The 57,671-nt window shown below is 68.2% G+C and carries 46 protein-coding genes (2 of these 46 running past the window's edge); 14 read left to right on the forward strand and 32 right to left on the reverse strand.

Going from position 1 to position 57,671, the window contains the following annotated elements:
* Both GTZ97_RS08960 and GTZ97_RS08965 read right to left on the reverse strand, forming a co-directional pair.
* Positions 1 to 2,300: the 5' portion of an efflux RND transporter permease subunit gene (locus GTZ97_RS08960; RefSeq protein ID WP_161650240.1), read on the reverse strand. It extends 838 nt beyond the left edge of the window; only the first 2,300 of its 3,138 coding nucleotides appear in the window; the start codon lies at positions 2,298 to 2,300; the stop codon falls past the left edge of the window.
* Between the two features lie 10 nt (positions 2,301 to 2,310).
* Complete coding sequence (locus GTZ97_RS08965; protein ID WP_161650241.1) at positions 2,311 to 3,621, reverse strand: efflux RND transporter periplasmic adaptor subunit; 1,311 nt, start codon at positions 3,619 to 3,621, stop codon at positions 2,311 to 2,313.
* 106 nt (positions 3,622 to 3,727) lie between these two features.
* On the opposite strand from GTZ97_RS08965, the gene GTZ97_RS16970 reads away from it, so the two are divergent.
* The gene (locus tag GTZ97_RS16970; protein WP_161650242.1) at positions 3,728 to 4,339 is read left to right on the forward strand and encodes a TetR family transcriptional regulator; all 612 of its coding nucleotides are present in this window, start codon (positions 3,728 to 3,730) and stop codon (positions 4,337 to 4,339) included.
* On the opposite strand, the gene GTZ97_RS08975 is transcribed toward GTZ97_RS16970, so the two are convergent.
* The 24 genes from GTZ97_RS08975 to gspG all read right to left on the reverse strand — a co-directional run bounded on the left by GTZ97_RS08975 (position 4,340) and on the right by gspG (position 36,667).
* The gene (locus tag GTZ97_RS08975; protein ID WP_236651098.1) at positions 4,340 to 5,005 is read right to left on the reverse strand and encodes a histidine phosphatase family protein; all 666 of its coding nucleotides are present in this window, start codon (positions 5,003 to 5,005) and stop codon (positions 4,340 to 4,342) included.
* Between the two features lie 43 nt (positions 5,006 to 5,048).
* A complete protein-coding gene (locus GTZ97_RS08980; protein WP_161650244.1) occupies positions 5,049 to 5,411 on the reverse strand; it encodes a DUF1840 domain-containing protein in 363 nt (120 codons plus the stop codon).
* A 46-nt stretch (positions 5,412 to 5,457) separates the two neighbouring features.
* Complete coding sequence (locus GTZ97_RS08985; protein WP_161650245.1) at positions 5,458 to 6,132, reverse strand: hypothetical protein; 675 nt, start codon at positions 6,130 to 6,132, stop codon at positions 5,458 to 5,460.
* Between the two features lie 11 nt (positions 6,133 to 6,143).
* On the reverse strand, positions 6,144 to 7,883 hold the full coding sequence (locus GTZ97_RS08990; RefSeq protein ID WP_161650246.1) for a putative porin: 1,740 nt from the start codon (positions 7,881 to 7,883) through the stop codon (positions 6,144 to 6,146).
* A gap of 72 nt (positions 7,884 to 7,955) precedes the next feature.
* On the reverse strand, positions 7,956 to 8,666 hold the full coding sequence (locus GTZ97_RS08995) for a TonB-dependent receptor (protein WP_161650247.1): 711 nt from the start codon (positions 8,664 to 8,666) through the stop codon (positions 7,956 to 7,958).
* Between the two features lie 2 nt (positions 8,667 to 8,668).
* On the reverse strand, positions 8,669 to 9,070 hold the full coding sequence (locus tag GTZ97_RS09000; RefSeq protein ID WP_161650248.1) for an ExbD/TolR family protein: 402 nt from the start codon (positions 9,068 to 9,070) through the stop codon (positions 8,669 to 8,671).
* 9 nt (positions 9,071 to 9,079) lie between these two features.
* A complete protein-coding gene (locus GTZ97_RS09005; protein ID WP_161650249.1) occupies positions 9,080 to 9,487 on the reverse strand; it encodes an ExbD/TolR family protein in 408 nt (135 codons plus the stop codon).
* 40 nt (positions 9,488 to 9,527) lie between these two features.
* Positions 9,528 to 11,222, reverse strand: coding sequence for a DUF2341 domain-containing protein (locus tag GTZ97_RS09010; protein WP_201748220.1), 1,695 nt, complete (start codon positions 11,220 to 11,222; stop codon positions 9,528 to 9,530).
* A 112-nt stretch (positions 11,223 to 11,334) separates the two neighbouring features.
* Positions 11,335 to 22,080: a filamentous hemagglutinin family protein gene (locus tag GTZ97_RS09015; RefSeq protein WP_161650250.1), complete on the reverse strand. Its 10,746-nt coding sequence runs from the start codon at positions 22,078 to 22,080 to the stop codon at positions 11,335 to 11,337.
* Positions 22,081 to 22,215: 135 nt separating this feature from the next.
* Positions 22,216 to 23,847, reverse strand: a complete 1,632-nt coding sequence (locus GTZ97_RS09020) for a ShlB/FhaC/HecB family hemolysin secretion/activation protein (protein ID WP_161650251.1) — start codon at positions 23,845 to 23,847, stop codon at positions 22,216 to 22,218.
* 197 nt (positions 23,848 to 24,044) lie between these two features.
* Positions 24,045 to 25,445, reverse strand: coding sequence for a hypothetical protein (locus GTZ97_RS09025; protein ID WP_161650252.1), 1,401 nt, complete (start codon positions 25,443 to 25,445; stop codon positions 24,045 to 24,047).
* 88 nt (positions 25,446 to 25,533) lie between these two features.
* Entirely contained in the window at positions 25,534 to 26,325 is a 792-nt protein-coding gene (locus GTZ97_RS09030; RefSeq protein WP_236651099.1) for a PEP-CTERM sorting domain-containing protein, read from the reverse strand.
* A gap of 297 nt (positions 26,326 to 26,622) precedes the next feature.
* Complete coding sequence (gene epsA / locus GTZ97_RS09035; protein WP_161650253.1) at positions 26,623 to 27,456, reverse strand: XrtB/PEP-CTERM-associated transcriptional regulator EpsA; 834 nt, start codon at positions 27,454 to 27,456, stop codon at positions 26,623 to 26,625.
* Positions 27,457 to 27,485: 29 nt separating this feature from the next.
* Entirely contained in the window at positions 27,486 to 28,004 is a 519-nt protein-coding gene (locus tag GTZ97_RS09040; protein ID WP_161650254.1) for a type II secretion system protein, read from the reverse strand.
* Positions 27,991 to 28,374, reverse strand: coding sequence for a type II secretion system protein (locus GTZ97_RS09045; protein ID WP_161650255.1), 384 nt, complete (start codon positions 28,372 to 28,374; stop codon positions 27,991 to 27,993). The genes GTZ97_RS09040 and GTZ97_RS09045 overlap by 14 nt, the downstream gene beginning before the upstream one ends.
* Positions 28,375 to 28,377: 3 nt before the next feature.
* Positions 28,378 to 28,905 carry a type II secretion system protein gene (locus GTZ97_RS09050; protein WP_161650256.1) on the reverse strand — a complete coding sequence of 176 codons (528 nt, stop codon included), beginning with the start codon at positions 28,903 to 28,905 and terminating at the stop codon, positions 28,378 to 28,380.
* On the reverse strand, positions 28,889 to 31,147 hold the full coding sequence (locus tag GTZ97_RS09055; RefSeq protein WP_161650257.1) for a secretin GspD/PilQ domain-containing protein: 2,259 nt from the start codon (positions 31,145 to 31,147) through the stop codon (positions 28,889 to 28,891). The genes GTZ97_RS09050 and GTZ97_RS09055 overlap by 17 nt, the downstream gene beginning before the upstream one ends.
* Positions 31,148 to 31,149: 2 nt before the next feature.
* Complete coding sequence (locus GTZ97_RS09060) at positions 31,150 to 31,749, reverse strand: hypothetical protein (protein WP_161650258.1); 600 nt, start codon at positions 31,747 to 31,749, stop codon at positions 31,150 to 31,152.
* The gene (locus GTZ97_RS09065) at positions 31,746 to 32,324 is read right to left on the reverse strand and encodes a hypothetical protein (protein WP_161650259.1); all 579 of its coding nucleotides are present in this window, start codon (positions 32,322 to 32,324) and stop codon (positions 31,746 to 31,748) included. Before GTZ97_RS09065 ends, GTZ97_RS09060 begins: the two co-directional genes overlap by 4 nt.
* Complete coding sequence (locus tag GTZ97_RS09070) at positions 32,321 to 32,926, reverse strand: hypothetical protein (protein WP_161650260.1); 606 nt, start codon at positions 32,924 to 32,926, stop codon at positions 32,321 to 32,323. Before GTZ97_RS09070 ends, GTZ97_RS09065 begins: the two co-directional genes overlap by 4 nt.
* Positions 32,923 to 33,510: a hypothetical protein gene (locus tag GTZ97_RS09075; RefSeq protein WP_161650261.1), complete on the reverse strand. Its 588-nt coding sequence runs from the start codon at positions 33,508 to 33,510 to the stop codon at positions 32,923 to 32,925. The genes GTZ97_RS09070 and GTZ97_RS09075 overlap by 4 nt, the downstream gene beginning before the upstream one ends.
* 3 nt (positions 33,511 to 33,513) lie before the next feature.
* Positions 33,514 to 35,109, reverse strand: a complete 1,596-nt coding sequence (locus tag GTZ97_RS09080; RefSeq protein WP_161650262.1) for a GspE/PulE family protein — start codon at positions 35,107 to 35,109, stop codon at positions 33,514 to 33,516.
* Entirely contained in the window at positions 35,106 to 36,227 is a 1,122-nt protein-coding gene (locus GTZ97_RS09085) for a type II secretion system F family protein (protein WP_161650263.1), read from the reverse strand. The genes GTZ97_RS09080 and GTZ97_RS09085 overlap by 4 nt, the downstream gene beginning before the upstream one ends.
* A gap of 11 nt (positions 36,228 to 36,238) precedes the next feature.
* Positions 36,239 to 36,667: a type II secretion system major pseudopilin GspG gene (gspG, locus tag GTZ97_RS09090; RefSeq protein WP_161650264.1), complete on the reverse strand. Its 429-nt coding sequence runs from the start codon at positions 36,665 to 36,667 to the stop codon at positions 36,239 to 36,241.
* A 197-nt stretch (positions 36,668 to 36,864) separates the two neighbouring features.
* Between gspG and GTZ97_RS09095 the strand changes: the two genes are divergently transcribed.
* Positions 36,865 to 38,058 carry a glycerophosphodiester phosphodiesterase gene (locus tag GTZ97_RS09095; RefSeq protein WP_201748221.1) on the forward strand — a complete coding sequence of 398 codons (1,194 nt, stop codon included), beginning with the start codon at positions 36,865 to 36,867 and terminating at the stop codon, positions 38,056 to 38,058.
* Positions 38,059 to 38,092: 34 nt separating this feature from the next.
* Entirely contained in the window at positions 38,093 to 38,722 is a 630-nt protein-coding gene (locus GTZ97_RS09100) for a YqiA/YcfP family alpha/beta fold hydrolase (RefSeq protein ID WP_161650265.1), read from the forward strand.
* 75 nt (positions 38,723 to 38,797) lie between these two features.
* On the opposite strand, the gene GTZ97_RS16485 is transcribed toward GTZ97_RS09100, so the two are convergent.
* Complete coding sequence (locus GTZ97_RS16485; protein ID WP_201748222.1) at positions 38,798 to 39,055, reverse strand: PEP-CTERM sorting domain-containing protein; 258 nt, start codon at positions 39,053 to 39,055, stop codon at positions 38,798 to 38,800.
* A gap of 290 nt (positions 39,056 to 39,345) precedes the next feature.
* Between GTZ97_RS16485 and GTZ97_RS09110 the strand changes: the two genes are divergently transcribed.
* The 4 genes from GTZ97_RS09110 to GTZ97_RS09125 are packed head-to-tail and all read left to right on the forward strand — an operon-like array spanning position 39,346 to position 44,016.
* Positions 39,346 to 41,406, forward strand: coding sequence for a ribonuclease catalytic domain-containing protein (locus GTZ97_RS09110; RefSeq protein ID WP_161650266.1), 2,061 nt, complete (start codon positions 39,346 to 39,348; stop codon positions 41,404 to 41,406).
* A 23-nt stretch (positions 41,407 to 41,429) separates the two neighbouring features.
* Complete coding sequence (locus tag GTZ97_RS09115; protein WP_161650267.1) at positions 41,430 to 42,338, forward strand: energy transducer TonB; 909 nt, start codon at positions 41,430 to 41,432, stop codon at positions 42,336 to 42,338.
* A complete protein-coding gene (aroE, locus tag GTZ97_RS09120) occupies positions 42,335 to 43,213 on the forward strand; it encodes a shikimate dehydrogenase (protein ID WP_161650268.1) in 879 nt (292 codons plus the stop codon). Before GTZ97_RS09115 ends, aroE begins: the two co-directional genes overlap by 4 nt.
* Before the next feature lie 2 nt (positions 43,214 to 43,215).
* Positions 43,216 to 44,016 carry a transglycosylase domain-containing protein gene (locus GTZ97_RS09125; RefSeq protein WP_161650269.1) on the forward strand — a complete coding sequence of 267 codons (801 nt, stop codon included), beginning with the start codon at positions 43,216 to 43,218 and terminating at the stop codon, positions 44,014 to 44,016.
* 42 nt (positions 44,017 to 44,058) lie between these two features.
* On the opposite strand, the gene GTZ97_RS09130 is transcribed toward GTZ97_RS09125, so the two are convergent.
* Positions 44,059 to 44,229, reverse strand: coding sequence for a rubredoxin (locus GTZ97_RS09130; RefSeq protein WP_201748223.1), 171 nt, complete (start codon positions 44,227 to 44,229; stop codon positions 44,059 to 44,061).
* Positions 44,230 to 44,279: 50 nt separating this feature from the next.
* Complete coding sequence (locus GTZ97_RS09135) at positions 44,280 to 45,473, reverse strand: alkane 1-monooxygenase (protein WP_161650270.1); 1,194 nt, start codon at positions 45,471 to 45,473, stop codon at positions 44,280 to 44,282.
* A gap of 212 nt (positions 45,474 to 45,685) precedes the next feature.
* Here GTZ97_RS09135 and GTZ97_RS09140 point away from each other — a divergent pair, with 212 nt between their 5' ends.
* Positions 45,686 to 46,699 carry an AraC family transcriptional regulator gene (locus tag GTZ97_RS09140; RefSeq protein WP_161650271.1) on the forward strand — a complete coding sequence of 338 codons (1,014 nt, stop codon included), beginning with the start codon at positions 45,686 to 45,688 and terminating at the stop codon, positions 46,697 to 46,699.
* A 21-nt stretch (positions 46,700 to 46,720) separates the two neighbouring features.
* On the opposite strand, the gene GTZ97_RS09145 is transcribed toward GTZ97_RS09140, so the two are convergent.
* Both GTZ97_RS09145 and GTZ97_RS09150 read right to left on the reverse strand, forming a co-directional pair.
* Positions 46,721 to 48,241, reverse strand: a complete 1,521-nt coding sequence (locus tag GTZ97_RS09145; RefSeq protein ID WP_161650272.1) for a DEAD/DEAH box helicase — start codon at positions 48,239 to 48,241, stop codon at positions 46,721 to 46,723.
* A gap of 70 nt (positions 48,242 to 48,311) precedes the next feature.
* The gene (locus GTZ97_RS09150) at positions 48,312 to 49,439 is read right to left on the reverse strand and encodes an aminoglycoside phosphotransferase family protein (protein ID WP_161650273.1); all 1,128 of its coding nucleotides are present in this window, start codon (positions 49,437 to 49,439) and stop codon (positions 48,312 to 48,314) included.
* A gap of 87 nt (positions 49,440 to 49,526) precedes the next feature.
* On the opposite strand from GTZ97_RS09150, the gene GTZ97_RS09155 reads away from it, so the two are divergent.
* From GTZ97_RS09155 to rsmA, 3 genes are read left to right on the forward strand one after another with little or no spacing between them, the layout of a single operon-like run.
* Positions 49,527 to 52,061 carry an LPS-assembly protein LptD gene (locus tag GTZ97_RS09155; protein ID WP_161650274.1) on the forward strand — a complete coding sequence of 845 codons (2,535 nt, stop codon included), beginning with the start codon at positions 49,527 to 49,529 and terminating at the stop codon, positions 52,059 to 52,061.
* Complete coding sequence (locus GTZ97_RS09160; RefSeq protein ID WP_161650275.1) at positions 52,054 to 53,478, forward strand: peptidylprolyl isomerase; 1,425 nt, start codon at positions 52,054 to 52,056, stop codon at positions 53,476 to 53,478. Before GTZ97_RS09155 ends, GTZ97_RS09160 begins: the two co-directional genes overlap by 8 nt.
* Entirely contained in the window at positions 53,468 to 54,298 is an 831-nt protein-coding gene (rsmA, locus tag GTZ97_RS09165; protein WP_161650276.1) for a 16S rRNA (adenine(1518)-N(6)/adenine(1519)-N(6))-dimethyltransferase RsmA, read from the forward strand. The genes GTZ97_RS09160 and rsmA overlap by 11 nt, the downstream gene beginning before the upstream one ends.
* A 41-nt stretch (positions 54,299 to 54,339) precedes the next feature.
* On the opposite strand, the gene GTZ97_RS09170 is transcribed toward rsmA, so the two are convergent.
* Positions 54,340 to 54,780, reverse strand: coding sequence for an FxDxF family PEP-CTERM protein (locus GTZ97_RS09170; protein ID WP_161650277.1), 441 nt, complete (start codon positions 54,778 to 54,780; stop codon positions 54,340 to 54,342).
* A 175-nt stretch (positions 54,781 to 54,955) separates the two neighbouring features.
* On the opposite strand from GTZ97_RS09170, the gene GTZ97_RS09175 reads away from it, so the two are divergent.
* The 3 genes in view from GTZ97_RS09175 to GTZ97_RS09185 are tightly spaced (at most 1 nt apart) and all read left to right on the forward strand, a layout consistent with a single transcriptional unit that may run on beyond the window.
* Positions 54,956 to 56,209 carry a multifunctional CCA addition/repair protein gene (locus tag GTZ97_RS09175; RefSeq protein WP_161650278.1) on the forward strand — a complete coding sequence of 418 codons (1,254 nt, stop codon included), beginning with the start codon at positions 54,956 to 54,958 and terminating at the stop codon, positions 56,207 to 56,209.
* Positions 56,206 to 56,853 carry a response regulator transcription factor gene (locus tag GTZ97_RS09180; protein WP_161650279.1) on the forward strand — a complete coding sequence of 216 codons (648 nt, stop codon included), beginning with the start codon at positions 56,206 to 56,208 and terminating at the stop codon, positions 56,851 to 56,853. Before GTZ97_RS09175 ends, GTZ97_RS09180 begins: the two co-directional genes overlap by 4 nt.
* Before the next feature lies 1 nt (position 56,854).
* A protein-coding gene (locus tag GTZ97_RS09185) for an ATP-binding protein (protein WP_161650280.1) crosses the window boundary here: on the forward strand, positions 56,855 to 57,671 show its 5' portion. Its footprint extends 989 nt past the window's final position; the window shows 817 of its 1,806 coding nt (coding positions 1-817); the start codon lies at positions 56,855 to 56,857; its stop codon lies beyond the right edge, outside the window.

The raw sequence follows: 57,671 nt of genomic DNA on the forward strand, positions 1-57,671 counted from the left end.
ACCACACGCTGCATGCGACCCTCGTTGGGGAAGTCGTTCACATAGGTCGAGCCCAGGCCGGACGACAGCGTCGCATTGATGGCATCAATGCCCACGCCCAGTGCCTGCGCGCGGTCGCGGTCAATGTCGATCTGCAACTGCGGGGCGTCTTCCAGACCGTCGGGCCGCAGGCCGGTCACCACCTTGCTCTGGCCAGCCATGCCCAACAACTGGTTGCGCGCGGCCAGCAGCGCCTCGTGCCCCAGTCCACCCCGATCCTGCAGACGCAGCGAGAAGCCGGTGGCGTTGCCCAGTTCGCGGATGGCCGGCGGGGCCAGCGGAAAGATGAAGGCGTCGCGAATGCCCATCAGCGCCCCAAACGCACGGCCCGCCAGGGCCTGGGCCGACTGCCCCTCGCCGGTGCGCTCGGACCAGTCCTTCAGCGTGACGAAGGCCAGCGCAGCGTTCTGCCCCGTGCCAGAGAAACTGAAGCCCACCACACCAACCATCGACTCGACCTCGGGTTGCTTGAGGAAGAAGCCTTCGACCTGCTTGATCACCTCTTCCGTGCGGTTGGAGGTGGCGCCCGGCGGCAGCTGGATATTGACAATCAGGTTGCCCTGGTCTTCATTGGGCAGGAAGGACGTCGGCATGCGCATCGCCATCCAGCCCATGGCCGCCACGATGGCCAGATAGACCAGCATCATGCGGCCGCTGCGCTGCAGCAGACGGGTCGTCCAGCGCGTGTAGCCTTCCGTCGTGCGATTGAAGCGGCGGTTGAACCAGCCGAAGAAGCCCTTGCGCTCATGGTGGTTCGGGTCGGCCGGTTTGAGGAAGGTGGCACACAGCGCGGGCGTGAGCGACAACGCCAGCAGCGCCGAAAACGCCATGGAGGTGGCCAGCGACAGGCTGAACTGCCGGTAGATGTTGCCCACCGAGCCGGCGAAAAAGGCCATGGGGATGAACACCGACACCAGCACCACGGTGATGCCAATGATGGCCCCGCTGATCTGGCCCATGGCCTTGCGCGTGGCCTGCAGCGGCGGCAAGCCTTCTTCGACCATGATGCGCTCGACGTTCTCGACCACCACGATGGCGTCGTCCACCAGGATGCCGATGGCCAGTACCAGACCGAACATGGTCAGCACGTTGATCGAGAAACCCGCCACCAGCATCACCCCAAAGGTACCCAGCAACGCCACAGGCACCACCAGCGTCGGGATCAGCGTGTAGCGGATGTTCTGCAGGAACAGGTACATCACGAGGAACACCAGCAGCACCGCCTCGAACAGCGTCTGCACCACCTGGCCGATGGACAGCTTGACGAAGCCGGAGGTGTCGTACGGCACGTTGTAGTCCATGCCCTCCGGGAAGAAGCGCTTGAGCGCGTCCATGCGGTCGCGCACGGCCTGGGCCGACTCCAGCGCATTGCCCGTGGGCGACAGCTGCAAGCCCATGCCCACGGCCGGCACGCCGTTGAGCCGCGCGTAGGTGCCGTAGGTCTGGGCGCCCAGCTCGATCCGGGCCACATCCTTGAGGCGCACGGTGGCGCCGTTGCGCTGCGCGCGCAGCACGACGTCGCCAAAGGCCTCGACCGATTCGAGCTGGCCCTTGACCACCACGGTGGCCGACATGGTCTGCTCGGACATGTTGGGCCGCTCGCCAATGCCACCGGCCGACACCAGCGCGTTCTGGGCGCGGATGGCGGCATTGACATCCGCAAAGCTCAGGCCAAAGGACTGCAGCTTGGCCGGATCCACCCAGATGCGCATGGCGCGCTCGGAGCCGAAGAGCTGCACCTGGCCCACGCCCGGCACGCGCTGCAGCTCCGGCACGATGTTGCGCGCGGCATAGTCGCCCAGCGCCACCGGGTCGTACGCCGGGTTGCTGGACGACAGCATCACGAACATCAGAAAGTTGCTGCGTGATTTGTCCACGCGCACGCCCTGCTGTGTCACCGCCGAGGGCAGGCGCGGCGTGGCGCGCGACAGGCGATTCTGGATGTCGACCTGGGCCAACTCCACATCGGTGCCGGTTTCAAACGTGACCGTGATCTGGGCCTGACCGTTGGCCTGGCTGACCGACTCCATGTAGGCCAGACCGGGCGAGCCGTTGAGCTCTTGCTCGATCACGCTGACCACCGTCTCGTCCAGCACGCGGGCCGACGCACCGGGGTAGGTCGCGGTGATCACGATGGCCGGAGGCGCCACCGTGGGGTATTGCGACACGGGCAGCTGGGTGATGGCCACCCCGCCAAACACCATGATGAACAACGCGATCACCCACGCGAAGACGGGGCGGTTGATGAAGAACTGGGCCATGGCCTGCCCCTTAACCTTGCGCGGCAGACGCAGCGGAGGCAGCCGGGGCCGCGGGCGCGGAGGCGGCTGGCGGCGTCCACGGCACCGGCTTGGCCTTCATGCCGGGCGCCATCAGCTTCTGGAACCCATCGACCATGACCTGTTCGCCAGCCTTCAGGCCGTCAAGCACCACCCAATCGGTGCCCTGTGACTGGCCCAGCTTGACCGGCCGCACGCTGACCGAGCCGTCGGCCGCCACCACGCGCACCGTGTCACCCGAGCCCTGCCGGCTGACCGCCTGTTGCGGGATCAGGAAACCGCCTTCGGCCCGACCCTGCTCGATCTGCACACGCACATACAGGCCCGGCAGCAGGGCGCCCTGCGGGTTGGGCACTTCGGCGCGCAGGCTGACCTGGCCGGAAGCCGGATCGACGGTCAGGTCCGTGAACAACAGGCGGGCGGGCTGGGAATACAGCGAGCCGTCTTCCAGCCGGATGCGCACCTGGGCGCCCGAGGCACCGGCCGACTTGATCTGGCCAGCCGCCATCGCGCGCTTGAGCGCCATGACTTCGGAGGCCGACTGCGTGATGTTGACGTAAAGGGTATCGGTCTGCTGGATCACGGCCAGCTGCGTCGCTTCGCCCTGACCCACCAGCGCGCCCTCGGTGACCAGCGCCCGGCCGATGCGACCGCTGATCGGCGCACGCACGGCTGCGTGGTCAAGCTGAATGCGCGCCTGGCGTACGGCCGCCTTGGCCGCAGCCACCTCGGCCTGCGCCTGACGCTGCGCCACCTGCGCGTTGAGGAATTCTTGCGGGCTGATGGCCTTCGCTTCTTTCAGCGGCTCGTAGCGGGCCAGCAGTGCCGCGGCCTGGGCCTGCTGTGCCTCGGCACGCGCCTGACTGGCCAGCGCGCTGTCCAGGGCGGCCTGGTAGGTCGCCGGATCGATCGTGAACAGCGACTGGCCCGCCTTGACCAGCCCCCCTTCGGTGAACAGCCGCTGCTGCACCACGCCCGCCACCCGCGCCCGCACCTCGGCCGTGCGGATGGGCTCCAGACGGCCGGGCAGGTCGACCAGCAGCGGCACGCTCTGCGCCTGCACGGTGACCACGCCCACCGGCACCGCCGGCGGGCCACCCGCGCCTTGTTGCGCGGCAGGCTTGTCCGAGCCGCTGCAGCCGGTCAGCAAAGCCGCCGCCAGCGCGCACAGCGCCAACACGCCGATGGCGTCACCCGTCCATCCCCACGACCAGCGGCGCGATGCGGGCTGGCGGGCTGGCTCTGCCGCGGCATGGTCAGGAGCAGCCTCGAAGACATCAAGGGACGGGCGCAGGTTGGGCATGGCGGTATTCCGACTTATTCTGATTTCGGTAGAATATACATACACGCTTGTATGTATCTTGTGACCTCGGCAGCAATCCCGACTGAAAAGCAAGGACAATCCCGTCATGCGCCGCACCAAAGAAGCCGCCCTGCACACCCGCGAAGCCCTGCTCGACGCGGCCGAGGCCCTGTTCGCCGAACAGGGGGTGTCGCGCACGACCCTGCAGCAGATCGCCGAGCGCGCTGGCCTGACCCGCGGCGCGGTTTACTGGCATTTCGAGGACAAGGCCGCGCTGTTCAACGCGATGATGTCGCGCACCACACTGCCGATGGAAGAAGCGCTGCAGGGAATGGGCGAGGCGCCCGAGCCGCCGCTGGATGTGCTGCGCCGCCTTGCCGAAGACGCCTTGCGGCGCATCGCACACGACCCGCGCACACGACGCGTGTTCGAGATCGCCACCCACAAGGTCGAGTATGTGGATGAGTTGGCCGCCGTGCGCGATCGGCACCTGCAAGTCCAGACGGGCTGCCAGGCGCACATCCTGGACTGCTTCCGCCGGGCGCAGGCGCTGGGTCACATTCGCCCCGACGTGGACTGCGCGGTGGCAGCACTGGCCCACCACGCCCAGATCGACGGCCTGATCCAGATGTGGATGCTCCACCCCGCGCGCTTTGATCTCGTGGACATGGGGCTGCGCAGCCTGGATCTGTTTGTCGACGGCCTGCGCATGCGCTGATCAGGCCCGGGCGACCAAGCCGTCGGAGCTTTCGTCCAGCCCTGCATCTTCCTGCAGGTGGCGGTCGTCCGCCCACGACAACATGGTGAACCCCTGCGGCGTGAACAGCAGGCGGTTGATGGTCGCGTTGGTCACGGCCCAACTGCGCGGCACCGACAAGCCCACACCGTTGGCGGCACGATAAAAGCAATCGAGCACGCCACCGTGGGCCACCAGCGCGATGGTCTGACCGGCATGGGCAGCCGCCAGGCGGGTGGCGGCATCCAGGCAGCGCGCGTAGAAGGCCTGCAACGTCTCGCCACCGGGCGGGCCGAACTCGGGGTCACGCGCGCGCCAGCGGCGCGCACCCTCTGGCCAACGCGCGGCGATCTCATCGTGCGTCAGCCCCTCCATCTCGCCGAAGTGGCGCTCGCGCAATGCCAGATCGGGCGTCACCCGCACACCATTGGCCGCGCCGATGGCCAGCGCCGTGTCGTGAGCACGCTGCAGGTCGCTGCTGTAGACGGCGGCCAGGGGCTCGTCGGCGAGGGCCGCCCCGAGTCTTGCCGCCTGCCATCGGCCCTTGTCGTTCAGCGGGATGTCGATGTGGCCCTGGATGCGGGATTCGCGATTCCAGGCCGTCTCGCCATGGCGGATGACCAACACGCGGGTGATGTCTTGCTGCATGACGGGATCATGCATCAGCCATGCTGCACTGCACAACCCCGATTCAGACGCCCCAGACGATGGGCCGGTTTTCAGCCATGGCGCGCTCGATCATCCGGATCAGGGGCCAGGCCCGCTGCCGCAAGGTGACCGGCTCGTCGGCGAAGGCCGTTTCGCGTGCCACGGGCTCGTCATCTTCCTCGCCCGCGAGCTTGTCCACCGGCAGGGCCCGCGGCTCGGCCGGCTCATTGCCCGTCTCGGCGTCGTGACTGGCGGCCTGCAACGTCGCCAGCGCGGCGGCCATGTCTTTCGGCTCAAGAATGCCAGGCTCGGACGCCGTCTTGCCGATCATGCCAAGCAAGGCCTCGGCTGAGGCGTTGAGCATGACCAGATCCGCGGCCGCTTGCGATTTGAAGGTAACAGGCATGCGACCAGTTTAGCGCGCAGGGCCGTCGCCCGCCGGTGCAAGCCCCTCACGGGCTCAGGCGTTCCTGCTCCAGCCAGCGCGCGGCCTCCAGGCGATCGACCCAGCGCTCGGCCACGTTGTCGAGTGTCACGCGCCCGATGCCGGCAAAGGGCTCCAGGCGGGCCAGGGTTTCCTTGGGACGGTCGCTGCGGTACAGCTCGATGGCATCCCGCCCCACCTGATAGAGCTGCTGGTTGCGCTTCTCAAGCACGGCCTGGGCCTGGGTGCTGCGCTCCAGCCGCGCGCGCACGGCGGCCAGCGTGCGCTGCTGCTCGGCCAGCTCGGCGGCCTGGGCAGCCTGCTTGTCCTGGGCGGCGGCCAGTTCGTCCTTCACGCGCTGCAGTTCGGCTTCCAGTTCACTCACGCGGGCCTGGGCCGCGCGAGCCTGGGCCTGCGCGCCCGCCACGCGGCTGGCTTGCGCCCGCGAGCTCGCCTCAGCAGCCTGCTTGTCGCTCATCAGCTTCGCCTTCTCGGCATCCAGTGCGGCCTTGTCCTGCTGCAGGGTGGCAGCTTCCTGCTGCGCAGCGCGCAAGGCTTGCTGCGTTCGGCGCAGGGCCTCTCGTTCGCGGCTGCCCTTGTCCTGCGCCTGGGCGGGCTGCATCAGCGCCCCTGTCAGCAGCACACTGGTCAGCAGGCCGGTGAGCAGGGCACCCAGGGCGGCAGTCAGACGGGTATCACGCATGGCGGGCCTCCTCAGAAGCGGGCGTTGAGTTCAAGCTGAATCACATCGATGCGCTGGCGGGCGCTGCTGAGGGTGGGCACCTGCTGGCCGTCGATCGTTTCGGTGCGGCCGTCTGTCAGGTTGCGGGTACTGGTCACGCGCAGGCCGACCGATGTGCGCGGGCCGATGAAGTAACTGCCGCCCAGGGTCCAACCGGTGTAGTTGGTTCCGCCCAGATGCCAGGTGGTGTCGGTGAAGGCATCCACCCAGGCGTCGCGTTCGAAATGGCGCCAGCCCAGATAGGCCGACCAGTCGCCACGCAACTCCTGCTTGGGCGAGCCGATCTGCAGGCGGGCCTGCCAGGCAGTGGTTTTCTTCGCCAGGTCGATGTCGGCGCCCGGTTGCGCACGGCGACGGATGTCGGCCAAGTCAAAGCCGGTGTTCTCGATCACGTCCACGCTGCCGCGCACGTTGAGCCCTTCCCAGCCCTGGTAGGTGTAAGCCAGGCTGAGCGTGAGCGGACGGAACCTGCTGGCCAGGCCCCACACGGGCGCGACGGCCGTACCACCCACTGCCTGCGTGCGGCTCTGATTGATGCGCACGAGGGTGTTGCCTCGCTGGCGCACAGCACGCTTGTACTCGCTGCCCAGGTAGCTCGAATCTGCCGAAGCAAAGGAGCCGACATCGTTGGGGTAGCGTGCGTCGAAGCGACCCTCGATGTGACGGAAGTCGTAGTAGCCCAGCCCGATGTCGAACTGCGCGTTCTCAGCCGGCTTGAACTGGGCCCCCACCTGCGCGCCATACAGCCAGCTGTCAGAGGTGTCGCTCGCAAACTCGATCAATGGGAAGGCGCCTGCCGTCACGAACACCTTGTTGGCGTCGTTGAAGGCATGGCTGGCCTTGACTGCCGCACCGTCGAAGTTGATGTCGTCCGGCCAGATCAGGTCGCCGCCAAAATAGGGGCTGGCAAAGCGCCCGGCCATGGCGGTGATGTCGGGTGTGTAGGCCTGCCACTGGATCCAGGCGCGGTCCAGCTGCACGCTGTACTTGCTGAAGTTGCCGTTGCTGCCGCCCAGGGTCTGCGAGGTGGACACGGCCTGGGCGTTGCCCGTGCTCAGGCGCACACCGGCCTTGAAGCCATAGGCCAGGTCGCTTGTCAGCCCGAAGCGGGCCCGCAGCGTCATGCGGTTGCGGCGGTCTTGCGTGTTGGTGAGGTCAGGCGACCAGGCCAACGGACCTTCGAAGGCCGGGTCGTTCTGATACGCAAAGCCGAAATCCTCAGCAGCCGACACGTTGCGCTTGTCCCAGTCCTCCGACTGATACCGCACCCGCACATCGCCTTCCAGCGTGATGCGGTTGAGCCAGGAGGGCAAGGCGCCGGGCTGGCCCCAGCGCTCGGTTCGGGCCTGGGCGAGCACCTCCTGCTTGATCTCGTCACGCATCTGCTGGCGCACCGTCTCGGGCACATAGGGCACCCGGATCACGCCGGGCCGGCGTTCGCTCCCCGCTTCGGCCGGCGTGGGGGGCATGGGGGCCGCAGCCGCCTGTGCGGATTGGCGCAACAGCTGATCGGCCTTCTCCTGCGACAAGAGGCCGCCATCGACCAGTGCCTTGATCAGGTTGAGCGTGGTGGCGCGCAGGCGCTCCAGCTCGGCGCGCTCGTCAGCGTGGGCCTGCAGCGGCACGAAGGCGCAGCACAGGGCGGCTGCGGCCGCCGCGGTGGCCGTGGCAGGGCGAAGGCGGAACATCAGTCGGGACAACGTGGGACGCATGGTGGTCTTCATTTCAAAAGTTCAAACGGCCTGTGCGGGCATAAGCGGGCGTGTGCGGGCCTGCGCAGCGCATCAGCCACTGATCGGATCGACCGACAGACGCAGTTCCATGGGCTGGGGCAGGCCGGCCGGCGGCACCAGGCGAAAGCCTTTGCTGGCATCGGCCATGGCGCTGCGCACGCGGTCTTCGGCCGCACGGTCGTTGAGGCCCAGCACCTCGAAGCGTTCAATGCGGCCCTGCGGCCCCACCCACACCTGCAGTCGGGCGCCCAGACGCACGATGTCCTTGGGCAGCGCCCGATCAAGCTCCGACTTGAGCAACTGCTGCGCGCTGCGGGCATAGAAGGTGTATTTGGCTCGGTCAGAGGCGCTGGGCGCGCCGCCGGCACCGCTGCCCACCGGGCCACCCTGATACTCGCTGGTGATGGTGCCTGAGCGGAAGGCGCTGGGCCCATCGCCCGCGGGGCCATCCATCTTCAGGGCCTCGGCCTGCTGCGGCGGGGGCGTGTCGACCTGCTTGGGCTGCTCGGTCTGCACCACCTGCTTGGGCTCTTCCTTGGGAGGCTCGGGCTTATCTTCCTTCGGCGGCGGCGGTGGCGGCGGCGGGGTGTCGGGCAGCACGGCAATCTTCACCGTCTGGCGACCGACTGGCTTGCTGCCGCCCTTGCCCATCAGCGCGTGGATGCCCCAGCCCATCAGGGCCATCAGCAACAGGCCCACCAGCCACGGCAGTGCACGTTGCCAGACAGGCGCACTTTGAGAGCGGTGTGCAGGTGCAGCCATGCTCATGTCCCGATGCGCGAGGTCACGAGGCCCATGGGCACCTCGATCTTGTTGCACAGGTCGATCACCTCGACCACCCTGGCGTACTGCGTGCGCGCGTCGCCCTTGATGGCCACGCTCATCTTGGGATCGGCGGCCTTGGCCTGCAGCAGCTGCGCCTCCAGTTGCGCCAGCGTGACGCTGACGCCGTTGGCCATCAACGTGCCGTCGGGCAGTACCTGCACGATGCGCAGGTCATGCTGCTCGGTGCTGGGCTTGTTGCTGGGCTTGGGCAGGTTGATGGACAGGCCCTGCACCGAGGCCGTCGTCATCAGAATGAACACCACGAGCAGCACATAGGCCAGATCCAGCATCGGCGTGACGTTGATGCTGTCATAGGGCTTGGTTTCGTTTTGAACCTGCATGGGGCCGTCTCACTGCATGCGTTTGGTGGCCAGGCCGATCTCGGTGATGTCGAGCCGCTTGGCGATTTCGAGCACGGCCATCACCTTCTCGTACTGGGCAGCGGCATCGGCCTTGAGCACCACCGGCAGGTTGGGGTTGGCTGCCTTGTACTGGGCCAGGCTGGTCTGCAGCTCGTCCAGGCTCACCGGATAGGCGTCCAGATAGACCTGCCCCTCTGCCGTGATGGTGATGCCGCGCGTCTGCGGCTTGGCCAGATTGCCCGCCGCCTGGGTCAGCGGGGGCGAGACCTTGACGCCCTGCACTGAGGCCGTCGTCATGATGATGAAGACCACCAGCAGCACATAAGCCAGATCGAGCATGGGCGTGACGTTGATGTCGTCATACGCCTGCAGATCGCCCTTGAGGTCTCCGGCCATATCTTGCTCCGTTGCCTTGCTACGTTGCGCCTGCGCCAGATCAGCGTGCGCCGTGGGTCTCGGCCACGCGCGTCACGAACTCGTCGACAAAGATGGCCATGTCGGACGAGATGTTCTTGATGCGCGCAGCCAGGTAGTTGTAGCCAAACAGCGCCGGGATCGCGACCGCCAGGCCGGCCACGGTGGCCAGCAGCGCCGCGGCAATGCCCGGGGCAATCGCATTGACGTTCACATCCCCCGCGGCCGCAATGGCTGCAAAGGTGATCATCACGCCCACGACCGTGCCCAGCAGACCCAGGAAAGGGCCGCCCGAGATGGCAATGGTCAACAACACGATCTTGCTGTTGAGCGTGTGGCTTTCGCGGATCAGGTCGGCATCGACCGCGGCCTTGACGGCATCGATCGACGCTCCCGACAGCGGCGCAGCACCGGGCTGGCCGACATCGCGCTTTTGCAGCTCGCGCAGGCCGGCGGCATACAGGCGGGCCAGCGGTGCGTGCGGTACATCGCCGGCCTGCACCGTCATCACGTCGCGAGCGCTACGGAAGGCTTCGAGGAAGCGGGAGTTGTCCTTGTCTGCACGGACAACCAGCATCGTCTTGTCGTACATGACCCACGCGGCGATCACGAACATCACGGCCAGGATCACGATGACCACCCAGGCGTCGACCGTCAGGTTGTCAATCAGGATCTGGAAATGACCCGGCTCTTCGCTGGACGCGGCGGCCGATTCTTCCGTCTGCGTCACGGCCATGACCAGCTTGGCATCGGCGCTCTGCGCAGCATGCATCAGCCGCACATGCTCAGCGCTGCGCACGGTGGACGCCAGCTCAAGCTGGTCCAGCAAGCCGCTGTAGCTGCTGCCCAGCACAACCTCAGCCGCAAACGGCTGGCCGGCGTCGGCCACATCGGCCTCGGCCGCCTTGGCACCGTTGACGTACAGCGTGGCCTTGCCACTGCCCAGCGTGAGCGCCACATGGGCCCAGGCGGACGCGGGCAGCTCGCCCCCGGCCACCGTCGTGTCACCCAGTCGCGCCACGATCTGCGCGCCCTGCAACGCCAGCTCAAGCGGGCCGTGGCGCAAGACTGTGCCGGCCGTCGCTGGCTTGATCCACATCGCCACGCTATAAGGCCCGGTTGAAGGGGCCACAGGCTGGTCGCCCATGTCCAAAGCGACAGGCTGTTGACCATCCAGTCGCAGCGCGGCGCCGATCATGCCGTTGGCTTCACGATTCACAGCGACGGCCGATCTGCGCTGCCCCGTCACATCGGCCGTCGGGCCATTGTTCTCGGCGAACATGAATGCCGCCGTTGTCTGGTCATCGAACAACGCGGGCGAGCTCACCTCCGCGGCAGCCTGCTCATTGCCAGCATAGACATACACCTGGTTCTGATCACTGGCCGGCATGACGGAGGGCAGCTGAACCCAGATCACAGCCAGTTCATTGGCGCCATCAAAGCGCTCGACCCAGAACTTCAGTGGTGTCTTGTCGTCGGCAGCGACCACGCGCAGGTCGCTGCCATCGGGCTTGGCACCCAGGAAATCAAAGTTGCCCGAATGCAGTCGAACCGGCACCACCACCCCGCTGAGGGCCTGCGTGGTCTGGACACCTTGTTGCGTGGTGTTGAGCGTGACTTGCGTGCGTTGTTGCCAGTCGCTGTTCCACCAGGCGCTGGCCAGACCCGGCCAGGCCACGCAAGCCGCAAAGAGGGCGAGCACATGTTTGCGCATCATTGACTACTTTCCATCGATCGGTTCATCGGCCCGTCACGGTGGCCCCGCCTGCCCGGATCACGACCGGACGCGGCATCTTGGGCAACGCCCGTGACAGGATCACGACAGCCCTTCAGGGCTGACGCTTTTTCTTCTCTTCTTCGTCTTCTTCGTCACCGCCGAAGCCCAGGAAATCCAGCAGCAGGCGGCGGCGCGGTGTCGCGGCCGATTTGCTGTTTTCATCGGCCTGGGCCGGACCGGCCGCGGTGGCAGATTGACCCAGATCGCCCACGCCCGTGGCCGCGTTGCCGACCACCGGCGGCGGCGCCACGTTGCCACCCGGTATCTGGATGTCGTTGCCGCCCACGATCACCGGCGCGTCCAGCGTCAGGCTGCCCGAGGTTTTGATCCCAGCCTCACCCGCGTTGATCTCGCCGCGGGGCGCGAACAGGTAGAGGCGGCTGTCGGCGTCCAGCGTGGCAATGCCCGAGCCCGAGAACGAGCCCGTGGTGTCGACCTGCAGCTGGCCGTCGACGATGCGGAACACCGGCGCGGGCGCACCGATCACCGTCTTGGAACCCTTGCCTGCATCGATGTTGCCGTTGCTGGCCCACAGCAGCATGTCGCCCGACTTCACCACGAACACCCGCGACTGGTTGACCTCGATGCTGTCGCGCACCACGCCGGCAATGCTGCCGCCCGACGTGGTCACGATGCCGAGGCCCGCTGCCACAGTCGAATCGACCGTGCCGGTCAGGCGACCCACGTTCATGCCGCCATGCGGCGTCATCACCGTGATGTCGCTGTTCTGCTGCGTCTTGATGCTGCTGGAGCCCATGCGCAGGCTGCTGTTGGGCTTGCTGCCGGGGAAGACCGTGGCCAGCGCGCTCATGCCCCGCTGATAGGCATCCAGCTTGGCCTCGCCCGGCGGCTGCTTGGCAGCCGCCGAACCGGAGGCAATCAATTCGCGCTTGAGCACGGTGTTGGCAAACAGCAGACGATGCTCGGCGCCCAGCTCGGCAAAGCGCTGCAGGGCGGCGTCGGCCGTGAGGCCCTGTTCGCCCGTGCGCCGCGCGACATAGCTGATCAATGCCTGCACTTGTGCGCCATCGCGCTGTGCGGCCATCGCAAGGGCCGTGCTGCGTTGCACGTCGGCTGCCACGGCCTGCTGCCAGGCCGGCGCGAGGATGTGCCCGATCAGCGCGCCTTGCTCGCGCGCCGGCAGCTTGTCGAGCAAGGCCGTCGCCGCCGCCTGGTCCAGGGCTGGCTTGGCCTCACGCCCCTGCATGAAGCTCAGGACGGCCTGCTCGTAGGCGCCATCGCCCACCAAGGCACGGGCGCGCGCCAACTGCTGAGCGAAAGGCGCGCTGGCGTAAGCCTGTGCCTCGTCCGAGCCCAGCGTGGGCACCGCCTCACCCGCCTGCGCGGCGCGAAGCTGCGCATACAGGTCGGCCGCCCAATCGGCCACACCGGCACCGCCCAGCAGATGGAAGTAGCGCGCCTCGGCTTGGCCGTAATCGGCTGCTCCCGGCCTGACACCCGCCAGCACCGTCAGGCTCGCGCTGCCTTCGGGCAAGGCACCGTTCTCGCGGTTGCCACTGGTCTCCAGACCGCCGGCCAGCGCGTTGTTCACGTCACGCCCTGCCACCACGAGCACATCGCCCGGGCCGCGCACCACGGCCCGGCCTGCAGCCGAGACCATGTTGACGTCGCGGCCGGCCTGAATCAGCGTGAGCTCGTTGGCGCCCTGGTGCTGTGCCACGAAGCCCGGCAGGTTGACATCGCGCCCGGCGATGATGCGTGCCGCATCGCCCAATTCGGCACGCAGGCTCACGTCGCCTTGCTCGGCCACCAGCCGGATCGGCTCGCGCCGGCCCTTTTCTGTGCTGCCGGGCTGCACCATGTTGCCATTGGCGTCCGCAGAGTCCAGGCGTCCGACGACCGCATCGTTGCTGCCCATCCAGACCACGCCATTGCCGTAGAGCGACTCGGGTGCCACGTTGACCGACCGCACCGTCAGGTCCTGCGCGGCGAGCACGCTGAGTCGTGCCCCGTTGTCCTGGGGCATCTGATTCAGGCGCGCGGCCAGGATGCTGCCCGTGGGCGCTGCCAGCAGGCTGTCAGAGGGCAGCAGGCCAACCGTGGCACGGGTCGACGCCACATCTGGCGGCAGCACGTCGTGGAGCAGCAGGTCGCCCGATACCGCCACCAGCGACAGGCTGGCATCACGGCCCAGGCCGGTGATGCCGAACGAGCGGTTGCTGTCGTTGGTGCCATCGCCGCGCTCATGCAGACCCGCTTCGGTGATCAGGTCGACCAACGCGTCCTGAGCGGCGCGCATCGTCACCTGGGTGTTCTCATACAGCAGCGAGGCACCACCGCGTTCTGCGGTGCCATCGATGTTGAGGCCCGCCGTGATGCGCGCTGTCTGGCCACCCACCTTGGTCATCAGGCCGGCGATGTTGCCGTCGGCCTGAACCTGAACGCTGCCGCCCCCGTAGCGGCGCACCACGCCGGCGGCGTCCTTGTAGCCACTGGTGGCCGTCACGAAGCCCATGTTGTGCACATCGGCGCCGGCCTGGGCCCGGATGTCGCCGCCCCCAAACGTGGCCACGCCCATGTTGAACAGGTCATAGCGACTCCACCACGACTGGCTCTTGCTGCTGCTCACATCGGATTTGTGGAAGGTCCAGTCGCTGACAAAGCTGGGCGTCGTGATGACCTCGGTCCGCACGCTGCCGCCCGCCTGGATGGCAATGCTGCCGCCGTCGCGCATGAAAGGCGTCTGCCGGGTGGCGTTGATGCCCGCCCCGCGGGTGATGAGGTCGCGATGCAGCGCCGCGCTGGTCGGGTTGCCTTGGCCGAAACCCAGCGCACCGGGCGCTTCCAGCTCGTTGGCAAGTCGCCCTGTGGTGTAGACCGTGGCCTGGTCGTTTTCCAGCACCACATCACCAGCTGCCGCCACGCGGATGTCCCCGGTGGTGCTGCGCACAAACACCTTGGCCGCACCGCCCACATCGCCGATGCGCACGCTGCCGTCGCGGTCCGCGCGGGTGCGCATCACATCGGCGCTGTCCAGATCGGCCCCCGCGACCAGGTTGATGCTGGCGCCGGCGCCGATCGGCAGATCAGCCGGGGCCACGCGCAAGGCATTGTTGATCGTGGTGTTGGCTGCCGTGCTGGTCTGGGCCGTGCCCGGCAGCGGGCCGTTGATGAAACCGCCGCTCAGGCTTGCCTGGATGCCCAGGTGGCCTGCGGTGCGCACGGTGAGGTCAAACGGCGTGTCGGTGCTGGCCTGCACAACGAACTGGCTGCCGCTGGACTGGCGCACCAGCTGCGTCAGGTTCCACGCCGTGCTCAGGGTCAGGTCTTCGGCGGACTGCAGCACCTGAGCCGACTGGATGGCCCGGGTCGCACCTGCGGCGCGCCCGTTGAGCACCTGGTTCAGCGTGTCTTGCGTGGCGGCAGCGCGCTGGAAGGCCTCGCTGCGCGCCTTGACGGCGTTGAGCTGCGCCTGCCCCAGATCGGACACCTCATTGCGCTCCTCGCCTTGCACCGTCACCCTTGCCAGGCCAGTGAGCTCGGCTGCCACGGCGGCCACTTTCACATTGCCCGCGCCGGTGGCCGCGTCGGCATCGGCCGGATCGCGCAGGCCCGCGCGCAGTGTCAGGCTGCCCCCTTGACCGCCTGTGCCGCCGCTCGCCTTGACCGTGCCGCCTGCCTGCAGGCGCACCACGCCGTCACGGCTGGCCAGGCGGATGTCGCCGCCCGTCTGGCCTGCGCCTGTGGCCGACGCGTCGATCAGGGCGCCCGTCGGCGCCGTGTCCGTCGCGCCCTGCCCCAACACCAGATCGCCGGCCGCGCTGACCTGCACGCGCCCGCCTCGGGCGCCCGACGCATCCAGCTGGCCATGGATCACCACCTGGCCCCCGGCCTCGGCATCTGCCGGGCGGTCGGCCACCAGCGTGATCTCTTGTGCCCGCAGCGTCTTGCCTTCCGACAGCGTCAGCCCTTGGCCATCGCGTTGGTGCACCGTCCACTGCTGGGTGGCGTTGTGGCGCACCGGCCCGCCCGCCCCCTCAGCCGCGCGCTGTGCTGCGCCAGCAAGGCGGTCCACGAGCGCGTCCAGACCCGAGCCGCTGTGGGCATCGACCGTGAGCGTGCCACCGCGTTGCCCGGCATCAGACAGCAAGCGGATATCGCCCTCCACCGTCACCTGTCCTTGTTGCGCAATCAGGCGCACCTCGCCCGCATCGGCGCCCGCCACACCGGCGGCGGCCGAGGCGCTGAGCACCGCGCCCTGCGCCAGATGAACACTGCCCGCATCGGCCTTGGCCTGGATCAGGCCGGCAGCGATCGGCACCTTCACGCCATCGACCGTCCAGACGTGGCCATCGGCGCGTGTGGCCGACCCAGCGGCCAGCACCACATCGCCCGTGGTCGCCTGCAGCGTGACGCTGCCCGCACGGGCGTCGATGACGCCGCCCTGTTCGACCGACGCCCCGCGCAAGCCGATCCGGGCCCCCAGGCCCGGGGTGGCGGCGTTGATGCCGGTGGCCTGTGTGGAGGTCGGCGTGGACGCCTGCACCGATGGCGCCGGCACGCCAGCGACCCTCACGCGGCCCGAACCCGCGTCGAGCTGTCCCACGGCCGCAGCGGCGGCCGTGATGGAGCGCGCCGACACCGTCAGGTCACCGTCGGCCGTCAGACCGGAAGTGAGCGCGCGGTGCTGCGTGCGCACCGTGAAGTTAATGCCGTCTTCGGTGCGCGCATCGGCATAGCCGTCGCTGCGCGCCTGCGTGACCAAGGCGGTCTCAGCGACACGGCGGCTGGCGAACACCACGCTGCCGGCGGCGTCCAGCTCGGTCTGGCCTGCCCCGTTGAGCGCGGTCACACCATCGCGGAACCAGATGTGCCCGTCCTGCCCCGCTTCGCCGGTGGCGCGCAGCGTGAGCGCGGCCGTACCACCGGCCACGGTGCCGGTCACGCCGGTCGTGTTGCTCAGGCCAACGGAGCCGGCCGTGATCACGTTGCGCCCACCTGCGGCTTGGCGCAGTTCGGGCGTGTCCAGCGTCAGCGCCTGACGCACCGACAGGTCGGCCCCGTCCGCCAGCGTGATGCCGCCAAAGGCGCGCACCGTCAACCGGTCAGCCTGGGCCAGCTGGTCCAGCAGCTGACCGCTCAGCACCAGGGCGCGCTCGGCCTCTCCATCCGCCGCGCCTGGCCCCAACTGCCCGACATGCACCTGGTCGGCCGCGATCACCACGGCCTTGGCCTGCAAGGCGGCACTGCCCGCCACCTGCGTGCTGCGCGTGCCCTCCACCACGAGGCTGCCGCCGGCCAGCGTGCTGCCTGCGCCCACGCTGACTTCGCCGCGCTCACGCGACAAAGACTGCGCTTCGGTTGCGGTGCGGCGGCTGGCCACCTTGCTGTCGGTGCTCACGCGCACCAGGGCGCCATCGCCCTGCACCGTGATGTCCTCTGCGGAGCCCGACGTGGCCGCTGCGCGGATCACCGCGCCATCCTTCACCGCGACACGCTCGGTGCCCGCCAGAATGACATCGCCCAGCGTGAGCGCGCTCGCTGCGTCGTTGGCCAGCGTCACCTCGGTGGCGCGCACATCGATCAGGCGGCTGCCATCGGCCGCCTGCGTGCTGCGCAAGCCGCCGACCAGCAGCGAGTCGACCCCCGTACGATTGAGTTGCCCGACATCGAGCAGCAGCGTGTCACCCGCCTGCGCGGTCGTCAGCGTGCCCCCGACCTGAATCTTGCCGGATGCCACGTTGAGCTCGCCCCCGCGCCCGTCCTTGGCGCGCTTGAACGCCAGATCGCCCGCCAGGCTCACCTTCTGCGCGGCGATGTTCAGCGTGCCGGCATCCATGGCGCGCCGGGGCGCCGCCACGCCGTTGCGATCGGCTTGCGCGTTCAACAGGTTGTCGAACGTGGTGGTCGTGATCTCACTGAAGCGCAAGGCCTGATCCCGCGTCAGCACCTCGAAGCTTGCCGCAGGCGCGGCGGGCAAAGCGCCACCCACCGTGCCCACGCTGGCACCCACCCGCACGGCACCGTTGGCCTGCGTGATGGCTTGGCCCATGGCCAGCGGTGTGTTGTCAGCCGTGCGGCGGATCAGGTAGCCGCCTGCCAGCAAGGCATAGCGTGCCGGCAGGACGGTGTAGGTGCCGGCCGGCACCGGGCCGCCCTCGCCAAAGGTGATCTGGCGCGAGGCGCGCGTGTCGAGCACGCTGTCAGTCAGCCCCGACTGGGCCAGCAGGTCCGGGTCGATGCCGCCCAGGCCCTTGACGCTCGGGACGATGGCAAAAGTGCCCGTCTCGAACGTGCCCTGGAAGATGTCTCGGCTGCCACCTGGGCCCGGCACGAACTCCCACCCCACGAGTTGGCCACCGGCCGACAGGTCAAGCTGGGCGCCGGCGGCGACCGTGACCGCGCCGCCCGTGGCGTCCAGCGTGATCGTCTTGGCCGGTGGCGCGCTGATCTCGCTGCCATTGAGCGACCATCGGGTGCCGCCTTCGGTGGTCGTGCCATAGGGCACGATCAGGCCATCACCCGAGACCGACACCCGTGCGCGCTCGGTCAGCGTGATGCTGGGCGCCTGGAGCTCGATCTGACCAAAGGGCGCCCGCAGCACGCCGTCGACGGTGATGGCGTCGGCCTTCAGCGTCAGGCTGCCACCAGCAGACAAAGGCGCTGGCGCCTGAGGATGGCCGCCCTGCACCGTGATGGCCTGCGCCCCCGCAGGCCCGCCCGCGGCGACCAGTGCATACCGCGTGGCCGTGGCCACGTTCACCTGCGGCGCGTCCAGCGTGACCTGCCTCGCCGCCGTCGTCAGGCTGCCATCGCGGCGCGATGCCGACAGCGCATGGAAGCGGATCTCGTGCTGCGCCTTCAGCGTGAGCGCATCGACGCCCTGCGTCGTGTGGATGCCAGACACGTCGACCACGCCGCCTTCGAGCGTAAGCTGGCCGCCTCCACCCGTGGCCGCCGCGGGTGCCTGGGTCTGCGTGTGGGTGCGGGCCAGACGGCCTGCTGCGGCAAAGCGGGCCGAGCCGCCGTCGCGAACAGCCAGCGTGGGCGCGTCCAGCGTCATGTCGCCGGCCACCCCGAGGTTCACCGTGCCCACCGAGGCAATCTCGTCGCTTGACGACAATCGCAAGTGCGCGAAGCCGCCCGCCTGGATGGCGTCGGCCGACACGCGCAAACTGCCGGGCTGGGTGGCCGAGGCCACCGCCTGCTGCTGCACGACGAGGCTGGCCACCGGGCGCAGGCTGCTGCCACCATCGGTGATGGTCAGACCCAGGCTACCGCCTTGCGCCCCAGCGCCACCGGCGCGCGCTTGCAGATCGGCCGACAACGCTGCGCCGCCCGCGCCCACGGCCACGCTGATGTGCCCCCCGTCCGACGCCACATCGGCGCGGCGCGTGCGCACCGCCCCGCTCGCGGCCTGGGTGCGCACGTCGATGCGCGCCTGGGTGCCATTGGCCGTCAGTTGCGCCTGCTGGACGCCCCCCGTGCCGTCCACCGTCTGCTGGAACACCACCGGTGTGGTGGCAGCCAGGTTCTCGGCCGCGCGCACCTCGATGCGCCCGCCGGCCAGCACCTCGCCGAACCGCTGATCACCCACATTGGTGGCCGACAGCAGCGTGGTGCCGGAGACATCGAGATGGGCGCGGCTGCCGAATCGGTAGATGCCTGTGGCACGCGCATCGACCTCGGTCGTGCTGTCCGTGCCCACCAGTGCGGTGGTGATGGTGCCGCCCGCCGCGCGCACCGTGCCATCGACCACCAAGGCCTTGCCACCACTCAGGGTGACGCTGCCGCGCGGCCCGGCATCCACCACACTGCCTTCTGACACGGTCAGCGCGCCATTGAGGGCCGCGGCGCCGCCCGCGTTGTCGCGGTACCCAGACGAGCGCAGGGCCAGCGTGCGCGTGGGCGCCAGGTTGTCAGCCTGCACGATCATGTCGACGCGATCGGCCAACCGGCTGCCGGTGGCGGCGCTGAGCAGACTGGTCCGGGCCTGCCATTGGCCCACCTGAGGCCGAATGCGGGCATCGGCGGCCACCGTCGTGCGCCGTACGCCATCGAGATCGAACTGCGTGAAGCCGCCCTGATGGAAGAAGGCGCTGCCGAGCACGAGGCCATCGACTACATCGCCCTGGCGCAGGGCGGGGCCGCTGCCCACGATGTCCAACTCACCCACTTTGAGCGTCAGCTTGCCGCTACGGGCATCGCCCACATCGTTGAACGCCTTGACCAGCGTGCCGGCCAGCGCGTGGCCGCGGAGCGTGGCGTCGAGGTGGACGGCATCGAAACGGCCATCGCGCGCGGCCGCCTCGGCGTTGGCTGACAAGGTGATGTCACCCGCCCGCGTGCCACGCACCGTGGCATTGGGCGCCACCGTGGCACCCCCGGACACATCGATGGCCGAACCCGACTGCAGGTCCAGGCCCGCGGCAGAGCGCAGGCTGACACTGCCGCCCGCCACCGCGCCGCCGGCTTGCACACCATCACGCCGCTGGTTGACCACATCCCCCGCCACATCGATGCGGCGGCCCGCGGCCAGCGTGATGCCCCCCGCCTCAGGAACAGTCGGCAGCACCGAGGCGGTTTGAACCGACACCGCTGCCCCGGCGCCGGTGATGTCCCCGCCGAGGTAGACGCCCTCGTCACCCGCTGCGTGAACCGTCAGGCGACCGGCCCGCTGCAGGCGCAGGTGCGCGCCATCATCGATGCGTACACTGCCCGCAGAGGCGACGCTGATTTCGCCCGCACCGCTGAGGTTGAACCAGTCTGCCGAAATGCTGGTGCGGCCAGGCAACGGTGCAGCCAGCGGATCGGCCCACAGATCGGACGGCGGCTGTGCCGCGCCTGGCGCACGCACGGTCAGCCCGTTGAGCAGGTTGCCCTGCATGCTCAGGCCCAGGCGCACAGCGGCCTGCGCAGCACGTGCATCGAGGCCAGCCCGTTGGCGAGCGCCTTGTTGCACCTCGGCACGCACGCTGCCGTCGAGCACGGCCGAGGGGGCATGGATGGTGAGACGGCCGCCATCACCGCCCTGAACATAGCCCGCCTCGACGCGGCTGCTGGCTGCAACCGGCTGAACCTTGTTGCCGAAACGCGTGGCGTCGGCAGGCTGGTAGCCCGACACGGCCACCACCTGCACATCGGTACGGGCGTTGTTGACGGTGTAGGCCTTGCCATCTGCGCCCAGCAGGCGCGTGGGGCTGACGACAGCCTCGGTGAACGTCACCTTGCCGCCGGACACATCGATCTGGCTGCCCTGCTGCAGCAGCACGCCGCCCGTGGCCACCAGGCTGACCTGCCCGCCCTTGGCCATGCGCTCACCCGCTGTGGTCTGGATGCCGTCCTTGTAGCCCTGGTGCGTGGCTGCCTCCAATACCGCGGGCGCGCTGCGCGTGTCGTAGGTGACCTTGGTGTCCTTGAGCGCGCCGTCCTTGAGGAAAGGGTTGCTCGCCAGGTCGCCATTGCGGATGAGCTCGGTGGTCACGAAGTGACGCGCCACCGAGGCGGTGGTGTCCACCGTACCCGACACATCGATGACCGCGCCCTTGCCCATCACGAAGCGGCCCTCTCCGGCTGCAGCGCCCAGGTAGGCCGTGTTCACCGCACCAAGATCGTTGACCAAGGGGTCGTAGTTGGGCACCAGCTCGGCCCGCACATTCACATTCGCTGCGGGCGCCGTGATGCGCGCGCCGTCCAGTCCGTCTCGTCCGCCTTCCATCACGATGTGCTGGCCACCCAGCTCAATGCGTGACATCGTCATCTGCACCGAACCGCTGGACGCCTGGCTGTTGTCGGCGGCCACTTCGATGCGGCTGCCGGCCGTGAGCGTGAGCGTGCCCGCCGATTCGGCACGCACGTCGTCGCCTGCGCCCACGCCCGAACGGGCGAGCAGGAAGACCGAGCCGTTCTCTTGCACACTCGTCGTGGCCCGGATGCGGCCGGCCTGGCGCACGGTGTGGGCCATCAGCGTCGCGTTGCCGCGCTCGGTCAGGATCTGCCCCAGGTTGTGCACTTCACCGTCTTGGTTGTCCACCTCGAACAGAAAGCCGCGCAGAACCGACAGGTTGGGGTTGACCTCAGAGGCGAACAGCTTCTCTCGGTCCGGTGTCTTGATGTAGACCGCTTCGCCACCCAACAAGGCAGTCTGCCCGCCCGGCGTGGTGATCTCGCCAGCGTTCTCGACCTTGCGGGCCATCAGCCAGACGCGGCCGCCCGAGGGAGTCGTGATCTTGGCGCCCTGCTCCACCAGGACATAGTTGTCAGGGTGATCGAAAGTGACCAGGTCGTCGTCGGACAGGTTGCGCCAGCGGAAGGTGGCGGTGTTGGTGTTGATCGTGCTCAGGCCGTTGAGAAAGACATCGTCATCGACGTCCAGCGTCGAGGCGACCAAGCCCTGCACATTGACCTGCGCGCCCTTGCCAAAGAGGATGCCATTGGGGTTGATCAGAAAGACGTTGCCATTGGACTGAATGCGCCCATGGATCTCGCTCATCTTGGTGCTGCCGACCACACGGTTGAGCGCAGACGAGCCCGCACCGGCCGTCATGTCGATCTCGAAGGTGGCCTTGCCGCCCAGATCGAACGACGACCAGTTGTAGATGCCTGCCCGCCTTGTCTGCACCAGCTTCATCGACACGCTTTGCAGATTGCCCTGGGCGTCGCGCACCTCGACCCGGGGGCCCAGCACGCTGTTCTGCCCGACAGGTTGAAAGGAGAAGGTCTTGCCTCGGATGGTGCGCGTGCCCTGCAAGGGCTCGGGCAGCGTGAACTGACCGGGCGCGGCCAGGGCCGCCTGGCCCATGCACGCACCGACCACCGCCGCAGCCAACGGCCGCATGGCCCAACGCCGCCCCGTGCGCCGGCTTGCCCAGGCTTGAAGGCGACGCGCGAAGCTGTCACGGCGCGACCGCGCCGCGGCGGGTCGATGGCAAACAAGGGAACGCAGAATGGCAACCATGGCTCACCTCAGTAATCAGAAGGCGTACACGAGACGGGCGTGCACGCGTGAATCGCCCTTGCGCGTCGCGGTGGTGGCCTTCAGCGGCCAGGCGACGTCCACGGTCGCCGAGAACGACTGGCGCACGCGCAGCGTCAGCCCCAGGCCCGCACCGGCCAGCGACAGCGGGCCGTCATCTGCCGTAGGGAACTTGATGCGCACGCGGCCGGCCTCGACAAAGCCATACACACGCAACTCCGAGAAGGCCGCCAGCCAGGAGCCCTCGGGGCCGCCCGCCCAGTTGGGGCTGCTCAACTCCAGCCCGGCGTGGACGCCGGCATCGCCCAGCAGCTCGGCCTCGTAATAGCCCCGCACACTGTCGGCCCCGCCGATCGAAAACTGCTCGGCCCCCACCAGGGGCTGGTTGGCGAGCTGCATGCCCACGCGCCAGCGTGCGGTCATGCCTGCCGCCACGGGGTGGCTGTGGCTGGCGTCCAGGCGCAGAGCGGCAAAGCTGCCATCACCCTCTTCGCGCTTGCAGGCGAACTGGTCCTCCGGTCCGAAGCACTCAACCTCGCGGCGCAGCACGCCACGCAGCGCAAAGGTGCCACCCACCTGCAGCGTGGTGGTGCGTTCGCCGTGCTGCATCACGGCGGTGTAGTCCAGCACGAAGGGCATGTAGCGCAAGGGACTGGACAGGCTGCTGTTGTCAGCGCCAGCGTTGATGCGCTCGCGTGTGTTCTTGTACTCCACGCCGGCCGACAAGGTGTGATACAGCCCCTGCGTCGCGGGCAGCGCCCAGCTGCGCTTGAGCGAGACGTTGAAGCCCTTGCCGACCACGTTGGTGCTGCCCAGCGGCTGCACGAAGCTGTCAGAGGCCAGCAGCGACGCTTGCCAGCTGTCCCCACCTGGCAGGGGGATCTGGTAATTCAGGCCCAGGGCCTTGCTTTGTGAGGTGTCTTGCGGCGTGACGATGCCGATGAACGCCAGCGTGTGATCGGCCTGGAACAGGTTGCCGTAGCTGCCCGTCACCTGCAGGCGCAGCGGATCGGTGAACTGCACCTGGCGGTTGTTCAACTCGACCGTGAAGGCCACCGGCAGGCTGTCACTGACCTTGAGCTCGGCCTCGACCGTGCCCGGCAGCGGCCCGGGCCGCAGAATGGGCTGCACGCGGCGCTCTTCCGTCCGGTTGACCTCGGCCAGCTGCGCCTGCACCACGTTGAAATTGGGCACCTTGCCAGCCGCCAGCTCGCTGACCACAGCGCGGATGCGGCCCTGCTCGTAGTAACGTGATTCGGTCACCTTGAGCCGGCTGACCTGGCCTTCGAGCACACGCAGGCGTACCACACCATCACGCACCTCCTGCTCGGGCAGATCGACGAACACGGTGACGTAACCCGCGTCCTGATAGGCCTTCTCGAGCGCGGCCCGCGCCGCCTCCACATCGCCCAGCGAACGCTCGGGGCCCAGATGGGCCGTCACCGCACGCTCGACTGCCGCCACGGGCAACACGGTGTTGCCTTCGATCTCGTACTCGTACACGTCGAACCGCGGCGCAGCCTGGGCCATGGCCAGGCCGGTCAGGGCCGACAGACAGAGTGCGGCAATGCGCGACACGCGCGTGGGCTGCGCAGGACGCGCCGGGGGGACTGCAGGAGAGGTACTCATGGTGGCCGCGAGTGTGGGCGGCGACAGTGAAACCACGATGGCCCACGATGATCCGAACAGACCATGGGCACTCAAGTGGGTGGTCACCCTCATGAGCGGAACGCACCAAGGGTGAGGCCCAAGAAAAAACCCGGCAGGCGCGGGGCACTGCCGGGCTGGGGTGCGGGGCGCAGCGGCCCCGCTGTCGCTTGAAGCGATTACTTGATGATGGTCAGCACGTTCGACACGTTCGGGCGGGTCACGCGGCCGCAGAACTTGTTCTGGGCGGTTTCGCCAGCGGTGCCAGCCGCCACGAAGGTGAAGGTGGCCGGGCAGTCAGCCGCATCAGGCAGCGTCAGCACGCCAGCCTGGTTGGCCGCCGACAGGCTGTTCAGGTTGGTGGACTTCTGAGCGGCATTGGTGAAGTTCACCATGAAGGCGCGGCCAGCAGCCGAGTTGCCCACCTTGGCCACCTGGATGGTGGACTCGAACAGGTACTCGTAGATGCCGCGCTTCATGTTGTCGCGGCTGGGCTCGACGCCGTCGATGCGGACGAACTTCCAGGCGGCGGTTTCGGGGTTCTCCAGCGAGATGTGGCCGATGGCGAAGGCGCCCTTGGTGTTGGCCTCGGTCAGGCAGGTGCGCACGTTGCCGGTGGACGAGCCTTCGTACACCATGATCAGGCCGTCGTTCTTGGCCACGTTGGCGATGGCGTTGGGGAACTCGGAGTTGTCGGCATTGGTGGCTGGCGTGAATGCGGCCACTTCGTTCGCACCGTACTCCAGCCAGAAGCGGTTGGCCGAGGTCTGGGTGCCCGAGCCGTTCACGCGGCGGCAGATGTTGATCTGCGTGCGGTCGCCAATGCGGGCGTCAGACAGCAGGGGCGTCCAACCCAGTTCCGGGTTGTAGGCGTTGGACAGCATGTTGCTGATCACGGTCTTGGGGACCGAGGGACGGCCCGACGTGCCTTGCTCAGCCTGCAGGGCGGCGTACAGCGGCTGCGAAACGGCCAGACCGAACCCGATCTGCAGCACGCCACGCACCTGCTGGAAGTCGCTGTTAGAGACATCCGCGTTGGCTGAGAAATCAATGGGGCTCAGCGGGCGGTTAGCCGACGGGTTGAAGCCGACAGGCGACACGTCCGACACGCCACCATCCGGGCGGCGTTGAGCCAGGGTGTTGCACACCTTGGTCGTCTGGTTACAGTTGGCGGCGCTGACGTTCAGGAAGGGCATCAGGCTGTTGGTGGCCACGGGAAACACGCCGTTGCCCGAACCGCCTTCGTCCGACTTCTGGAACAGCACCTTGCGGTTGTTGTAGGCGGCGCCAAAGTCGTTGTTGGAGCCCACCAGTTCGCAGGCATAGGCCTTGACCATGTTGCCGTCGACCGACTCGCCGGCAAACAGGTTCTTGTTGTTCAGGTAGATGTTCAGGGTGCCGGGCTTGCAGTTCTGGGTGAACAGACCGCCAATCGTGCCCGACAGGGCGGTGGCGCCCGACATGGTCACTTCCAGCAGGGTGCCAGCCGAGCGGGCGGCGTCGATTTCAGCCAAGGTCAGAGCGTGGGCCTGACCGGCCAGGGCGGCCACGGCGGCCAGGGAAACGATGCGGAGCTTCATGGGATACCTCAGGGGGTGGCAGACGGGAAAAGGCAAGGCTGTTTCCGCAGCCCAGCCAACGGGACTGGGCTGCGAGAACATCAAGGGATCACTTGGCGGCGCGACGGCGGGCAGCGATGCCAGCCACAGCCAGACCCGCGACCATCAGCGCATAGGTGCTGGGCTCAGGCACGGCAGGGATCGAAGACGTCACGGAGAAGGTGTACGAGCCACCTTGCTGCTGGAACGTGGCATAACCGATCAGCGTGTAATTGGGCATGCCCAAGGCAGATGTGCTGCTGCGAACGAGGTCGAACAGCTCGGTGGTGCCGCCCAGCACATTGCTGGTGTCCTGGAAATTCCCGGCGAAATCAGCACCCAGAAGATCCGGGAAGTAAGCCCTGCCATTCACACCTTCCAGGAACACGCCAGAAGCGTTGGCGCCGCCGCCAAGCGTGACGTTCAGTTGGGGGTTCAGGTTGGCAGCATCCAGGTAGATGTTCTTGATGGCGTTCATCGAGTTAACCATGTCGCCGTTCTTGAGGGCTGTAACGTCGCCGTTCACGGTCGTGATCATGGTGCGCGATGCTGCAGGCACGCCAGAGTTATCGCCGCCAAAGAAAGTCCAACGCATATCGCTGGCGCCCTTGGCGTTGTAGATGTTGAGGAACGTGTCAAAGGCGCTGTTGCCGGCCATGCTCCACGAGCGGTAAGGATCAGCGCGGAAGTCACCCAGCATGACGCCGGTGTCGAACAGGAAGGACACGCCCGCTTGCTTGCTGTACACGGTCAGGGACATCTCACCACCGACACCGCCGGCAGCCAGGGGGTCCAGCACGTTAGCGGAAGCCGTACCAGCAGCGGCCAAGGCCACAGCGGCTGCGATCAGTTTGAAGTTCATGGTTTCTCTCCGGAAGGAATGTTGAGGAATCGGACCGGTCGCAGTGTGGTGATGTGCCGTGACAGGCGTTTGGTGCGTCGGGCTGTCGGCATTGGTCCGAACGGCTCAACCCACCTTTGCTTCCGATCCGCCGGAGACTTTGCGCAAGCCATGTGACGCGCCACCGCGTGCATGCGGGGCTTCCCCATGGTCTGTCCGGATCACGCATGCGCCGAACGGCGCATGTCACGCCATGGCGCATGGCAGGCCGGCACGAACCGGCGCCCCTTCAATTGAGGGGGTGGCAGCCTGTTGCGGTCAATCGAGGCTGCGAGGTGCTTCGGGCGCATGGGCCGCGGGCAACATGGCCGGGCCCAGCACATCCAGCGTCATGGCCTTGGCCACGGCCTGGGCGCGATTGGCCGCACCCAGCTTGCGCAGGATCTTCTGCACGTGGTTCTTCACGGTCAGCGCGCTGATGCCCAGCCGCTCACCAATCTCATGGTTGCTCATGCCGTCACGCACGTAGACGAGGATCTCGCGCTCGCGCTCGGTGATCAGCAGCGGGCGTGCGCCAGCCGGTGCATGCGCGGCAGGAACGCGGGGTGCGAGCAGTTGCCGCTCGGTCACACACACGCGCTGGTAAGCGGCGTGCACACAAGGCAACAGCATGCCCATGGCCGCGACCTGATCAAAGCGGCTGCGCTCGCCGGTGCGCGCGAGGATGAACAGGCTTTCAAGCTCGTCGGGCCGGCCGGGGCGGCAATGCCCGTGCAACAGCACTTCGCTGTAGCCCGCGTTCAGCAGCGCGCCCAAGGTGTTGTCCTGCGCGGCATACATGCCGAGGTTGACGGCCACGGGCTCCTGACGCGCAGCCTGCCACACCTGGATCAGCCGCATGGCCCAGCCCGCAGGTGGCTCGCGCAACTGCGTCACCACCTCATCTGGCAATGGCTTGCTGTTGAACACGTCAAAAACAAGCGCTCGGGCGTCACGATCGTAGAAGCCGCACACCATCAGGTCGTGGGGCAGCCAGCGCTGCAAGTCGCCTTGCGTCCAGACAAAAAACTGATGTCGCCGACAGATCTGCGGCGCGGCCTCCATGAGGCGCATCAGGCACTCGGGTTGCGCCGCTTCAAAGTGGGATGACATGGCGTATGGGCTGATTGGACGGTGCGAGTCTAGGGAGCAGGCGTGACGGTTTGTTGACTTGGTAACGAAGCGGCCGTATCGGGCGGCGTGATGGGCGGCGTGGTGGGCGATGCGGCGGGGGTGCCCAATGTGGCCTCGAAGCGCCAGGCGTCGAAGCGCTCGACGCCTTTGGGCGCACGCAGGGGCGTGAGCCGGGCGGTGCTGTAGACGCCGCGGATGCCCGTCCCCTCGCGAACCAGGCCCCACGGCTGGCCCGTCATCGGGTCCAGCCAGGGCTGGCGCAAGTGGCGCACCAACACCCCGCTGCGCTCATCGGCCAGCAGTGCCTCCAGCGTCGGCGGCCAAGGGCTTTCGCCCGCGCGCACCGGCACCCGCGCATACGACTCGATGGCATGCTGGATCTGTTCGGCGCGAAACACCATCTCAACCTCGCGCTCGCGCTGGGCATGGTTGCGCCAGTGCGTGCCCAGCGCCATCAGCATCACACCGCTCAGGGCGACCCAGCCCAGCAGCATCAGGTAGCTGAAGCCCCGCTCACCAGGACGCATACGGCAACCCGCTGGGCCCGCGCCCGCGTGCGCCGCTGCGCACGTCGGCCATGCTGCCCGTCAAGGCGCTGTCGGCCGGCGGCGGCACCATCTGCCAGCTGTCGCGCGAGCCCGTCACAGGGTCTTCGGGTACATGGCGCAGGTAACCGCGGCTGACCAGTTCCTGCAGCGAATCCGGATATTGCCCGCGGTCGGCCGTGTACTTGTCAATGGCGTCGCGCATCACGTTCAGCGAGGTGCGCAGCGTGGCCTCGCGCGCGTTGTCGACCGAGCGCACATAGCGCGGCGCGACCAGGCTGGCCAGCAGGCCCACGATGGCCAGCACCACAATGAGTTCAATCAGCGTGAAGCCGCGATGGGCGGGGGCCATGGTTCACCAGCTCCGATAGGGTGTGCCGTCCAACCCGGTGCCAGACGCGCGCGAGTACACATCGAACACGTCTGCGCCGGCAGCGGGCGAATCGGGCGGGCTGGCGTAGGCACGCAAGCCCCAGGTCTGCTCGGGTGGCAACTGCCGGTCTGCCAATGGATCGCGCGGCAGCCGCCGCAGGAAGTAGATGCGTGGCTTGGCCGCCTGGCTGACATCTGGCACGCCCTGCACCAACACCAGCAGATTGGGCGGGTAGCCTGTTTCGTCGGCGCGCTTCTCGATGCGGCCGGCATCCCACGCGGCCTTGTAGTCGTCGATGGCCGTGCGCAGCGTGCGCAGCGCCTGGCGCAGCTCGGCTTCCTGTGCGCGACGCTGTTGCAGCGTGGCCAGCGGCATGGCGGCGCTGGCCAGGATGGCCACCAGCATCACCACCACGACCATTTCGATCAAGGTGAAGCCGCTGAAACCGCTGTAACCGCGTGAACGCGCGTGGGCGCGCGGTGTCAGGATGGGCTCACTGTGATGCGCCATCGTTGTCTGCCGGATCGGCTTCGTCTGACGGCGCTGCACTGGCCCCTGAGCCTTGAATGCGCAGACGCCATAGCGCCGTGCCACTTTCCAGGGCGAGCGCCGTCTCGCCGCTGCCCGCCTCGGCGCGCACGCGCACCATCACCGACTGGGCGCCCTGGGGCGGCACGCTGAGCGCCACACGACCAGGCGACCCAGCTTGGCCATCAGCCAGCAGCAAGGCCGAATCGATCATCAACGCAGATTCCAGCGGCTCGCTGCTGTCGTTGTGGACCGTCACCTGAAAGCTGCTGCCGGCCATGACCTCTTCGGGCGCAGACAGGCGGTGAGGCGCAGCCGCGGCGGCGCTGCCGCGCGACGATCGGCCCGACGCGTCACCCACCGCATCGCCCGCCGCGTTGGCAGACGGCGCGCCGCCACGGCTTGCACCACCGATGCCTCCCGCACCCGTGCCATCGCGCAAGCTCAACGGGCGCGCGCCAGGCTGGGCCTCGGTGCCCGAGGGCAACATGCCGGCGCTGACCGGTGGTTGCACCAGGTTGCGCACGATGCGCGGCGTGACCAGCAGCACGATCTCGGTCTTCTCGCGGTTGTCCGTGCGGTTGCCGAACAGGCGGCCAGCCAGCGGCAGTTGGTGCAGGCCGGGCACGCCCACCGAGTTGCGGCTTTCGTTGTCGTTGATCAGGCCAGCGAGGATCTGTGTCTCGCCATCGCGCAGGCGCAGGGTCGTGCTGGCCTGCCGCGTGCCGACCTGGTAGGCAATCGAGCCCTGCGGTCCCGACACTTTGTCGGTGATGCTGCTGACCTCCAGCATGACCTTGATCGTGACGTCGTTGTCGAGCTGCACCTGGGGCTCGATCTCGAGCTTGAGGCCCACATCCAGATAGCTGACCGAGGCCGACACGCCAACGTTGGCTGTCGATGTGGTGGTGAACACCGGCAGCTTTTCGCCCAGCAGCACCTTGGCCTTCTCGCGGTTGCGCGCGCGGATACGGGGGTTTGCCAGTAGGTTGGTGGCGCCGCGTGTGGACTTGAGGTTCACGATACCCAGGGGGTTGGGCGCGTACCAGCGCAGGTTGCTGTCGGACGTCAGCGGCGCCGTGCTGCCGGGCACACCGTAGTTGAACAGCTGCGGCCAGCTCAGCCCGATCTCGTCGAGCTTGCGCGACGAAACCTCCAGCACCTCCATCTCAAGCACCACCTCGGGGTCGGGCAGGTCCATGCCCTGCACGAGCTGCTCGACCAGGCGGATGACCTCAGGCGTGTCGCGCACCACCAGCATGTTCAGACGCTCGTCGATGAACACATCGCGGCTCTTGGCCACCGTGCGCACCAGCTGCTGCACTTGCTTGGGGTCGGCGTTGACAAGATAGAAGGTGCGGGTGACGGTGTCCAGCAACTCGCGGGCCTTCTGAGCCGTGGCGGGGTACACCAGCACCGTGTTGTCGTTGAGCAGCTTGTGGCCCAGTTGCTGCGTGCTGGTCAACAGGCGCAAGGCCTCGTCCACCGTGGTCTGGCGCAGAAAGAGCGTGACCTTGCTGTCGGCCCGCACGTCCTTGTCAAACACGAAGTTGACATCGGCCGCCCGCGCCAGTGTCTCGAACACGGTGCGCAAGGGCGCCTCGCGGAACTCCAGCGTGATCGCCCGATGGGCCGAGCGCAGCACCGCACCCGCCCGTGCACGCGTCTGCGCCTCGCGCAGCGATTCGACACGGGCCAGCAGGGCGCGCGCGGCCTCGTGTCGTGGCGCTTCGCCCAGCACGGTGCGCAGGGCCAGCTCGGCTTGCTCCCACTGCTGGCGCTGCACGGCCTGCTCGGCCTCTGTCACCAAGGCCTGCAGCCGCTGGTCGCGCGCAGCCTCGGCCTGCAGGGCTGCGGTGCGGGGGTGTTGGGGCGCCACGGCGACCAGGCGATCCAGCCAGGCCCGGGCTTCGTCGCGCTGGCCAGCCTGCCGTGCCGCGTCGACGCGCATCGCCAGCTCGGCCACCGTGCGCTCGCGCTGCTGCAACCAGGCCAGCCGGGTTTCGCGGTGATCGGGCTGCGCGCGCACCGCATCGTTCAGCCGCGCCAGCGCGGCCTCGTGCTGCCCGGCCTGGGCCAGCTCCTGCGCTTCGCGCACCAGCGGCGAGGCGCAGCCCGCCACCGCGGCCACCATGGCCAGCATGAGGGCCGCGTTTGCAGCCAGACGCCGCAAACGGCCGTGGCGCCAGGGGGCACGAAGGCGGGGCAAGAGATCAGGGTACATCGTCATCTCATGGTCACCGACTGGCTTTGCGCCAGCGGCAGGTAAGTCAGCTGCAGGGCGCGCTCCTGGATGCGGTCGACCCGCCAGACGCCCTCGATCACATCGCCTTCACGCGCCACCCAGACGCCCTGGCTGCCTTGCAGCACGGCGCGGCGCGTGGGCGCCACGGCCTCGGACGGCGCCTCGTCATTGAAGCGACCCACCCACTGATGCGGAAAGCGTGGGGCCTGCGGCGGCCCCTCGGATGGCGCCACGCGACGGGCAGGCGCGGGTGGCGGTGGCGGTGGCTCAGCCGGCCCCCAGGCCAGCGACATGCGGCCGGCAGACGGAGGCGGCGAGGCCAGGCGTGCCTGCCAGGCCGCCAAGGCGGCATGCATCGCCGGGCCAAGGTCGGCAGGTGCGTCAACGGCCGTACCGCGGCCGGGTCCTTCGCTGCGCGTGACAGGCGCGGAGGCCCCATCGGGTGCGGTCGCCCCCCGCGCGCGTCCTGCGGCCGGCTCGGCCAGCAGCGCATCGCCGTCGTCGGCCGGCTCGCCCATCAGCGCCACCCCCACGGTGGCCAGCAGGGCCGCCCCCAGCAGCCACAACAAGCGGCGGTTCATCGCGCACCTCCAGGGGTGCGCCACCACAGCGAGACCTTGACCTGTGCCTTGAGCACGGGCTGGCTGGCGTCGGTGCGCTGCAACTCGATGGCGTCAATGCCCAGGCCGGGCACCGTCTGCAGCCGCGCCAGCCAGTCGCGCAACGCGGGATACTCAGCCTCGGCCGGGATGCTCACGCGCTGGCGCCACAGGCCACCAGCGGGCGAGGCCGGCACCCAGCTTTCCTGCTCGCCCTGCATCTGCAGGCCGGGTGTGCGCACGCCGGCCTGCTCGGCCGCCTGCCACAGCGCCCGCTGCAGCGCCATGCGCTCGCTGGCGTGCGGCAAAGCGTGCCACAAGGCCTGCCACGCTGCCTCGGCCGTGCGCGGCGCGGCCGTATCCGGCGATGACAGCGCGCTGGCTCGCGCGCGCAAGGTCACACGCAACGTGTCGGCCTCGGCCACCGCTGCCTCCGCCATGGCCTGCTGCTGTGGCACCCAGCCATGCTGCAGCCACAGCGCGGCCGCCAGCAAGGCCAGCCCCACCGCACCGGGCATGCCCAGTTGCTGCAACAGGCGCTTAACGCTGGCGCTCACAGCGGGCCTCCTGGCGCCGTCAACTGCACCCGCCAGATGTACTCGCCCCACCGGCCGGTCACCGGCTGCGGCAAGCGCTCGCGGCTGCGCAACTGCGCGCCTTCGCCCAGCGTGGCCGCCCACACCAGCGGCGAGGCATCGTCGTGCGCCAGCGCCTGCAAACGGAGCTCGGCCGACCCACCCGAGGCCGTGCCCATGGCCGTACCCAGATCGAGCGCCAGCGCGGTCAACAGCAGCTTTTGATCGGCCGCGGCGTGGTCGACCCGGTCCAGCGTGGTGAGCCAGTCATGCCCCAGCCACGACGCCAGTTGGCCAGCGCGACGCCAGCCCGCCGCATCCAGCGGGGGCGACACGGTCTTGGCCGACGATGCAGACGATGCGGCGGCAGCATCGGATCCGAGCGCCACGACCGGAGGCTGCCGCAAGGCCCGCTCCAAGCGAGTCACCTCGGCCTCGGCCTCGATGCGGGCCTGCTCGGCCTGGCGCGCCACGTCCGCCGCATGCACGCACACCGCCAGACCGACCACCGCCAGAGCCCACCCCCATACAGAGGCGCGTCGGCGTGGGCCCACCACGTCAAGTTCGTCCACCCAGGCGCTCATGCCGCCTCCCCAGGTTCAGACCAGACGTCGGCGAGCTGCCAGCGTCCGTCATGCCGCAACCAGTTCAGGTGAACCGACCAGCCCGGCTCGTTCAGCGTTTGTGTGAGCAGGGCGGCCTCGCCTGCATCCTGCGTTGCCGTGCCTTCAAGCCAGGCGGCCGCCTCGGGCGCCCACCAAGGGCCCATGCGATCGAGCCGCACGTGGTGGCGGCGCGCCAACGCCGTCACCCCCTCAACCAGCGCCTTGGGCATCGCCGTGCACACCTGGACGGCAGGCGCCCGCGCCTGGCGCACCACCCAGGCGGCCAGCAAGGCCTGTTCGTCGAGCTCATGCGCGGCCTGCCAGCGCTGCAAGGCCGCCTGCCAGCCCTCGGCTGCGGGCAAAGCCGGATCCACCGCCACCGCGTGCACCCAGCGGGCCGCCACCACCATCTCGCAGGCTGCACCGGCGTGGGCCGCCAGAAACGCGTCGGCATCGGCGAGCGCATCATCCAAAGTGGCGTGGCCCCAACCCAGGCGATACGCCAACGGCCGCCAATGGGTGGTCGCGCGACGGCGCAGCATGGTGGCGGTCATCAAGGGCATGGCTTACTCCACCAGCGTGACGCGGTTGAGCTCGTCGACCGAGGTCTCGCCCCGCAGCACGCACGCCAGCGCGGCATCGCGCAGCGCGCGGGTGCCATTGGCACGGGCATGCGCTTTGATCTGCGTGAGCGGCGCCCGGGCCACGATGAGGTCGCGCAGCGTGTCGTCCATCAGCAGGATCTCGGTGACGGCCTTGCGCCCGCGGTAGCCGGTACCACGGCAGCTGGGGCAGCCCACCGCCCGCATGTAGCGCCCCTTGGCGTCCAGCGGCAACTGGGCCTGTCGCAAGGCCGCCGGCGTCGGTTCCCACGGCGCAGCGCAGTGGCTGCACAGCCGGCGGATGAGGCGCTGCGCCACCACCCCGTTGATGGCCGACACCATGTTGTACAGGTCGACCCCCATGTGCATGAACCGACCCACCACATCGAACACGTTGTTGGCGTGGATCGTGGACAGCACCAGGTGGCCGGTCAGCGCGGCCTGTGAGGCGATCTGGGCGGTCTCCGCATCGCGGATCTCGCCGACCATCACCCGATCGGGGTCGTGACGCAGGATGCTGCGCAGGCCGCGCGCAAACGTCAGCCCCTTGCGGTCGTTGACCGGGATCTGAACCACGCCGGGCAGCTGGTACTCGACCGGGTCTTCGATGGTGATGATCTTGTCGGCGCCGTCGTTGATCTCCTGCACCACGGCATACAAGGTCGTCGTCTTGCCGCTGCCCGTGGGCCCCGTCACCAGCAGCATGCCGTAAGGCTTGCGCGCCAGGCGCCGCACGGTGTCGGCATCGTCCGCGTCCAGCCCCAGGCCTTCCAGGCTCAAGGCCTGCGCATCGGCGGCCAGGCGGCTGCGATCCAGGATGCGCAGCACCGCATCTTCACCAAAGCTGCTGGGCATGATGGAGACACGGAAGTCCACATCGCGTACCGGTGCGTCGGCTGCGGGCTGCACGCGCAGCTTGAAGCGCCCGTCCTGCGGCAGGCGCCGCTCGCCGATGTCAAGCTCGGCCATGACTTTCAGGCGCGACACCAGCTGCTCGGCCGCCTCGCGCGAACCGACCTCGCCCACCGCCTGCATCACCCCGTCCAGCCGGTGGCGGATGACCATGCCGCTGGCGGTGCTCTCCAGGTGTAGGTCGCTGGCCTGCGCCTTCAGCGCATCGAACAAGGTGGCATCCAGCAGCTTGACCACAGGGCTGCTGCTGCGGTTGAGCGTGTCGACCGACAGTGCCTGCAACTCACTCGCACCGCCCGCGGCCGCGTCTGTCTCGCCCCACTGCGTGGCCAGCGTGTCGCGCGCCGCAAACGCCTGCTCGCCTTGAGCCAGCAGCGCCGTCAGCGCCTCGGCCGTCACCCGCACCCACTGCACCGGCTGCCCCACGGCGCGCCCCACAGCCTCTCGCACCACGCCATCGACCGCGCCATGTTCCTGCCCGTCATACCAGGCCTGCCACCGGCCATCGGCCTCGCGTCCCACCACCACACGCAGCCGCAGCGCGCGGGCCAGCGGCCACACCGTCCAGTCGGGTTGCAAGCTCGCGGGCAAGACCTCGGCCTGCACAGGGGTCAGGCACCGTGCCACGTCGTTGAGCATCGCACTCATTGAATCTGCTCCGCCACCTGAAAGATGGGCAAATACATCAACACCACGATGCCGCCGATCACCACGCCCATCACCAGCATCAGCACGGGGTTGACCACCTTGCCGACCCACTCGGTGAAGCGCGCCAGTTCGTCGTCATAGAACTGCGCGGCGCGCTCCAGCATGGGCCCCAACTCGCCCGTCTGCTCGCCCACACGCACCATGCGCACCGATACCGGCGTACTCAGCCCTTCGAGTTGCAGCGCATCCGACAGGCGCTGCCCCTCGCCCACACGGGCGGTGGCGCGGCTGAGCGCCGGGCGCAGCAGGGCCCCCATCAGCTCGGCGGCCGAGTGCAAGGCCGGCACCACCGGCACACCGGCCTGCAGCAACAGGCCCAGCGTGCGGTACAGCGAGGCCAGCTCCAGCAGCCGCAGGCGCTCGCCCACCACGGGCATGCGCCACAGCTGCGCGGCCAGCGCCGCACGCACCGCTGGCGCCCGCGCCACCGCCACGGCCACCGCGATCAGGGCCACGACACCCACCAGCGCCATCAGCGGATGCTCGCCCAGCGTGCGCCCCACCTTCAGCAACACCGCCGACATCCAAGGCAGCTCGCTGCCCATGTCTTCGTAGATCTGCGCAAACCGGGGCACGACAAACACCGTCAGGAACAGCACCACCAGGCTGCTGGCACCAATCAGGATCACCGGATAAATGGCCGCCCCCACCAGCTTGCTGCGCAGGCCCTCCAGCCAATGCAGATAAGCGGCGTGCTGACGCAGCGCCTGCGCCAGATGGCCGGTGCGCTGCGCCGCCTCGATCGAAGCCACCAGCAAGCTGGTGAAGGCCTGGGGCTGTGCCCGCATGGCCTGGGCCAGCGTCTGCCCTTCCGACAAGGCCAGGTTCAGCGCCGCCAGCACACGCACCGTCGCCTCAGACGACTCCTTTTCGCGCAGCGTCTGCAAGGCCTCGTACAGCGGGATGCCCGCATCCAGCAACACAGCCAGCTCCTGGCAGAACAGGCGCCGCGGAAAGGCGCCGCCGCCCTGCCGTGCGCGCGCCGGCGCCAGGCCGGGCCAGCCTGATGTGGCGGTCTGGGCCGCCGCCAAGCGGCGCGAAGAAGCCAAGGGGTCCATGACGCGCGCGCTCACCAGTTCGTGACGTCAGCGTTCTCGCCTTCGCCACCTTCGCGCCCATCCTTGCCCAGCGAGAACAGGTCGTACTCGCCATGCTGCCCTGGCATGCGGTAGACGTAGTCGCGGCCCCAGGGATCTTTGGGCGGCGCCTTGCGCAAGTACGGGCCCCACCAGCGGGTCTCATCGGCCGGCTTGTTCCACAGGGCGTCCAGGCCTTGCTCGGCACTGGGGTAGCGGCCCGTGTCCAGGCGGTACTGATCGAGCGCCTTGCCCAGCGCATCGAGCTGGGCCGCCGCGGTCTTGGCTTCGGACTTGCCGATCTGCTTGAAGAACTGCGGGCCCACATAGCCCGCCAGCAGACCGATGATCACCAACACCACCAGCAGCTCCAGCAGGGTGAAACCCTGCGCCTTGGCTCGGGGCGTTTGACTCACGAACATCACAGATCCTTCCGGCATCGCCAACGGCCTGGCGACATGACGGGCGTGATCCTATTGGCGCATCGCTGACAGCTTTGTGACAAGCTCGGTCACCCGCGCGATCACGTCTGGGCCGATCGATTCAGCGAACGCGCCATCGTCCCGTCATGCGAGAAGGCCACGATCCAGGGCATCATCACCCACACATGGAGCCCGACATGCACGCCCTACGATCCATCGCCGTTGCCGCCACCCTGATGGCCGCTGCACTGAGCTGCCTCACCAGCCCTGCGCTGGCTGGCGACAAGCCCACGGCCAGCGCCGCGCAGCGCGCGCCCATCGTGATCGCCCACCGCGGCGCCAGCGGTTACGTGCCGGAGCACACGCTGGCCGCTTACTGGCTGGCCATCGAGCAAGGCGCCGACTACGTCGAGCCCGATCTGGTAATGACCAAGGACGGCATCCTGGTGGCGCGCCACGAGAATGCGATTGCCATCCTGAACGCCGACGGCTCGGTGCGCGAAGCCACGACCGATGTGGCCGAGCGGCCCGAGTTTGCCGACCGCAAGACCACCAAGCTGATCGACGGAACCCCCATCACGGGCTGGTTCACCGAAGACTTCACGCTCGCCGAGCTCAAGACCCTGCGCGCACGCGAGCGCATCCCGCAGCTGCGCAGCGCCAACACCCGCTTCGACAACATGTTCGAGGTGCCCACCATGGAAGAGGTGCTGCAACTCGTGGAGCAGGCCAACCTGCGCCGCCGGCAGGCCGCCTTCGCCGATGGTGGTCTCAAGGCGCTCAAGCGCGTCAAGCCCATTGGCGTGTATCCCGAAACCAAGCACCCGAGCTACTTCGACGGCATCAACCTGTCGATGGAAGAACCGCTGGTGCGCCTGCTGCACCGCTACGGTTACCGCGGTCGCGATGCAGCCGTCTACATCCAGTCGTTCGAGGTGGCCAACCTCAAGGACCTGTCGCGCATGACACGTCTGCCGCTGGTGCAGCTCATCAGCGCCTCGGGCAAGCCGTATGACTTCGTGGTCAGCGGCGACCCCCGCACCTATGCCGACCTCGCCACCGCCGCGGGCCTGAAAGACATTGCCCGCTATGCGCAGGGCGTGGGCGCCAACACCAGCGTGATGATCCCGCTGTCAGGCGGCCGCCTGGGCACGCCGACCCGCTTCGTGGCCGATGCCCATGCCGCCGGCCTGATCGTCCACGGCTGGACGTTCCGCGCCGAGAACGCCTTCTTGCCCAACGAGTTCGACAGCAGCGCGAACCCGGCCGATCTGGGCGACATGGCGGGCCAGATCAAGGCCTTCCTGGACCTGGGCATGGACGGCTTCTTCACCGACCACCCGCACCTGGGTCGCCTGGCACGTGATGCATTCGTGACCGCACCGCGCTGACCGTGTCGCGGCCAGAGCAGGTTACGCTTGTGGGATGTCTGCCATCACCCACCTGCTCTACCTGCACGGCTTTCGCTCGTCGCCCCGTTCGTTCAAGGCGCAGATGATCGCGCAGCAGGTCGAACGCTGGCGCAGCCAGGGGCACACGCTTACCTGGCTGTGCCCGCAGCTGCCCCCCTCACCGACCGAGGCCGTCCAGCAGGTGCTGGCGGCCACGGCCGACTGGCCGCGCGACCAGATGGCCATCATGGGTTCGTCACTGGGCGGGTTCTACGCCACCGTGCTGGGCGAGCGCCTGGGCTGCCGGGTGGCAGTGATCAACCCGGCGGTTGCGCCCGCGCGTGACCTCGCCCGTTACATCGGCGAGCAGACCAGCTTTCACAACCCGGAAGACCGCTTTTTCTTCCGGCCCGAGTTCGTGCCGGCCTTCGCCGCGCTCTCGCCTTACCCGATCACGCAGCCCGACCGCTACTGGGCGCTGGTGGCCAAGGGCGACGAGGTGCTGGACTGGCAGGAGATGGTGGCCCATTACCCGGGCAGCGCGCTGACCGTGCTACCCGGAAGCGACCATGCGGTGAGCGACTTCGCCGCGCACCTACCTGCCTTGACGAACTGGCTGGGCCTGCCGCCCACTGACCCTGTCACGGGCGCCAGCCAGCCATGAAAAAAGGCCCCGAGGGGCCTGAACGCGCAGCAGACGCTGCGCCGGATCCGGACGCACCCGTCGGGTGCCCCATGATCACTTCTTGTTGCGGCGACGCAGGGCTACGGCACCCACGACCGCCACACCGGCCACCAGCATGGCGATGGTGTCGGCCTCGGGCACGGCGGTCACGCTCTTGAATGCGGCGTTGGGGTTGGCGTTGAGCAGCGCGTTGTCGTTGGCGTGGATGGACGACATCAGGCTACCTTGAGCAGGACCCTTGCCCTGGCCATTGTTGGCAAGAACGGCGCTGGACGACACGGCAAGCACGATGGCAGCGATAGCAAACTTCATGGCAGAACTTCCTCAGAGCGGTGATTGAAGGCCCCACCGGTGCCGTGCACTTGCGCGGTCGGCTGGCTGTGATGGGTTGGATTGTTGCCCAGACACGCGGCCCCACGCTCCCCCTGCCTGAAGGGGTGGCGGACTCAAAACCGCGACAAGTTCACGGTTTTAGCGGCCCCTATCACATCGCGAAAGCACCGATGGCGCGTGGGACGGTCGAACGCACGACCGGGCGCCCTGCGGCGGGTCGAGCCAAAGTGGGACAATCGCGGCCTGACGACCCGAGAGACCCCTTGTTCATGTACGCCCTATTCGACGATGCCGGCAAATTTCAGGCTGGCCGCGTGATGTCCGAAGCCGACAGCTCCATGCAGGTCGAGCTCGACAGCGGCAAGCGCGTGAAGGTGAAAGCCGCCAACGTGCTGATCCGCTTTGCCAAGCCGGCCCCGGCCGACTTGCTGGCCCAGGGCGCGGCCCAGGCCACCGGCATCGATGTGGACCTGGTCTGGGAGGTCGCCCCCGAAGACGAGTTCGGCTTTGATGATCTGGCGCGCGAGTATTTCAGCGACTCGGCCGATGCCGTGCAACAGGCCGCGATGTTGATGTGCCTGTTCGAGCACCCGCAATACTTCCATCGTCGCGGCAAGGGCCGCTTCCGCAAGGCGCCGGAAGACATCCTCAAACAGGCGTTGGCCGCCATCGAGCGCAAGAAACAGCAGGCGCTGCAGATCGCAGAATGGGCTCAGGCCCTGGCCGAGGGGGCCTGCCCGGCACCGATCAAGGAACAGCTCTACAAGATCCTGTTCAAACCCGACAAGAACGGCCCCGAGTACAAGGCCGTGGTGGAGGCCGCCAAGCTGGCCCAGCGCGCCCCGCTGGACCTGCTCAAAGCCGCGGGCGCCATCGACAGCCCCTATCAGTTCCACTTCAAGCGCTTCCTGTTCGAGCACTTCCCCAAGGGCAGTGGCTTCCCGGCCCTCGACGCGCCGCCCGTCAAGGACGAACTCCCGCTGGCCGCCGTGCAGGCCTTCTCGATCGACGACTCGATGACCACCGAGATCGACGACGCGCTGTCGATCCAGGGGCTGGGCACTGGCACGGTCACCTTCGGCATCCACATCGCGGCGCCCGGCCTGGCCATTACCCCTGCCACCCCGCTGGATGCGCTGGCGCGCGGCCGCATGTCGACCGTCTACATGCCGGGCCACAAGATCACGATGCTGCCCGACGAGGTGGTGCAGGCCTACACGCTGATCGAGGGCCGCGACTGCCCGGCCGTGTCGTTGTATGTGACGCTGGACGAGGCGACGCTGGCCGTGACCGGCAGCGAGACCCGGCTGGAGCGCGTGCCCATCGTGGCCAACCTGCGCCACGACAAGCTCGACACCGTCATCACCGATGCCACGCTCAGCGGTGAGGCGCCGGCCGACTACCCCTTTGCCAGCGAGCTGGCCTTCTGCTTCCGCCTGGCGCGCCACCTCAAGGCGCAGCGCGAGGTGGTGCGCGGCAAACCCGAGAACTTCAACCGGCCGGATTACAGCTTCAAGCTCATCGGCGCCAATGGCGAAAACACGATGAGCGATGGCGTCGAGCCCGATGGCACCGAACAGGTGGTGATCGGCACGCGTCAGCGCGGCTCGGCGCTCGACCTCATCGTGGCCGAAGCCATGATTCTGGCCAACAGCACCTGGGGCGGCTGGCTGGCCGAGCTGGGCGTGCCCGGCATTTACCGCAGCCAGGCCAGCCTGGCGCCCGGCATCAAGGTGCGCATGGGCACCAAGCCGCTGCCGCATGCGGGCATGGGCGTGGCGCAGTACACCTGGGCCACCTCGCCACTGCGCCGTTATGTCGACCTGGTGAACCAGTGGCAGATCATCGCCTGCGCCCGTCATGGCCGCACCGCCGCGCTGGCCGCACCCTTCAAGCCCAAGGACGCTGAGCTGTTTGCCGTCATCTCGAACTTCGACGCGGCCTACAGCGCCTACAACGGCTTCCAGTCCAGCATGGAGCGTTACTGGACGCTGAAGTACCTGGGCCAGCAGGGCCTGAGCGAACTCGACTGCGCCGTGATGGTCAATGGCTTGGTGCGCGCCGAGACGCTGCCCCTGGTCTTCAAGGCCATCGGGGCTGACGGCCTGCCGCGCCACACCCGCGTGCGCGTGCGCATCACCGGGGTCGACGAGCTGACGCTGGACGTGCATGCCAGCGTCGTCGCCCGTCTCGACGACGCCACGGCCGAGGGTGAGACCGAAGGCGACGAAGACGACGCCGTGCTGGACAATGCAGGGCCCTTGACCCTGGCCATCGACGTCAACGACGCCGATGCGCCTGCCGAGGGCAACCAGGCCGCTGCGGCCTGATCCTCACTGCCTCGCCAACCAGGATGCTGCAACGCCTTCGTTCGATCTGGAACCAGCTCAGCCTGCTGCAGGTCTGTCTGACCGTGTCGGCTGCGCTCCACATTGCGCTGTTCAGCTTCCGATTTGTCGACCCCGAGGGCTTCAACCGCACCTTCAAGGACACGCCGCTGGAGGTGATCCTGGTGAACGCCGGCAGCGAGACGCCCCCCGAGAAAGCCCAGGCCCTGGCCCAGCTGAATCTGGCGGGCGGCGGCGATGCCACCGACCAGCGGCGCGCCACCACGCCGCTGCCGCCCAGCGCCGAAGTGGAGCTGGGCGACGCGCTGGCCGACACGGCGCGCGCCATCGAGCGCATGCAGCGCGAGCAACAGGCCTTGCTGGCGCAATTGCGTCAGGAGCTGGCGGCCCTGCCCGCGCCCGAACCCACGCCCCGCAGCGACTCCCCCGTGGCCCAGGCCGAGGAAGAGCGTCGCAAGCAACTCTCGAAGATGCTGGCCGAGATCGAACGCCGCATTCAGGAAGAGAACTCGCGCCCCAAAAAGCGCTACCTGAGCCCGGCCACGCTGCGCTCGGCCGACGCGCTGTATTACAGCCATTTCCGCAACTTGGTCGAACGGGCGGGCACCGACAACTTCCCGAGCGCCAATGGGCAGAAGCTGTATGGTGAACTGATCATGGAAGTCTGGCTGGATCGCCAGGGCCGCGTGGTCGAGGCCGTGGTCCTGCAGAGCTCGGGCAACCCGCTGCTGGACAAGCGCGCGCAGGCCATCGCCAGGAAGGCCGGGCCGTTCGGTGTCGTGCCCACCGAGGTGCTGGCCGGCCGCGACCTGTTGCTGATTTCTTCGCGCTTCCGTTTCACCCGCGAAGCCGGCATGCAGGCGCAGACCATGGCCTCGCCCACCCAGCCGGCTGCGCCATCCCAAGCCCCATGACTGCTGCCATGACCGCTGACATGACAGACCGTTACGCCGTGGCCGGCAACCCCGTGGCCCACAGCCGCTCGCCAGCCATCCACGCGATGTTTGCACAACAGACCCACCAGGCGGTGGACTACGGCCGGCTGCTCTGCCCGCTCGACAGCTTCACAGCCACCCTGCGCGCCTTTGCCGACGGCGGTGCCAAGGGCGCCAATGTGACGGTGCCGTTCAAGTTCGAGGCGTTTGCACTGGCCGCACGGCGCACCCCGCGCGCCGAACTGGCCCAGGCCGCCAACACGCTGCGCTTTGACGCCGAGGCCGACGGCGGCTGGCTGGCCGACAACACCGATGGCGTCGGCCTGGTGCGCGACATCACCGTCAACGCCGGCGTGCCGCTGGCAGGCCAGCGCGTGCTGCTGTTGGGCGCAGGTGGCGCCAGCGCGGGCGTACTCGGCCCGCTGATCGAGGCCCGCCCTTCGGAGGTCGTGCTGGCCAACCGCACGGTCGACAAGGCCGAAGCCATCGTGGCCCGTCACCGCCAGTGGGCGGCCGACCATGGTGTGGTGCTGCGCGCCGCTGGGCTCGATGCGCCCGGCGAAGCATTCGACGTGCTCATCAACGGCACGGCCGCCAGCCTGGCAGGTGGCGGCGTGCCCGTGGGTCCGCAAACCCTGCGCACCGGCGGTCTGGCGCTGGACATGATGTATGGCCCGGCCGCTCGGCCCTTCCTGGACTGGGCCCGCGCCCACGGGGCCCAGGCGCGTGATGGCCTGGGCATGCTGGTCGAACAGGCCGCCGAGAGCTTCGCGCTGTGGCGCGGCGTGCGCCCCGACACGGCTCCGGTGCTGGCCGCGCTGCGCGCCGAGGTCGACGCCGCGCAGGCGCATTGACGATGCTGCTCACAATCTGGCGGATCACCGTGCTGCTGCTGCTCAGTGGTCTGAGCCTGCAGTTGTTCTTTGCCGCGCGCATCGCGCTGATGAACGTGCTCGACCCAAGCTCTACCAGCTTTCAGCGCAGCGAATTCGTGCGCATCCTGGTGGCCAATGGACGGGTGCCCTGGAGCCAGCAATGGGTTCCAGGTAGCGAGATCAACAACAGCCTGCGCCGTGCCGTGATCGCCTCGGAAGACGCCAACTTTGTCGATCACAACGGCGTGGAGTGGGATGCGCTGGAGAATGCCTGGCGCAAGAACATGGCCGCCAAAGCCCGGGCAGAGAAACGACAAGCTGAAGCGCTGGCACGCCACCAGCGTGCCGTGGAACGGGCCCGCAAGCGCGGCCGCCCGGAGCCGCCACCGCCGGATCTCGCGCAAGCCAACGCCAAGGTGATCGGCGGCTCGACCATCACGCAGCAACTGGCCAAGAACCTGTTCCTCAGCAGCGAGCGCAACTTCCTGCGCAAGGGCCAGGAGTTCGCCATCACCTTCATGCTCGAAGGCCTGTTGACCAAGGACCGCATCCTCGACATCTACCTCAACAACGTCGAGTGGGGCGAAGGCGTATTCGGGGCGCAGGCGGCGGCGCGCCACTACTTCCGCGTCGATGCGGCCCGGTTGAACAACATGCAGGCGGCCCGGCTGGCGGTGATGCTACCCGCGCCCAAGCGCTTCGAGCAGTCGCCACGGTCACCTTACCTCAACGGGCGCGCGGCCACGATTGCGGCGCGGATGGGCGCGGTCGAGCTGCCGTGACTTGCTCCGCCTGACGCAGCCCGTGATCTGGGCTCAAACTGCTCAGGCTGCTTCAGCGACGGGCTCGAAGTCGACCTTGTCGCGCACCGCGCACCCGGGGCAGGCCCAGTCATCTGGGATCTGCTGCCACAGGGTGCCGGCAGGAAAGCCTTCGTGAGGCTCGCCCACCGCTTCGTCGTACACGTGATCGCAGTTGGGACAGCGGTATTTCATGATACGTCTCCTCGGTACCGTCTCATCAGGTGATCACGGCGCGGGCCGACTCAGGCCCGGCCCTCGCGCACATCCGCGGCAAAGGCGGCGTACTTCTGCATCAGCGCCTCACGCTTGCCCGGGGCGTACTGGATGCGGGTCATGTCGCCCTTGTAGTGGCGGATCACACGCTTGTTCATCATCGCAAACCACAGCGGCGACAGATAGGCGACGGTGATCATGCCGGCGTAGCCAGAGGGCAGTTGCGGGCTGTCTTCGAAGTGGCGCAGGGCCTGGTACTTGCGGGTGGGGTTGGCGTGGTGGTCGCTGTGGCGCTGCAGGTGGTACAGGAACAGATTGGTCACAATGTGGTTGCTGTTCCACGAGTGCTCGGGCATGCAACGCTCATAGCGGCCGTCGGCGTTCTTGCGGCGCAGCAGGCCATAGTGCTCCAGGTAGTTCACCACTTCGAGCAGCGAGAAGCCATAGATGGCCTGGATGACCAGGAAGGGCAGCGCAGCCCAGCCAAAGGCAGCCAGCAGCACGGCGAACAACACGACCGACATCGCCCACGACTGAAGGTTTTCGTTCTCCCAGCTCCAGGCCGATTTGCCCAGGCGCTTGAGGCGCTCGGCTTCCAGGTGCCACGCCGAGCGGACACTGCCGATCACCGTGCGGGGCAGGAAAGCCCAGAACGACTCGCCAAAGCGAGAGGTGGCGGGATCCTCCGGCGTGGCCACGTTCTTGTGGTGGCCGCGGTTGTGCTCGACATAGAAGTGGCCGTAGAAGGTGGGTGCCAGCGAGATGCGGGCCAGCCAGCGCTCAAGCTTGGGCTTCTTGTGACCCAGTTCGTGTGCCGTATTGATGGCCACCCCGTTGACCATGCCCACGCTGAGCGCCAGGCCGATCAGGTGGTACCAGGGCAGGTCGGCCGTCACGGCCAGATAGGCCCCCAGCGCCGTCACAGCGATCTGCAGCGGCACGAAGGCATACAGCACCCAGCTGTAGTAGCGATCGTCTTCGAGCGCCTGAAGCGCACCTTCGGGCGGATTGGCCGTGTCTTCACCGAAGACCCAGTCCAGCGTCGGCAGGATCACGTGTACGAGGGCCACGACAAACCACAGCGTCCAGACGGCCTGGGTCTGCCAGAAGCCCACCAGCATGCCGATGCCGATGAGCGGCACCGCGGGGCCAAAGAGCCACAGATAACGTTTGGGATCGGTCCACCGCTGGGCGGACGCGGAGGTGAGGCTGGCGTTTGACATGTTGGTCTTGCTCCTGATCAATGGCGCCAGTGTGCGGACGCACCGCCCGCGCCGGAAGCCGCGCGCAACCGACTGACTATCGCGATCCGCCGGGCCGCGATCCGGGCTAACCCGAGGTCCGTCAAACCTGTCACGGATCCGGCGTTTCGCACCAGCTCTCCGGCTTTCTGCCGGGTGCACAAGGCTGGCCTTGCGTGGCATGCTGCGGCAACATGGACACCCTCAGCCTGATCTTGGACGACATGCACTTCGACGGCGTGGTCTTCGCCTCGACATGCAACACGGCCCCATGGGCCTGGTCACTGGCCACGCCGGGGTTGGCCAGCTTCCACATGATCACCAGCGGTCAGGCCTGGCTGATGCGCGACGATGCCGAGCCAGTGCTGATCCAGACGGGCGACCTGGTGGTGCTGCCGGCCGGCACGCCCCACCGCATTCAGGACAAGCCTCAGTCGCTGGCCACAGCGGACGACCTGCTGCCAATGATGACGCAGTTCGAACTGGCGCCCAGCGCCCGGGGCGGCGGTGGCCAGGCCTGTCACCTGATCAGCGGCCATGCCCGTTTCGACAAGGTCATGGCAGCCCCGCTGGTGGCCGCCCTGCCCCCCTTGATGCACGTGCGCGGCCTGGGCGAAGCGCCCCCGCTGTGGCTGGCCATCGGGCTGCAGTTTCTGGCGCAAGAGGTGGCCGCACCGCGGCCGGCCCAGCAGGCCATCATCAACCGGCTCGGCGACATCCTGTTCATGGAGTGCATCCGCGACCATGTGGAATCACTGCCGGCAGGCTCGGGCAACTGGTTGGCTGCGCTCAAGGACCGGGCCCTGTCATCCGCGCTGGCGCAGATGCACCGCGACCCGCGACGGGCCTGGACGGTGCCCGAACTGGCCCAGCACGCATGCCTGTCACGCTCGGCGTTTGCCGATCGCTTCACGCAGGCCTTGGGCGAACCGCCGCTGACCTACCTGACACGCCACCGCATGCGCCTGGCTGCGCGGCATCTGATGAGTTCCGGCCTGCCTGTGGCGCGAATTGCCGATCAGGTGGGTTATGCGTCGGAGGCGGCCTTCAGTCAGGCGTTCAAACGAGCCTACGGTGTCTCGCCTTCGAGCTGGCGTCATCAACAGACCCAATCAGCCCAAGTGGCCAGCAATGGCCCGTTGGCGGGCGACGCCTCGCCCGATGAGGTCAGGACGCCGGTCAGCGGTCTGGTGCGCGCGATGGCGTGACGCCGCGCGCGCTGAGGCGGATCACCGCCGGGCCGTGCCCGTGCCGCCCAACAGGGCCGCAACCTTGCGCTTGGGCTTGATGAAGCGCGACAGCCCGCCGCCGGCGCCTGCTGCGGCCGTGGTGGCAGCTGAGGCTTCCTTTTGCTCCCAGGCCGGATCGGCCGACAGGTCGGGCTCGTAAGGCTGGTCGAACAAGGGATCGGCCGGCACCGAGCGGCGAACAGGCGGGCGCGTAGCCTCGCGCGCGGGGCGCGCATCGTCGCTGTGACGCTCGCGGCGGTAGCTTTCGCGACCACCACCGGCTTCGCTGCGGCCACCGCGCGACTCGCCACGGCCGAAGCGGCCCTCCAGCGCGAAGGTCTCGACGTCGGGGGTCTTCTTGATGAGCTTTTCGATGTCGGCCATCAGCCTCGCATCGGCGCCCGTGACGAGCGAAACCGCCAGACCCGACGCGCCGGCCCGGCCCGTGCGGCCGATGCGGTGCACATAGTCTTCAGCGTTGAACGGGATGTCATAGTTGAACACCGCCGGCAGCGCCGCGATGTCGATGCCGCGCGCGGCCACGTCGGTGGCCACCAGCAGGTCCATCTCGCCAGCCTTGAAAGCGGCCAGGGCCTTGAGGCGCTCGTCTTGGGATTTGTCGCCGTGCAGGGCGGCCGTTCTCAGGCCGTCCCGCTCAAAGGCACGGGCCAGGCGGCTGGCACCCAGCTTGGAATTCACGAACACGATGCACTGACGGATCTCGCGGTCGCGGATGATCTGACGGATCACCGCACGCTTGTCGTCTTCGTCGACCTTGTAGAAGCGCTGCTCGACGTTGGTGGCGGTCTGGTTCGGGCGGGCCACCTCGACCAGCACCGGGTCTTGCAGGTAGCTTTGCGCCAGCTTCTTGATCTCGGGCGAGAACGTGGCCGAGAACAGCAGGGTCTGACGGGTCTTGGGCAGATAGCTGAGGATGCGCTGCAGATCCGGCAGGAAGCCGATGTCAAGCATGCGATCGGCCTCGTCGAGCACCACGTACTCGACCTGCGACAGGTTGCAGTTCTTGGCCTCAATGTGGTCGATCAGGCGGCCCGGGGTGGCAATCAGCACCTCGACGCCGGCTTTGAGCTCGACCGTCTGCTCTTTCATGTTCATGCCGCCAAACACCACGGCCGAACGCAGGTTGGACTTGCTGGCGTAGGTCTTGACGTTGTCGGCCACCTGGATGGCCAGTTCGCGCGTGGGGGCCAGCACGATGGCACGCACCGGGTGGCGCGCCGGCGACATGCTGGCGTTCTCGTGCTTCATCATCTTCTGAAGCAGCGGGATGGAAAAGGCGGCCGTCTTGCCCGTGCCCGTTTGCGCGGCGCCCATGACGTCGCGCCCGGCCAGAACCAGGGGAATCGCCTTGGCCTGGATGGGCGTCATCGTCGGGTAGGCGATGGCCGCGAGGATCTTGGGATCCAGCGGCAAGGTGTCGAAACGCGCGGGGGCTTCGGGCGCCGGGGCCACATCGGCGCCGGCTGCGGCATCAGCCGCCAGAGAGATCGGATCGTTCATTAGAGCCGCATTATCCTCCGGTTGCTGCTTTTTTGCGCAAAATCCGTCGCCGCCCCTCGTTGATGCGGGCTCAGAACGTGTATCCGACCTGGGTCTGCACCCCGCCGTGGGCCGCCTCGGCCGCCTCCAGCAGGCGCGCAAGCGGGCCCAGCCCCTGGTAGCGGCTGGCCACGCGATGGGCGTAGGTCCACACGCGGGGGATGTCGTCCAGGTACTGCCGCTTGCCGTCGCGCAGCGCCAGGCGGGCAAAAATGCCCAGCACCTTCAGGTGGCGCTGCAGACCCATCCACTCGAAGTCGCGCCAGAAATCCCCGAAATCGTCGGCCACGGGCAGGCCAGCCTTGCGCGCCTTCTCCCAAAACCGCACGGCGTAGTCGATCTGCACGTCTTCGTCCCACATCACGTAGGCGTCGCGCAGCAGCGAGACCAGGTCATAGGTGACCGGTCCGTACACCGCGTCCTGGAAGTCGATCACGCCCGGGCGGGCCGCCGGGTCGGCCGGGTCGGCCATCAGGTTGCGTGAGTGGTAGTCACGGTGCACCAGCACGCGCGGCTGCGCCAGCACCTGCGCCTTGATCAGCCCGAAGGTCTGCACCAGCATCTTCTGGGCAGGCTCATCCAGCGTGAGGCCGCGCAACTGGGTCAGGTACCACTGGGGCAGCAGGTCCAATTCGCGCTGCAGCAACGCGTCGTCGTACGGCGGCAGCCCCGCGCCGTCCACCTGCTGGATGCGCACCAGTTCATCCAGCGCCGCCAGGTAACGCGCCCGATTGCCGGCGTCGTGCGGCTGATCGGGCAGCAAGGTGGACAGCAGCGTGCGCGTGCCCAGATCGGACAGCAGCATGAAGCCCTGGGCCTCGTCCCATTCCAGGATCTCGGGGACGGCGACGCCACCTTGCGCCAGCAGCTGGCCAACGGCCACGAAGGGCCGGCAATCCTCTTTGTCGGGCGGGGCGTCCATGATGATGAGCGAGCCGGTGACGGACTGCACCCGAAAGTAGCGGCGGAAGCTGGCGTCGGCGCTGGCTGACGTAACGGTGTCGGGCTGCAGGCCATGGCGGGCGCTCAGGCCGGCCAACCAGGCAGCAAAGGCCTCGCGTCGAGCCGGATCGGCCCAGGTGATGGCGGCGCCGGCCGCGGCAGCAGCAGGGGCGGAAGCAGAAGGAGCGAAATCGGCCACGTTGTGCGGGAGGGACATGGAATAATGCGCCGATTTTAGGCACGGTCGGCTGGCGCAGGCCGGCCCTGGGACGCCCGTCCGTGCAGCGGGCCCCTGAATTTGTGATTGCGCCGCTTGCTGGCCCGCCACACCTTGACTGCCCCCCGCACCCGACCCGACACAGCCGCACCACCCGGCCGCTGGACCCCGATCGCTCAGGCCGTCGCCCTCGCCGCCCTGGTCTGGCCCATGGTGGAGGGAGTTCACGCCCAGACCGCCGCGCCCCCCCCCGCACCTGGCACAGCGGCGGCGGCACAGGTCCTGAGCTTCCCGCCCACGCTGCCGGGGGTGCGGGATCCCAAGGCTCCCTTGCTGTTCGAGGCCGACGAACTCGGCGGTGAGGCCGGCATCCGAACCACAGCCAAGGGCCGCGTGCGCCTGCGCCAAAGCGATCTCACCGTCCGCGCCGATGAGCTGGAACACACCCAGGCTGACAACACGGCTCGAGCGCGCGGCAATGTGCGCATCATCCGCCAGGGCAGCATCTTCACCGGCCCGTCGATGAGTCTCAAGCTCGACACGCTGGAAGGCAGCTTCGAGGCGCCCCGCTACTGGCTGTCTCGGACCCAGGCAGGCGGATCGGCCGAGCGCATCACCTTCCAGGGCGAGGACCGGCTGAGTGCGACCAACACGAGCTACACCAGTTGCACACCGGAGAACACCGCCAGTGGCGACATGGGCACGCCAGCGTGGGCGCTGCGCACCGATCGGATTGATCTGGACTTCGCCGCCAATGAGGGGCGTGCAGAGGGCGCCGTGATCGAGTTTCAAGGCATACCGATCCTTGCGGCGCCCTCACTGACCTTTCCCCTCAATGATCAGCGGAAGTCGGGCTGGCTGCCACCCAGTTTCACGTTCGACAGCAAGAGCGGCCTGGAGCTGTCGGCGCCTTACTACTGGAACATCGCTCCCGAGCGCGACGCCACCCTCGCGCCCACGCTGGCCACCCGGCGTGGCCTGGGGCTGGATGCCGAGTACCGCTATCTGGCACCGCAGGACAAGGGCGAGGTGCGTGTGTTCGGCCTGCCCGACGACCGCGTCGCAGGGCGCAACCGCGGTCAGGTGGATCTGCGGCACGAAGGCCAGGCCGGCTCTGCCAGCTCGCTGTCGCCCACCCGTTACACGATCCAATGGCTGCGGGTGTCGGATGACGACTATTGGAAGGACTTCGGCCAGACCATCTCGTCGAAGACGCCGCGGCTGCTGGACAGCCACGTGCGCGTGAACCGCACGCTCAACGAGCGCAACTGGGGCCTGGGCAACAGCCAGACCGAGCTGTACGCCCAGCTGCAGACTTGGCAGACGCTGCGCGACCTGGACACCAGTGCCCCCCCTGAGAGCCGCGTGGGCGAGCCCTACCGCCGCGAGCCCCAACTGGGTGTGCGCAGCCGTGGCACATCCGACAACGGCCTGGTCTGGTCGCTGCAAGGCGAATTCAACCGCTTCGCCCACCCGGACCGCAGCTGGGTGAGCGGCAACCGCGTGCACGCCATCGGACAGGTCGAACGCCGCTTCGACTTCCACGGCGTGTATGTGCAGCCCAAGCTGATGCTGCAAAGCACGTCGTATGACCTGGACCGTGGTGGCCTGAACACCGGCCCGCGCAGCGCCACCCGCACGCTGCCAACCTTCTCACTCGACAGCGGCTTCACGCTGGATCGGCCGGTTCAGCTGTTCGGACGCGATCTGGTGCAGACGCTGGAGCCGCGCCTGCTGTACGTGCGCACACCCTACAAGGACCAGTCGAACCTGCCGATGTTCGACACGGCGCCGCGCGACTTCAACCAGTACGCGATCTACAGCGAAAACGGCTTCACCGGCGTGGACCGCATCTCGGATGCCAACCAGGTGACGCTGGGCGTGACCTCGCGCCTGCTGGATGACCGCACCGGCGCCGAGGCGTTGCGCGTGGGCATTGTGCAGAAGCTGCTGCTGTCGGATCAGCGCATCAACCCCAACGGCAGTGGCCCCATCACCAGTCGATTCTCCGACCTGATGCTGCTGGGCTCGACCACGGTCATCCCGCACTGGTATCTGGACAGCACGCTGCAGTACAACACCGAAGAGGGCCGCTCTGAGCAGGGCACGCTCGGCGTGCGCTACACGCCGGGTGACTGGCGCACGGTCAGCACCGTCTACCGCTATACACGGGGCGGCAGCTCGCAGGTGGAACTGGGCTGGCAGTGGCCGATCGCCGGCCGCCCCCGCACGGCCACCGCCAGTCAGCTGATCGCTCAGTCCCCGCTGGCTGTCGAGGGCAGCGGCATGCGGGCGCCGGGCAGCTGCGGCGGCGCCTGGTACAGCGTGGGCCGGCTGGCCTACAGCACCCGTGAAAGCCGCTTCATCAACGCGCTGATGGGCCTGGAATACGATGCCGGGTGCTGGATCGGGCGGTTTGTGGCGGAACGCGTGGCCATCGGCCAGAACGAAGCCACCGTGCGGCTGATGTTCCAGCTGGAACTGGTGGGCCTGTCTCGTCTGAGCCTGGGCGCCAACCCGCTGCGCACCTTGAAGGACAATATCCCTGGCTACCGCCTGCTGCGCGAAGAAGGCGAAGTGGTGCCCACCGGCCCCTCGCCCCTGTATGACCCTGATGACTGACCTGCCCAACCGCATGAACGCCTTGCCCACGACACGGCCCCTCCGCCTTCGCCGACTCACCCAGGCGATGTGCCTGGGTCTGGCGCTGGCACAGTGCGCGCCCTTGCTGGCCCAGACTCGTCGCAACGACGCGTTGTCCGTCTCGCCGCGGATTCCGGGTGCACGCAACCTCAGCACCGAACTCAAGATCGAGGGCGTGCGCACCACGTCGGACTACATCGTCGCCGTGGTCAATCAGGAGGTGATCACGCACACCGACGTCGACAAACGCGTCGCCCGCATTGAAGAAGCCGCACAGGACCGGAGCCGGCTGCCCGACCCGGCCGAGCTGCGCCGGCAGGTGCTGGAGGCCCTGATCGACGAGAAGGCGCAGATCTCGCACGCCCGCACCATCGGCCTGAGCATCCCCGACAGCGAGGTGGATCTGGCCATTGAGAACATCGCCGCCCAGAACCAGCTGACGCTCACCGACCTGCGCCAGCGCATGCAGGCCGACGGGCTGGACTTTGACCGCTACCGCAGCAGCCTGCGCGAGCAGATTCTGCTGCAGCGCCTGCGGGAGCGCGAGGTCATGCCGCGCATCCAGATCAGCGAAGCCGATGTGGACACCTTCCTTCGCGAGGATCCTGCCGCCCAGGCCGAAAGCAACCTCAACCTGGCCCACATCCTGGTGCGCGTGCCCGACAACAGCAGCGAAGCCCAGGTGCGTCAACTGCAACAGCGCGCAGAACAGATCCGTGACCGTGCGGCCCAGGGGGTCAACTTCACGCAACTCGTGCGCGAGTACTCGGACGACCGCGACACCCATGACAGCGGCGGCGCATTCGGTCTGCGGCCAACCAGCCGCCTGCCCGAACTGTTCGTGTCGGCCGTGCGCGGCCTGCGCGTCGGCGATGTCTCGCAGGTCGTGCGCTCGAACGCTGGCTTTCACGTGATCAAGCTGGTCGAACGCGAGAACGTCGCCCAGGCCAGCTACACCCAGCAGCGTGCCCGCCACATCCTGCTGCGCCCCACGCCGCAGACCAGCAACCGCGTGCTGGTGGCCAAGATGCAGGACATCCGCAAGAAGATCCTGGAAGGCCAGGCCAGCTTCGCGCAGATGGCGCGCCAGCATTCAGAAGACGGCAGCGGCCCGCGCGGCGGTGACCTGGGCTGGGCCTCGCCTGGGCAGTACGTGCCCGAGTTCGAGAAGGCGCTGATCACGCTGCAGCCCGGCGAGATTTCTCAGCCGGTGGTCACCCGCTTTGGCGTGCACCTGATCCAGCTGATCGAGCGCCGCGAGGTGCAGCTCAGTGATGCCCAGCGCCGTGAGGCCGCCCGTGCAGTGCTGCGCGAGCGTGGTTTCGAGGCGGCTTACGAGGAGTGGGCGCGCGAGTTGCGCCAGGCCGCGTGGGTGGAAGTGCGCGATGAGCCGTGACGCGCCAAGGGGCGGCCGGCCACGCGCTGTGGCCGGTGGCGGCGGCCACATCGCCCGCAAGCGCTTCGGGCAGCACTTCCTGAGCGACCCCGGCATCATTGATGCCATCGTGCGAGCCATTGCCCCGCGCCCGGGTGAAGCCCTGGTCGAGATCGGCCCCGGGCTCGGCGCACTTACCAACCCGGTGGTCGCACTCAGCAACCGGCTCACGGTGATCGAGCTCGACCGGGACCTGGCCGCGCGCTTGCGCAAGCGCGCCGAGCTGGACGTGGTCGAATCGGACGTGCTGAAGGTCGACTTTGGCGCGCTGGCGACCCGCCTGGGTCAGCGGCTGCGCGTGATCGGCAACCTGCCCTACAACATCTCCAGCCCCATCCTGTTTCACCTGCTGCCGTGGGCCGACCAGGTGACTGACCAGCACTTCATGCTGCAGAAGGAAGTGGTCGACCGCATGGTCGCCAGTCCGTCGACGGGTGACTACGGTCGCCTCAGCGTGATGCTGCAATGGCGTTACGACATGGAGAATGTGGTCGATGTGCCACCCGAGGCCTTCGATCCGCCGCCGCGCGTGGACTCGGCCGTGGTGCGCATGGTGCCCTGGCGCACGCCCGCTGCGCTCAACCCGGCCGTGCTGGAGGCCCTGGTGGCTTCGGCCTTCTCGCAGCGGCGCAAACTGCTGCGCCACACGCTGGGCGTGTGGTTGAGCCAGCGCGGACTGGAGACCCACTTCGATCTGCAGCGCCGCGCCGAAGAGGTGCCGGTGGACGAATATGTGGCGCTGGCGGCCTTGGCAAGCCAGCAGAGCGCCAGCGGCGGCTGATCAGTCGCCTGTATTCAGCCGCCCGCATCAACCCCGGAGGGTCAGCCGCGGCGGCGACGCACCGCCGCCACGCCGCCCACCAGGGCCAGACCAGCCAGGGCCATGCCCACGGTGGCGGGCTCGGGCACCGGGGTCACGGCAAACGCGCCGGTGTACATGCCACCCTTGATCGACGTGCCCTTGATGTCGATCGTCATGGTGCCGGGCGCCACATCAAAGGTGAATTCGGCAAAGTAGCTGTCGCCAGGAATGAGGTCACTGAGCAGCACACCATTGACGGTGACCGACGAGATCTTGAAGCCTGACAGCGGTGTGGCCGCCGCCGATACCGCCCCAGTGAGGGTGCCGAAGAAGTCGATGTCAAAGCTGATCTTCTGGGCGATCGACGAGGCAAAGCTGCCTGCGACCGGATCGGCGGCATGGGCGACACCGGTGCAACTGAGTGCAATGGCGGTGGCAAGGGCGAGGGCATGGTGGCGCATGAGAGGCTCCTGGAAGTGTGGCACTTGGCACAGATCCATGCATGAGCCATGCCAGTCAAACCCGGCGATGTCTGCCCCGCAGCGGTGCAGGCCGCACCACGCCGGGCCCTGAACGGCGCGCTGGCGCCCACAGCCGGTATCGCGCCGCACCAGCGCAAGGCCTACACTGCGCGGCATGCAAATCTATCTGGTGGGCGGCGCCGTGCGAGACCGGCTGCTTGGATGCCCGATTGGTGACCGCGATTGGGTGGTGGTGGGCGCCACCCCCCAGGACATGGCCGAGCGGGGCTTCCGCCCGGTGGGCAAGGATTTCCCCGTCTTTCTGCACCCCGATACCGGCGAGGAGTACGCGCTGGCGCGCACCGAGCGCAAGCAGGGCCGCGGCTACAAGGGCTTTGTCGTACAGGCCTCGCCCGAGGTGTCGCTCGAAGACGACTTGCTGCGCCGCGACCTGACCATCAATGCCATGGCCGAGACCCCGGACGGCACGGTGATCGACCCGTTCAATGGCCAGGCCGACCTGCGCGCGCGCGTGTTGCGCCATGTCTCGCCCGCCTTTGCGGAAGACCCGGTGCGCATCCTTCGCCTGGCGCGCTTTGCCGCGCGCTTTCCGGATTTCCAGGTGGCCGATGACACGCTGGCGCTGATGCGCGCGATGGTGGACGACGGCGAGGTCGACCACCTGGTGGCCGAGCGCGTGTGGCAGGAGTTGGCGCGCGGGCTGATGGCCGAGCGGCCTTCGCGAATGTTCGAGGTTTTGCGGTCCTGTGGCGCGCTGGCTCGCCTGTTGCCAGAACTGGATGCCCTGTGGGGCGTGCCGCAACGGCCTGAATACCACCCCGAGGTCGACACCGGGGTGCACGTGATGATGGTGATCGACATGAGCGCGCAGCTGGGCGCGGCATTGCCCGTGCGCTATGCCTGTCTGGGCCACGACCTGGGCAAGGGCACCACCCCGGCGGATGTGCTGCCTCGCCACCTGGGTCACGAGGGTCGCAGCGTCAAGCTGCTGCAGCGCATCGGCGAGCGCCTGCGCGTGCCCACCGAGTGCCGCGAGCTGGCCGAGGTGGTGGCGCGCGAACACGGCCATGTGCATGCCAGCGCGGGCCTGTCGGCCGCTGCCACCCTGCGCCTGCTGGAGCGCTGCGACGCCATCCGCAAACCCGCCCGCTTCGAGCAGGTGCTGCAGGCCTGCGAGTGCGACGCCAGAGGTCGGCTCGGGCTGCAGGCGCAGCCCTATCCGCAGGCCGAGCGGCTGCGTCAGGCGCTGGCTGCAGCGCTGGCCGTCGACACCGCCCGCGTCTCGGCCGAGGCACTGGCCCAGGGGCTGCAGGGGCCGCGCATTGGCGAGCGCATCCACCAGGCGCGCGTGGCTGCCTTGACGGTGGCCCTGGCCGCGGCCCAGCCGGCCCTGCGTGAGGACGCATGAGCCAGGCGCCCTTGCCCCCGCCGGTGGTGCTGGTGGTCGACGATCACGCGCTTGTGCGCGAGGGCGTGGTCAGCGTGCTGCGGCGTGCGGCGCCGCATGCAACCGTGCACCAGGCCGGCAGCCTGCAGGAGGCCCGGGCCTGCCTGGACACCGGTCTGATGCCCGCCACCGTGGTGCTCGATCTGTCACTGCCCGACAGCCAGGGCCTGGCCACCCTGCAGACGCTGCGTCAGTGGCTGCCCCAGGCTCACGTGGCCATCGTCTCGGCCCACAATGACCTGGATCTGGCCATGGCCTGCCTGCGCGAGGGCGCGAGCGCTTTCGTGCCCAAACAGGGCAGCCTGGCGGCGTTCGAGCACGCGCTGACCGTGATTGCCGCTGGCGGCCTGTACTTTCCGCGTGAGCTGTTTCTGAGCGCGGGCGTCGCAGCCGGTCCGGCCACGCCGCCCCAAGTGACATTGACCCCACGGCAACAGCAGGTGCTCGGCCACCTGCTGACCGGCGCGACCAACCCCATGATCGCCGAGGCACTGGGCATCAGTGCCGAGACGGTCAAGCTCCACGTCAGTGCCATCCTGCAGGCCCACGGCGCCGCCAACCGCATGCAGCTGGTGCTGATGCACGCCCGCAGCGGCAGCCACTGAGATGCAGCTGCTGCGCCTGTCGCTGTCCGGCCTGCCGCCCGACGACCGCGCCATCTACATCGAGCAGCTGCGCGAGCACTGGCGGCTCGATGTGTGGACGGTGCCCGGCCAGCTGCTGGCGCTGCTGGCCCTGAGCCCCGTCATCCTCGGCAGCGGGCTCAAGTGGTGGGCCTGGCTCGGGCCGGTGGCCTTGCTGCTGGCCTCGTGGGCCTGGGCGGTGCGAGCCCCCGCGCGCCTGCGACGCGTCACGCTCGATGAAGCCAGCTACAGCAGATGGCGGCGGCGCACCCTGTTGCGCGAGCTGGCCCAAAGCCTGGGCTGGGCGCTACTGGCTGCGGCCCTGTGGGGCGCGCTGGATGAGCAGTGGCATCTGCTGATCCTCACCGGCTTGCTGGTGTTCACTTACACGGCCATGTTCTTCAGCACGCACGACACTGGCGTGGCCGCCGTGGCCAGCGTACCCATTCTGCTGACCATGCAGGCGCGCCTGTGGTGGAGTGATGGCGCGGGCCACGGCACGATTGCACTGATCCTGGCCGCCTCGATGCTGACCTGTCTGTTCGTGGGCCGGCTGGTCGAGCAGCGGCTGTTCGAGGGCGAGCGGCTGCGTCGGCGCAACCAGGCCCTGGTGCGTTCGCTGGAGCACGAAATGGCCCAGCTCAGCCAGGCGCGCGACGCAGCCCAGCAAGCCAACCAGCACAAGAGCGCCTTTCTGGCTGCGGCCAGCCATGACCTGCGACAGCCGCTGCACAGCCTGACGCTGCTGTCTGGCGTGATGGCGCGCACGGCCGACGCACCCACCCTGCAGGCCACCGCGC

Origin of the sequence: Aquabacterium fontiphilum (assembly GCF_009909205.1) — a bacterium.
In the GTDB taxonomy this organism is placed as follows: Bacteria; Pseudomonadota; Gammaproteobacteria; order Burkholderiales; family Burkholderiaceae_C; genus Aquabacterium; species Aquabacterium fontiphilum.

Bases quoted from the DNA above. Each gene is read 5' to 3' on its own strand.
- GTZ97_RS09060 (WP_161650258.1), bottom strand. From the start codon at position 31,749: ATGAACCGCCGCTTGTTGTGGCTGCTGGGGGCGGCCCTGCTGGCCACC.
- GTZ97_RS09030 (WP_236651099.1), bottom strand. From the start codon at position 26,325: ATGAACTTCAAACTGATCGCAGCCGCTGTGGCCTTGGCCGCTGCTGGT.
- GTZ97_RS16970 (WP_161650242.1), top strand. From the start codon at position 3,728: ATGCGCCGCACCAAAGAAGCCGCCCTGCACACCCGCGAAGCCCTGCTC.
- GTZ97_RS08975 (WP_236651098.1), bottom strand. From the start codon at position 5,005: ATGCAGCAAGACATCACCCGCGTGTTGGTCATCCGCCATGGCGAGACG.
- GTZ97_RS09070 (WP_161650260.1), bottom strand. From the start codon at position 32,926: ATGAGCGCCTGGGTGGACGAACTTGACGTGGTGGGCCCACGCCGACGC.
- GTZ97_RS09045 (WP_161650255.1), bottom strand. From the start codon at position 28,374: ATGGCCCCCGCCCATCGCGGCTTCACGCTGATTGAACTCATTGTGGTG.
- GTZ97_RS16485 (WP_201748222.1), bottom strand. From the start codon at position 39,055: ATGAAGTTTGCTATCGCTGCCATCGTGCTTGCCGTGTCGTCCAGCGCC.
- GTZ97_RS09085 (WP_161650263.1), bottom strand. From the start codon at position 36,227: ATGGACCCCTTGGCTTCTTCGCGCCGCTTGGCGGCGGCCCAGACCGCC.
- GTZ97_RS08965 (WP_161650241.1), bottom strand. From the start codon at position 3,621: ATGCCCAACCTGCGCCCGTCCCTTGATGTCTTCGAGGCTGCTCCTGAC.
- GTZ97_RS09075 (WP_161650261.1), bottom strand. From the start codon at position 33,510: ATGCCCTTGATGACCGCCACCATGCTGCGCCGTCGCGCGACCACCCAT.
- GTZ97_RS08990 (WP_161650246.1), bottom strand. From the start codon at position 7,883: ATGCGTCCCACGTTGTCCCGACTGATGTTCCGCCTTCGCCCTGCCACG.
- GTZ97_RS09015 (WP_161650250.1), bottom strand. From the start codon at position 22,080: ATGCGGCCGTTGGCTGCGGCGGTGGTCGGTGCGTGCATGGGCCAGGCG.
- GTZ97_RS09025 (WP_161650252.1), bottom strand. From the start codon at position 25,445: ATGAAGCTCCGCATCGTTTCCCTGGCCGCCGTGGCCGCCCTGGCCGGT.
- GTZ97_RS08980 (WP_161650244.1), bottom strand. From the start codon at position 5,411: ATGCCTGTTACCTTCAAATCGCAAGCGGCCGCGGATCTGGTCATGCTC.
- rsmA (WP_161650276.1), top strand. From the start codon at position 53,468: ATGAGCCGTGACGCGCCAAGGGGCGGCCGGCCACGCGCTGTGGCCGGT.
- GTZ97_RS08995 (WP_161650247.1), bottom strand. From the start codon at position 8,666: ATGGCTGCACCTGCACACCGCTCTCAAAGTGCGCCTGTCTGGCAACGT.
- GTZ97_RS09110 (WP_161650266.1), top strand. From the start codon at position 39,346: ATGTACGCCCTATTCGACGATGCCGGCAAATTTCAGGCTGGCCGCGTG.
- aroE (WP_161650268.1), top strand. From the start codon at position 42,335: ATGACTGCTGCCATGACCGCTGACATGACAGACCGTTACGCCGTGGCC.
- GTZ97_RS09055 (WP_161650257.1), bottom strand. From the start codon at position 31,147: ATGTACCCTGATCTCTTGCCCCGCCTTCGTGCCCCCTGGCGCCACGGC.
- GTZ97_RS09135 (WP_161650270.1), bottom strand. From the start codon at position 45,473: ATGTCAAACGCCAGCCTCACCTCCGCGTCCGCCCAGCGGTGGACCGAT.
- GTZ97_RS08985 (WP_161650245.1), bottom strand. From the start codon at position 6,132: ATGCGTGATACCCGTCTGACTGCCGCCCTGGGTGCCCTGCTCACCGGC.
- GTZ97_RS09020 (WP_161650251.1), bottom strand. From the start codon at position 23,847: ATGAGTACCTCTCCTGCAGTCCCCCCGGCGCGTCCTGCGCAGCCCACG.
- GTZ97_RS09040 (WP_161650254.1), bottom strand. From the start codon at position 28,004: ATGCGTCCTGGTGAGCGGGGCTTCAGCTACCTGATGCTGCTGGGCTGG.
- GTZ97_RS09130 (WP_201748223.1), bottom strand. From the start codon at position 44,229: ATGAAATACCGCTGTCCCAACTGCGATCACGTGTACGACGAAGCGGTG.
- epsA (WP_161650253.1), bottom strand. From the start codon at position 27,456: ATGTCATCCCACTTTGAAGCGGCGCAACCCGAGTGCCTGATGCGCCTC.
- GTZ97_RS09115 (WP_161650267.1), top strand. From the start codon at position 41,430: ATGCTGCAACGCCTTCGTTCGATCTGGAACCAGCTCAGCCTGCTGCAG.
- GTZ97_RS09100 (WP_161650265.1), top strand. From the start codon at position 38,093: ATGTCTGCCATCACCCACCTGCTCTACCTGCACGGCTTTCGCTCGTCG.
- GTZ97_RS09005 (WP_161650249.1), bottom strand. From the start codon at position 9,487: ATGGCCGGAGACCTCAAGGGCGATCTGCAGGCGTATGACGACATCAAC.
- GTZ97_RS09170 (WP_161650277.1), bottom strand. From the start codon at position 54,780: ATGCGCCACCATGCCCTCGCCCTTGCCACCGCCATTGCACTCAGTTGC.
- GTZ97_RS09175 (WP_161650278.1), top strand. From the start codon at position 54,956: ATGCAAATCTATCTGGTGGGCGGCGCCGTGCGAGACCGGCTGCTTGGA.
- GTZ97_RS09150 (WP_161650273.1), bottom strand. From the start codon at position 49,439: ATGTCCCTCCCGCACAACGTGGCCGATTTCGCTCCTTCTGCTTCCGCC.
- gspG (WP_161650264.1), bottom strand. From the start codon at position 36,667: ATGTTCGTGAGTCAAACGCCCCGAGCCAAGGCGCAGGGTTTCACCCTG.
- GTZ97_RS09080 (WP_161650262.1), bottom strand. From the start codon at position 35,109: ATGAGTGCGATGCTCAACGACGTGGCACGGTGCCTGACCCCTGTGCAG.
- GTZ97_RS09010 (WP_201748220.1), bottom strand. From the start codon at position 11,222: ATGATGCGCAAACATGTGCTCGCCCTCTTTGCGGCTTGCGTGGCCTGG.
- GTZ97_RS09160 (WP_161650275.1), top strand. From the start codon at position 52,054: ATGACTGACCTGCCCAACCGCATGAACGCCTTGCCCACGACACGGCCC.
- GTZ97_RS09095 (WP_201748221.1), top strand. From the start codon at position 36,865: ATGCACGCCCTACGATCCATCGCCGTTGCCGCCACCCTGATGGCCGCT.
- GTZ97_RS09125 (WP_161650269.1), top strand. From the start codon at position 43,216: ATGCTGCTCACAATCTGGCGGATCACCGTGCTGCTGCTGCTCAGTGGT.
- GTZ97_RS09050 (WP_161650256.1), bottom strand. From the start codon at position 28,905: ATGGCGCATCACAGTGAGCCCATCCTGACACCGCGCGCCCACGCGCGT.
- GTZ97_RS09140 (WP_161650271.1), top strand. From the start codon at position 45,686: ATGGACACCCTCAGCCTGATCTTGGACGACATGCACTTCGACGGCGTG.
- GTZ97_RS09145 (WP_161650272.1), bottom strand. From the start codon at position 48,241: ATGAACGATCCGATCTCTCTGGCGGCTGATGCCGCAGCCGGCGCCGAT.
- GTZ97_RS09000 (WP_161650248.1), bottom strand. From the start codon at position 9,070: ATGCAGGTTCAAAACGAAACCAAGCCCTATGACAGCATCAACGTCACG.
- GTZ97_RS09180 (WP_161650279.1), top strand. From the start codon at position 56,206: ATGAGCCAGGCGCCCTTGCCCCCGCCGGTGGTGCTGGTGGTCGACGAT.